This is a genomic window from Komagataeibacter xylinus (genome assembly GCF_009834365.1).
GTDB classification, from domain to species: domain Bacteria; phylum Pseudomonadota; class Alphaproteobacteria; order Acetobacterales; family Acetobacteraceae; genus Komagataeibacter; species Komagataeibacter xylinus_D.
Map to the genome: position 1 here is coordinate 682,073 of NZ_CP041348.1, position 57,671 is coordinate 739,743.

Annotated in this window: 50 protein-coding genes (2 of these 50 running past the window's edge); 24 read left to right on the forward strand and 26 right to left on the reverse strand. The window is 63.3% G+C overall.

Features of this window, described 5'->3' with window-relative positions; all coding sequences use genetic code 11:
* The 5 genes from FMA36_RS03210 to FMA36_RS03230 form a co-directional block, all read right to left on the reverse strand.
* Positions 1-251 carry the beginning of a glutathione S-transferase family protein gene (locus FMA36_RS03210; RefSeq protein WP_159263558.1) on the reverse strand. Its footprint begins 418 nt before the window's first position, so 251 of the gene's 669 nt are visible here — the first part of the coding sequence; the start codon lies at positions 249-251; the stop codon falls past the left edge of the window.
* The gene (gene mnmA / locus FMA36_RS03215) at positions 251-1,348 is read right to left on the reverse strand and encodes a tRNA 2-thiouridine(34) synthase MnmA (RefSeq protein WP_159260772.1); all 1,098 of its coding nucleotides are present in this window, start codon (positions 1,346-1,348) and stop codon (positions 251-253) included. Before mnmA ends, FMA36_RS03210 begins: the two co-directional genes overlap by 1 nt.
* A 125-nt stretch (positions 1,349-1,473) precedes the next feature.
* Positions 1,474-1,788 (reverse strand): ferredoxin family 2Fe-2S iron-sulfur cluster binding protein, encoded by a 315-nt coding sequence (locus tag FMA36_RS03220; protein WP_061273819.1) that lies wholly within the window; start codon positions 1,786-1,788, stop codon positions 1,474-1,476.
* 30 nt (positions 1,789-1,818) lie between these two features.
* Positions 1,819-3,000, reverse strand: coding sequence for a cysteine desulfurase family protein (locus FMA36_RS03225; protein WP_159260774.1), 1,182 nt, complete (start codon positions 2,998-3,000; stop codon positions 1,819-1,821).
* A gap of 79 nt (positions 3,001-3,079) precedes the next feature.
* On the reverse strand, positions 3,080-4,213 hold the full coding sequence (locus FMA36_RS03230; RefSeq protein WP_159260776.1) for a cysteine desulfurase family protein: 1,134 nt from the start codon (positions 4,211-4,213) through the stop codon (positions 3,080-3,082).
* Between the two features lie 586 nt (positions 4,214-4,799).
* On the opposite strand from FMA36_RS03230, the gene FMA36_RS03235 reads away from it, so the two are divergent.
* The 3 genes from FMA36_RS03235 (at position 4,800) to FMA36_RS03245 (ending at position 7,299) form a co-directional block, all read left to right on the forward strand.
* Positions 4,800-5,465 carry an alpha/beta hydrolase gene (locus FMA36_RS03235; protein ID WP_110569457.1) on the forward strand — a complete coding sequence of 222 codons (666 nt, stop codon included), beginning with the start codon at positions 4,800-4,802 and terminating at the stop codon, positions 5,463-5,465.
* A 112-nt stretch (positions 5,466-5,577) separates the two neighbouring features.
* Positions 5,578-6,825: a tyrosine--tRNA ligase gene (gene tyrS / locus FMA36_RS03240; protein WP_167518003.1), complete on the forward strand. Its 1,248-nt coding sequence runs from the start codon at positions 5,578-5,580 to the stop codon at positions 6,823-6,825.
* A 3-nt stretch (positions 6,826-6,828) separates the two neighbouring features.
* Entirely contained in the window at positions 6,829-7,299 is a 471-nt protein-coding gene (locus FMA36_RS03245; protein ID WP_159260780.1) for a DUF4186 domain-containing protein, read from the forward strand.
* 68 nt (positions 7,300-7,367) lie between these two features.
* On the opposite strand, the gene FMA36_RS03250 is transcribed toward FMA36_RS03245, so the two are convergent.
* Positions 7,368-7,700 carry a Rieske (2Fe-2S) protein gene (locus FMA36_RS03250; RefSeq protein WP_159260782.1) on the reverse strand — a complete coding sequence of 111 codons (333 nt, stop codon included), beginning with the start codon at positions 7,698-7,700 and terminating at the stop codon, positions 7,368-7,370.
* A 125-nt stretch (positions 7,701-7,825) separates the two neighbouring features.
* Between FMA36_RS03250 and FMA36_RS03255 the strand changes: the two genes are divergently transcribed.
* A complete protein-coding gene (locus tag FMA36_RS03255) occupies positions 7,826-9,073 on the forward strand; it encodes an aminopeptidase (RefSeq protein WP_159260784.1) in 1,248 nt (415 codons plus the stop codon).
* A complete protein-coding gene (locus FMA36_RS03260) occupies positions 9,070-9,627 on the forward strand; it encodes a hypothetical protein (RefSeq protein ID WP_159260786.1) in 558 nt (185 codons plus the stop codon). The genes FMA36_RS03255 and FMA36_RS03260 overlap by 4 nt, the downstream gene beginning before the upstream one ends.
* A 100-nt stretch (positions 9,628-9,727) precedes the next feature.
* Here FMA36_RS03260 and FMA36_RS03265 read toward each other — a convergent pair whose 3' ends face one another.
* The 4 genes from FMA36_RS03265 to FMA36_RS03280 all read right to left on the reverse strand — a co-directional run bounded on the left by FMA36_RS03265 (position 9,728) and on the right by FMA36_RS03280 (position 14,707).
* On the reverse strand, positions 9,728-10,849 hold the full coding sequence (locus FMA36_RS03265; protein ID WP_159260788.1) for a glycosyltransferase family 4 protein: 1,122 nt from the start codon (positions 10,847-10,849) through the stop codon (positions 9,728-9,730).
* A complete protein-coding gene (locus FMA36_RS03270; protein ID WP_159260790.1) occupies positions 10,846-12,546 on the reverse strand; it encodes a heparinase II/III family protein in 1,701 nt (566 codons plus the stop codon). Before FMA36_RS03270 ends, FMA36_RS03265 begins: the two co-directional genes overlap by 4 nt.
* Before the next feature lie 40 nt (positions 12,547-12,586).
* Positions 12,587-13,264, reverse strand: a complete 678-nt coding sequence (gene rpe / locus FMA36_RS03275) for a ribulose-phosphate 3-epimerase (RefSeq protein WP_159260791.1) — start codon at positions 13,262-13,264, stop codon at positions 12,587-12,589.
* Between the two features lie 96 nt (positions 13,265-13,360).
* Complete coding sequence (locus tag FMA36_RS03280; protein WP_159260793.1) at positions 13,361-14,707, reverse strand: RsmB/NOP family class I SAM-dependent RNA methyltransferase; 1,347 nt, start codon at positions 14,705-14,707, stop codon at positions 13,361-13,363.
* A gap of 87 nt (positions 14,708-14,794) precedes the next feature.
* On the opposite strand from FMA36_RS03280, the gene FMA36_RS03285 reads away from it, so the two are divergent.
* The 6 genes from FMA36_RS03285 (at position 14,795) to FMA36_RS03310 (ending at position 21,628) form a co-directional block, all read left to right on the forward strand.
* Positions 14,795-15,478 (forward strand): YggS family pyridoxal phosphate-dependent enzyme, encoded by a 684-nt coding sequence (locus FMA36_RS03285; RefSeq protein WP_159260795.1) that lies wholly within the window; start codon positions 14,795-14,797, stop codon positions 15,476-15,478.
* Positions 15,479-15,604: 126 nt separating this feature from the next.
* A complete protein-coding gene (locus FMA36_RS03290) occupies positions 15,605-17,605 on the forward strand; it encodes a potassium transporter Kup (protein WP_159260797.1) in 2,001 nt (666 codons plus the stop codon).
* Positions 17,606-17,739: 134 nt separating this feature from the next.
* Positions 17,740-18,912, forward strand: coding sequence for a radical SAM family heme chaperone HemW (hemW, locus tag FMA36_RS03295; RefSeq protein WP_159263560.1), 1,173 nt, complete (start codon positions 17,740-17,742; stop codon positions 18,910-18,912).
* Positions 18,913-19,025: 113 nt separating this feature from the next.
* The gene (locus FMA36_RS03300; protein WP_159263562.1) at positions 19,026-20,078 is read left to right on the forward strand and encodes a nucleoside hydrolase; all 1,053 of its coding nucleotides are present in this window, start codon (positions 19,026-19,028) and stop codon (positions 20,076-20,078) included.
* 9 nt (positions 20,079-20,087) lie between these two features.
* Positions 20,088-20,531, forward strand: coding sequence for a DUF1489 family protein (locus tag FMA36_RS03305; RefSeq protein ID WP_159260799.1), 444 nt, complete (start codon positions 20,088-20,090; stop codon positions 20,529-20,531).
* 32 nt (positions 20,532-20,563) lie between these two features.
* Positions 20,564-21,628 (forward strand): lytic transglycosylase domain-containing protein, encoded by a 1,065-nt coding sequence (locus FMA36_RS03310; protein ID WP_159263564.1) that lies wholly within the window; start codon positions 20,564-20,566, stop codon positions 21,626-21,628.
* 19 nt (positions 21,629-21,647) lie between these two features.
* Here the strand turns inward: FMA36_RS03310 and FMA36_RS03315 are convergent, their stop codons facing one another.
* Positions 21,648-23,684 (reverse strand): glycoside hydrolase family 3 protein, encoded by a 2,037-nt coding sequence (locus FMA36_RS03315; protein ID WP_159260801.1) that lies wholly within the window; start codon positions 23,682-23,684, stop codon positions 21,648-21,650.
* Between the two features lie 224 nt (positions 23,685-23,908).
* On the opposite strand from FMA36_RS03315, the gene FMA36_RS03320 reads away from it, so the two are divergent.
* The 5 genes from FMA36_RS03320 (at position 23,909) to FMA36_RS03340 (ending at position 29,370) form a co-directional block, all read left to right on the forward strand.
* Positions 23,909-24,442, forward strand: coding sequence for a DUF3576 domain-containing protein (locus tag FMA36_RS03320; protein WP_110569473.1), 534 nt, complete (start codon positions 23,909-23,911; stop codon positions 24,440-24,442).
* 101 nt (positions 24,443-24,543) lie between these two features.
* Entirely contained in the window at positions 24,544-27,177 is a 2,634-nt protein-coding gene (leuS, locus tag FMA36_RS03325; RefSeq protein WP_159260803.1) for a leucine--tRNA ligase, read from the forward strand.
* 2 nt (positions 27,178-27,179) lie between these two features.
* A complete protein-coding gene (locus FMA36_RS03330) occupies positions 27,180-28,037 on the forward strand; it encodes a hypothetical protein (RefSeq protein WP_159260805.1) in 858 nt (285 codons plus the stop codon).
* Positions 28,034-29,053 carry a DNA polymerase III subunit delta gene (holA, locus tag FMA36_RS03335; RefSeq protein WP_159260807.1) on the forward strand — a complete coding sequence of 340 codons (1,020 nt, stop codon included), beginning with the start codon at positions 28,034-28,036 and terminating at the stop codon, positions 29,051-29,053. The genes FMA36_RS03330 and holA overlap by 4 nt, the downstream gene beginning before the upstream one ends.
* 110 nt (positions 29,054-29,163) lie before the next feature.
* Positions 29,164-29,370 carry a hypothetical protein gene (locus FMA36_RS03340; RefSeq protein ID WP_159260809.1) on the forward strand — a complete coding sequence of 69 codons (207 nt, stop codon included), beginning with the start codon at positions 29,164-29,166 and terminating at the stop codon, positions 29,368-29,370.
* Positions 29,371-29,743: 373 nt separating this feature from the next.
* Here the strand turns inward: FMA36_RS03340 and FMA36_RS03345 are convergent, their stop codons facing one another.
* The 3 genes from FMA36_RS03345 to FMA36_RS03355 are packed head-to-tail and all read right to left on the reverse strand — an operon-like array spanning position 29,744 to position 34,900.
* Positions 29,744-31,966, reverse strand: a complete 2,223-nt coding sequence (locus FMA36_RS03345; RefSeq protein ID WP_159260810.1) for an EAL domain-containing protein — start codon at positions 31,964-31,966, stop codon at positions 29,744-29,746.
* 26 nt (positions 31,967-31,992) lie between these two features.
* A complete protein-coding gene (locus FMA36_RS03350) occupies positions 31,993-34,206 on the reverse strand; it encodes an EAL domain-containing protein (protein ID WP_159260812.1) in 2,214 nt (737 codons plus the stop codon).
* Between the two features lie 16 nt (positions 34,207-34,222).
* The gene (locus FMA36_RS03355; RefSeq protein WP_159260814.1) at positions 34,223-34,900 is read right to left on the reverse strand and encodes a hypothetical protein; all 678 of its coding nucleotides are present in this window, start codon (positions 34,898-34,900) and stop codon (positions 34,223-34,225) included.
* Between the two features lie 268 nt (positions 34,901-35,168).
* On the opposite strand from FMA36_RS03355, the gene FMA36_RS03360 reads away from it, so the two are divergent.
* The gene (locus tag FMA36_RS03360; protein ID WP_159260816.1) at positions 35,169-35,825 is read left to right on the forward strand and encodes a recombinase family protein; all 657 of its coding nucleotides are present in this window, start codon (positions 35,169-35,171) and stop codon (positions 35,823-35,825) included.
* A gap of 35 nt (positions 35,826-35,860) precedes the next feature.
* Here FMA36_RS03360 and FMA36_RS03365 read toward each other — a convergent pair whose 3' ends face one another.
* Positions 35,861-36,628: a polyprenol monophosphomannose synthase gene (locus FMA36_RS03365; protein ID WP_159260818.1), complete on the reverse strand. Its 768-nt coding sequence runs from the start codon at positions 36,626-36,628 to the stop codon at positions 35,861-35,863.
* A 701-nt stretch (positions 36,629-37,329) separates the two neighbouring features.
* On the opposite strand from FMA36_RS03365, the gene FMA36_RS03370 reads away from it, so the two are divergent.
* Together FMA36_RS03370 and FMA36_RS03375 are read left to right on the forward strand one after the other, a co-directional pair.
* Positions 37,330-38,565: an NAD(P)-binding domain-containing protein gene (locus FMA36_RS03370; RefSeq protein WP_159260820.1), complete on the forward strand. Its 1,236-nt coding sequence runs from the start codon at positions 37,330-37,332 to the stop codon at positions 38,563-38,565.
* A gap of 53 nt (positions 38,566-38,618) precedes the next feature.
* Positions 38,619-39,947, forward strand: coding sequence for an ATP-grasp domain-containing protein (locus FMA36_RS03375; RefSeq protein WP_159260822.1), 1,329 nt, complete (start codon positions 38,619-38,621; stop codon positions 39,945-39,947).
* A 251-nt stretch (positions 39,948-40,198) separates the two neighbouring features.
* On the opposite strand, the gene FMA36_RS03380 is transcribed toward FMA36_RS03375, so the two are convergent.
* From FMA36_RS03380 to FMA36_RS03395, 4 genes are all read right to left on the reverse strand, one after another.
* Positions 40,199-41,908, reverse strand: coding sequence for an OprO/OprP family phosphate-selective porin (locus FMA36_RS03380; RefSeq protein ID WP_159260824.1), 1,710 nt, complete (start codon positions 41,906-41,908; stop codon positions 40,199-40,201).
* 163 nt (positions 41,909-42,071) lie between these two features.
* Positions 42,072-43,064, reverse strand: coding sequence for a phosphate ABC transporter substrate-binding protein PstS (gene pstS / locus FMA36_RS03385; RefSeq protein WP_159260826.1), 993 nt, complete (start codon positions 43,062-43,064; stop codon positions 42,072-42,074).
* A gap of 174 nt (positions 43,065-43,238) precedes the next feature.
* Positions 43,239-44,681 (reverse strand): mannose-1-phosphate guanylyltransferase/mannose-6-phosphate isomerase, encoded by a 1,443-nt coding sequence (locus FMA36_RS03390; protein ID WP_159260828.1) that lies wholly within the window; start codon positions 44,679-44,681, stop codon positions 43,239-43,241.
* Positions 44,682-44,840: 159 nt separating this feature from the next.
* Positions 44,841-45,494, reverse strand: coding sequence for a hypothetical protein (locus FMA36_RS03395; protein WP_240906463.1), 654 nt, complete (start codon positions 45,492-45,494; stop codon positions 44,841-44,843).
* Positions 45,495-45,904: 410 nt separating this feature from the next.
* Between FMA36_RS03395 and FMA36_RS03400 the strand changes: the two genes are divergently transcribed.
* The 3 genes from FMA36_RS03400 to FMA36_RS03410 are packed head-to-tail and all read left to right on the forward strand — an operon-like array spanning position 45,905 to position 49,260.
* Positions 45,905-47,473, forward strand: coding sequence for a CgeB family protein (locus tag FMA36_RS03400; RefSeq protein ID WP_159260832.1), 1,569 nt, complete (start codon positions 45,905-45,907; stop codon positions 47,471-47,473).
* Entirely contained in the window at positions 47,470-48,273 is an 804-nt protein-coding gene (locus FMA36_RS03405) for a glycosyltransferase family 2 protein (protein ID WP_159260834.1), read from the forward strand. The genes FMA36_RS03400 and FMA36_RS03405 overlap by 4 nt, the downstream gene beginning before the upstream one ends.
* 48 nt (positions 48,274-48,321) lie before the next feature.
* The gene (locus FMA36_RS03410) at positions 48,322-49,260 is read left to right on the forward strand and encodes a glycosyltransferase family protein (RefSeq protein ID WP_159260836.1); all 939 of its coding nucleotides are present in this window, start codon (positions 48,322-48,324) and stop codon (positions 49,258-49,260) included.
* On the opposite strand, the gene FMA36_RS03415 is transcribed toward FMA36_RS03410, so the two are convergent.
* From FMA36_RS03415 to FMA36_RS03420, 3 genes are read right to left on the reverse strand one after another with little or no spacing between them, the layout of a single operon-like run.
* Positions 49,243-49,509: a hypothetical protein gene (locus FMA36_RS03415; protein WP_206065170.1), complete on the reverse strand. Its 267-nt coding sequence runs from the start codon at positions 49,507-49,509 to the stop codon at positions 49,243-49,245. The genes FMA36_RS03410 and FMA36_RS03415 overlap by 18 nt on opposite strands.
* A gap of 27 nt (positions 49,510-49,536) precedes the next feature.
* The gene (locus FMA36_RS19125; RefSeq protein WP_167518004.1) at positions 49,537-49,689 is read right to left on the reverse strand and encodes a hypothetical protein; all 153 of its coding nucleotides are present in this window, start codon (positions 49,687-49,689) and stop codon (positions 49,537-49,539) included.
* Between the two features lie 21 nt (positions 49,690-49,710).
* Complete coding sequence (locus FMA36_RS03420; protein ID WP_159260840.1) at positions 49,711-49,995, reverse strand: hypothetical protein; 285 nt, start codon at positions 49,993-49,995, stop codon at positions 49,711-49,713.
* A 133-nt stretch (positions 49,996-50,128) separates the two neighbouring features.
* On the opposite strand from FMA36_RS03420, the gene arfB reads away from it, so the two are divergent.
* Complete coding sequence (gene arfB, locus FMA36_RS03425) at positions 50,129-50,536, forward strand: alternative ribosome rescue aminoacyl-tRNA hydrolase ArfB (RefSeq protein ID WP_159260842.1); 408 nt, start codon at positions 50,129-50,131, stop codon at positions 50,534-50,536.
* Between the two features lie 66 nt (positions 50,537-50,602).
* On the opposite strand, the gene FMA36_RS03430 is transcribed toward arfB, so the two are convergent.
* The 3 genes from FMA36_RS03430 to FMA36_RS03440 are packed head-to-tail and all read right to left on the reverse strand — an operon-like array spanning position 50,603 to position 56,378.
* Complete coding sequence (locus FMA36_RS03430) at positions 50,603-52,099, reverse strand: efflux transporter outer membrane subunit (protein WP_159260844.1); 1,497 nt, start codon at positions 52,097-52,099, stop codon at positions 50,603-50,605.
* A gap of 4 nt (positions 52,100-52,103) precedes the next feature.
* Complete coding sequence (locus tag FMA36_RS03435) at positions 52,104-55,229, reverse strand: efflux RND transporter permease subunit (RefSeq protein WP_159260846.1); 3,126 nt, start codon at positions 55,227-55,229, stop codon at positions 52,104-52,106.
* Positions 55,230-55,235: 6 nt separating this feature from the next.
* Positions 55,236-56,378, reverse strand: a complete 1,143-nt coding sequence (locus tag FMA36_RS03440) for an efflux RND transporter periplasmic adaptor subunit (RefSeq protein ID WP_159260848.1) — start codon at positions 56,376-56,378, stop codon at positions 55,236-55,238.
* A gap of 191 nt (positions 56,379-56,569) precedes the next feature.
* Between FMA36_RS03440 and FMA36_RS03445 the strand changes: the two genes are divergently transcribed.
* On the forward strand, positions 56,570-57,262 hold the full coding sequence (locus tag FMA36_RS03445) for a TetR/AcrR family transcriptional regulator (protein WP_240906464.1): 693 nt from the start codon (positions 56,570-56,572) through the stop codon (positions 57,260-57,262).
* A 104-nt stretch (positions 57,263-57,366) separates the two neighbouring features.
* On the opposite strand, the gene FMA36_RS03450 is transcribed toward FMA36_RS03445, so the two are convergent.
* Positions 57,367-57,671 carry the 3' portion of a hypothetical protein gene (locus FMA36_RS03450; RefSeq protein ID WP_159260850.1) on the reverse strand. 298 nt of this gene lie beyond the right edge of the window, so only the last 305 of its 603 coding nucleotides appear in the window; its start codon lies off the right edge, out of view; it ends in the stop codon at positions 57,367-57,369.

Sequence of the window (57,671 nt, forward strand, 5' to 3'; positions counted from 1 at the left end):
CACAGGCCAGGGGCCTGCTCGGCGCAGTATTCACAGATGGCCAGGCTCTCCCACACGGCGGCGCCGTCATGTTCAAGGTAAGGTACCTTGCCATTGGGCGAGATGGTGCGGATGGCGGGCGTCTCGCCATTATCGGCCAGCGGAATCACCTGCTCGCGCACGTCAAGCCCGGCCAGGCGCACCGCAAGCCACCCGCGCAGCGACCATGATGAATACCGCCGCGTGCCAATGACCAGAATACTGTCGTTCATCATGCCGCCTTTCCTTCGCCTTCGGTCTCGACCCGGCGGATGAACCCGCCACCGAGCACCCGGCTGCCATCATACATCACGCAGGCCTGCCCCGGCGCGGGCACGGCCCCCTCATCAAGCACCACGCGGGCAGCGCCATCGGGCAGCGCCCATACGGTGGCGGCGCGCGCTACCTCGCGCGCGCGGATCTGCACTTCGCAGCGCAGGCCCTGTGGCCCCGGCTGCGGCACCAGCCAGTTCATGTTGCGCAGCACCAGCGTGCGGGCCACGGCGTGGGCACGCGGGCCGATCACCACGCGCCTGCGGGCAGGCTCGATGCCCACCACCATCTGCCGCTCGCCCGCCAGCATGGCGGCATTGCCCAGCCGCTTGCTCTGCCCCACGGTGTAGCGGCTCACGCCTTCATGCTCGCCCACCACCTGACCGGACTGGTCCACGATCTCGCCCGCGCCGGTTATGTCGGGGCGCAGCTTTTCCACCAGGGCGGCGTAGGAACCATCGGTCACGAAACACAGGTCCTGGCTGTCGGGCTTGGCGGCCACGGCCAGGCCAAAGCGCTCGGCCTCGGCGCGGACAGCGGCCTTGTCCGGCATGTCGCCTAATGGAAAGCGCAGGAAATCAAGCTGGTCGCGCGTGGTGGCGAACAGGAACCATGACTGGTCCCGCCCTTCATCAACAGGGCGGTGCATCTCCACCCCATCGGGGCCTTCCACGCGGCGCACGTAATGCCCGGTGGCCATGGCATCGACCCCAAGGTCACGCGCCATGCCCAGAAGATCGGTGAATTTCACGCCCTGGTTGCAGGCCACGCACGGCACCGGGGTCTCGCCGGCAGCATAGGCATTGGCGAAGGTGTCGATCACGCTGTCCTGAAAGCGGCGTTCGGCGTCGATCACGTAATGGGGGATGCCGAGCCTGTCGGCCACGCGGCGGGCATCGTGTATGTCGCGCCCGGCGCAGCACGCGCCCTTTTTCTTGCTCTCGCGGGAATCGTAGAGCTGGAGGGTCGCGCCAATGACCTCGTGCCCTTCGGCCACGAGGCGCGCGGCAACGACGGAACTGTCCACCCCGCCAGACATGGCCACAAGAATACGCATGGGCTCGGTTCCACTTTCCCTAAACAGGCAATGCCCGGAGAACTATCAGCCTCCGGGCACCACACGTCAAACATCATCCTGCCCGCCCGCGCCATAAATCACGCAGACGGCATGGTCCGTCCCGGTCAGGACGTGCTGGGCAGGCGCACCACGAGGCCATCGAGTGCTTCGGTCATCACGATCTGGCAGCCCAGGCGCGAGGTCTTTTCCAGCCCGAAGGCAAGGTCGAGCATGTCTTCCTCATCTTCGGTCGGCGGCGTCAGCTTGGGCGCCCATTCGGGGTCGACCACCACGTGGCAGGTCGCACAGGCCAGCGAGCCTTCGCATGCGCCTTCAAGGTCAACGCCGTTCTTGTGCGCGATTTCCAGAACCGACAGGCCCAGCGGGGCCGCGACTTCGCGGCGGGTGCCATCACGCTCGATGAATACTATATGAGCCATCTTTTCCATCCTGCCTGTGCGTTGCGCCCGTTACAGAGGCGCAGCGCTGCCTTGCGCGCGGCAATGTGCCACCGCGCGACACAGGATCGCCGCCGCGCGATCCACTTCGGCGGGTGAGGTATAGCGTCCGACCGCCAGACGCAAGCCTTCCGCCGCCTGCCCGGCCTCAAGCCCCATTGCACTGAGCACATAGGACGGCACGACTTCCGCCGAGGAACACGCCGACCCGGTGGACAGGCACAGCTCGGGGGCCGCTGCCAGCAGGTCGAGCGCGCGCACTCCCTCGAAGCCTATGTTCAGGTTGGCCGCAAGCCTGGCCTGCATGCCGCCATGCACCCGCAGGCCGGGGCAGCCCGCCACAAGGGCAGCCAGCATGCGGTCGCGCAGGGCGGCGATGCGGGCGCGCTCGGCGGCTCCTTCAAGCCGGGCAATGCGGCATGCCGCGCCAAAACCGATGATCAGGGGCGCAGGCAGCGTGCCCGAGCGCAGGCCGCGCTCCTGCCCCCCGCCCGAGAACAGCGGGGCCAGCCGCACGCGTGGCCTGCGCCGCACGAACAGCGCGCCCACCCCTTTTGGCCCATACAGCTTGTGCGCCGAGACGGAGGCCAGATCGAGATCCCACGCCCTGACATCAACTTCCACCTTGCCCGCCGCCTGCGCCAGATCACTGTGCAGCAGGCTGCCCGCCTGGCGCACGATCGGGGCCAGCGCTGCAAGATCGTGCAACACTCCGGTCTCGTTATTGGCGGCCATGATGGAGGTGAGCAGGGTGGGCACCTCAAGGGCTGTGGCCAGCACATCGGGGTCGAGCGTGCCATCGGGCCGCACGGGCAGGATCACCGGCTCGCAGCCCTCGGCTGCAAGGTCACGCACCGATTCCAGCACACATTTGTGTTCGGTCGCCACCGTGATGACCCGCCTGCGCGGGTCGCCGCGCGCGATCAGGTGGCGCACGGCCCCCTTGATGGCGAGGTTGTTGGCCTCGGTCGCCCCTGAGGTGAACACGATCTCACGCGATTCCGCCCCGAGCAGGGCCGCAACTTCACCGCGTGCCTGTTCCACCGCATCATGCGCGGCGCGACCTGCCGCATGGTCAAGGCTGTGGGGGTTGGCGAAGCTGTAGGCAAACCACGGCATCATTTCGTCCATCACGCGCGGATCGCACGGGGTGGTGGCCTGATAGTCGAGATAGATCAGGGCAGGATCGGTCATGCGTCCTCTCCGCATGCATGGGGCAGGCAGGGCATCATTTCAGCCACGCCATGCGCCGAACGGTTTACGATGGGTCGGGTCATGCAACCGCTCCGGCCTGTGCGGGCAGACGGGCCGCCATGGCCGTATAGGCGTTGATGAAGCCCTGCACGTCCGCCTCGCTCACCGACCATGGCAACGAGACACGGATGGCGCAGCCTGCGCCCTCGCCCAGCCCCATGGCTTCAAGCACATGCGACCGCGCCACCTTGCCCGATGAGCACGCCGCGCCAGCTGAAACGCCATAACCCGCAATGTCGAGCGCGATGAGCTGAGTCTGCGCGCGCCGTCCGGGCAGCAAAAGGCTGGTGGTATTGGCGAGGCGCATGGCGCCTGCCCCGCACACGCTGGCCCCGGCCGTCACGGCTGCCGCCTCGATCCGGTCGCGCCATGCGCCGAGTAGTCCGGCCTGCGCCGCCATGCCCGCAACCGCGGCCTTTGCCGCCGCAGCCATGCCTGCAATGGCGGGCAGCGCTGGCGTGCCGCCGCGCCGCCCCTGTTCCTGCCCGCCACCTGCCAGCAGCGGTGGAATGGCATGGAACCGCGCGCCTGCCAGCAACAGCGCACCCGCGCCCTTCGGCCCACCGAATTTATGGCCCGAGATCGCCACGCTGTCCGCACCGAGTCCGTCGACGCCAAAGGCGATGCGGCCTGCCGCCTGCACCGCATCCACATGCAGCAGCGCGCCATGGGCGTGGCACAGATCAGCAATCTCGCGCACGGGGTTGATGACGCCGGTCTCGTTATTGGCCAGCATGGCGCAGACCAGCGCGGGCGGCCCTTCCGCCACCAGCATGCGCTCAAGGGCGGCCAGGTCCAGCACGCCATCGGCCCGCACGGGAATGGCCGCACCCGGGGCCGCAGCGCGTACGGCATCATGTTCGCTTGCGCCCACGAGCACGCGTCTGCCGCCTGCCTGCCCGGCAATAGCCAGCACATTGGCTTCCGTGCCGCCTGAGGTGAACACGCAGTTCTCGGCCGTAGTTCCGAACAGGGCCGCGATATCCTCACGCGCGGTCTCGAGCACGGCGCGGGCAGCACGTCCCGCCCGGTGCACGGAGGCCGGGTTGCCCGCCACGACTGCCGCCTGCGTCATGGCATCACACGCTTCGGGCCGGATGGGCTCGGCGGCGTTGGCATCAAGATATGTAAAACGGTCGCTCAGGGTGCTCATGCTGTCCAGCCATATGGGTTGCGCCAAGTCCTTTTGCGACGGGAATTACGATTTATCTGGCGTTTTGTGAATCCACACCGCTATAAGGCAGCGCAACATAATATTTATTGCAACGTGTTATGGGTGATGGACACCCCTTTCCCCATACCGCTGCCTCAATGTCGCCCGCCCGCCATCCGGGCCATGGCAAGGAGAGCGAACCGACACGAGACACCCGGCGCATAGCCCATAAAAGGGATGTTGCCCACGGTCCGGGCCATGGCCATATACCGCCATATCTGCCTTCCGCGCAGGGCACGCCTGCCGAAGATGCACTGTTACCCGGTAGGCATAATGCCCATTATTCATTTTGGTTGGTATATTTCCGGTCGGGCACGCCGGGCCGGGTCACTTCTGCTTTTCGTGCTGTAACCACCGGGTGAATACAGGCCGCCTGCCTGCACCCGACACGCGTAACAGCCCGAAGACAGCACTTTTTTCTCTGCCTGCCGACCTGACGGGGCATCGCCGGTCGGGCAGGCTGTCACAGCAACCGTTCCCGTTGCAATGCCTGGAATGCACGGGGAGATGCAAATGCGGGATACCTATGCCTGAGGTCATGTTTGCCGGCCCTGATGGCCGCCTGGAAGGTCGATACCACCACTCAAGCGCGCCCAACGCGCCGCTTGCCCTGGTGCTCCATCCCCACCCGCTGCATGGCGGTACCATGAACAACCGCATCACCTACGCCATGTACCGCGCGTTCGAGAAGATGGGCTTCTCGGTCATGCGCTACAACTCGCGCGGGGTCGGCCGCTCGCAGGGGCGCTATGATGGTGGCATTGGCGAAATTTCAGATGCCGCCGCCGCCCTTGACTGGATGCAGATGGTCAACCCCAACGCCAGCGGGCTGTGGATCGCGGGCTATTCCTTCGGGGCCTTCGTGGGCATGCAGTTGCTCATGCGCCGCCCCGAGATTACCGGCTGGATCAGCGTGGCGCCCCCTGCCAACTACTATGATTTCGGCTTCCTCGCACCATGTCCGTGCGGCGGGCTGATGATTGCGGGCGAGAACGATGAACTCGTGCCCGAGCCCGCCGTGCGCAAACTTGTTGACAAGCTGAACACCCAGAAGGGCGTGAGCGTGGATTACCGCATCTTCAAGGGGGCCGACCACGTGTTCGCCAACCAGGCCGAACAGGTGGCCGAAGCGCTGGAAGACCATGTGAGCACGGTCATGAACCGCAAGATGCTGGCGCTGGCGGCGGACTGATTCATGCCCCGGTCTGTTCCGGGCGGTTTCATCAACGCCAGCTAACATGCTAGAGGCTTGTCCGCGCCGGGGCGGCCCGGCCAGCGACGGACCTTACAGCGCGGAACAGATCATGCCCAAGAGTGAATTCCTCCGGGAAGCCGAAGCACGCGGCTTCATATTCCAGTGCACCGACATGGAGGCGCTCGACGCTGCCATGCAGGCCGGACCGGTGGGGGGCTATATCGGGTTCGACCCCACGGCGGACAGCCTGCACGTGGGCAGCCTGATCCAGATCATGATGCTGCGCCTGATGCACCGCCACGGCCACCGCCCGGTGGCCCTTGTGGGCGGTGGCACCGCCAGGATCGGCGACCCCTCCTTCCGCGAGGAAGCCCGCAAGCTCATGACGGCGGACACCATCGCCACGAACCTGCGCGGGGTGGAAGCGTGCCTGCGGCAGTTCCTGCCGCTGGGCACCGCCCCTGACGCGCCGCTCCTGACCAATAATGCCGACTGGCTGGACAAACTCTCCTACATCGACCTTCTGCGTGACGTGGGCATTCATTTCTCCATTAACCGCATGCTCTCGTTCGACTCGGTGCGCTCGCGGCTGGAGCGTGAGCAGGGGCTGACCTTCCTGGAGTTCAATTACTCCATTCTCCAGTCCTATGACTTCCGCGAACTCAACCTCCGTCATGGCGTAACGCTCCAGATGGGGGGATCGGACCAGTGGGGCAACATCGTATCGGGCATCGACCTGGTGCGCCGCATGAACGGGGCGCAGGTTTTCGGCCTCACAACGCCACTGCTCACCACAAGTTCCGGCGCCAAGATGGGCAAGACGGCGCAGGGCGCTGTGTGGCTCTCGGCCCAGCGGCTGCCGGTGTTCGATTACTGGCAGTTCTGGCGCAATGTGGAGGATGCGGATGTGGGCCGTTTCCTCAAGCTGTTTACCGAACTGCCCATTGAGGAATGCGACCGACTGGCAGCCCTTGAAGGTGCCGGGATCAATGAGGCGAAAAAGGTGCTGGCCACCGAGGCCACGGCACTGTGCCACGGCCGCGCTGCTGCCGAGGAAGCCGCCGAGGCCGCCCGCCGCACCTTTGAGGAAGGCGCCGTGACGGCTGCGGCCCTGCCCACCACCACCGTGCCCGCGGCATTGCTGGCCGAAGGCGTGCCGGCCTTCCGCCTGTTTGTTGAAGCCGGTTTTGCCGCCAGCAATGGCGAGGCCCGCCGCCTGATCCGTGGTGGGGGCGCGCGCGTGAATGACGTGGTGGTCAAGGACGAGGCACAGATCATTACCGATGCCGACCTGGTTGAAGGTGCGGTCAAGCTCTCGGCAGGGCGCAAGCGCCACGTTCTGGTCCAGCCGGGCTGAGCCATGGCCCGCAGGCCCGCACGCAAGGCAGCCCCGGCGCAACAGACTGACCTGTTTGCGCCTGCCGTACCGCGCGCCGTGCCTGCGCCACTGGCCGACCTGTCCGCCCTGCCCCCTGTCGCACCGGAATTATGGGCGCGGCTGGCCTACTCCAAGTTCCGCGCCCGCTTCCACCTTGGGGACAAGGAACGGGATTATCTTGCCGAACGGGGCCTGCCCGAAGTCATGCGCCACGCGGCGGACTTCATTGCCACCCGCCTTGCCCCCGCACACCCCGCGCGTGATGGCAGGCAGACCCCATGGCGCGGGCACCCGGTCTTCATTGCCCAGCATGCCACCGGCACCTGCTGCCGGGGCTGTGTTGCCAAATGGCATGCCATGCCTGAAGGTGAAATGCTTGATGCGCAGCAACAGGCCTATCTGCTGGCAGTCATACAGGCATGGCTCAGGCGCGATTACAGCCGGGAACCATAAAGAATTTTCCGGTAAAGCTTTGAAGAACGTCACTTTAAAATAAAGACGGCACCAAAAGATATCCATCATCAAATCCGCGCCCAGACTTCATCCCCGCTGATCCAGCTTTCATAGGATTGTGGCATCGGCCCTGCGGCCTCCATCCGGCCACCGGGAGCCTGCGCACGGCCATCGGCGCCAAAGGTCCACATATGCAGCGGGCAGACAATGCGGCCATACAGCACGTAGCCATCAGACAGGCGGGCATTGCCATGCGGGCAGCGGTCATCAATCACGGCGGGGTGGTCATCCTCCACCATCCACACCACCACGGCCCGGCCATCGCACATCACGCGCTGCGGGGCCTCAAGTGCTGCTGATCGTGTGCATAACACGCGGGAACCCGGTAACGCCTGTTTCATTGAGTGCATGCTCCCCGCTGGTTTGCGGTTATCATTTTACGCACCGGGCGTGTGTCGTCTATCCTGCGGGGCAGTTTCCGCAGGCCTGCGGCACGCCGCATGCCTTTTACAGGATATGATTACGCATGGCTCTTTCCCCCCGGCATGAACAGCTTCTGGACCGCCTGGCCGAAGTCGCCGTCCGCGTGGGCGTGAATATCGCGCACGGGCAGCAGCTTCTCATCACGGCCCCGCTCGACGCCGTGCCGCTGGTGCGCCGCATTGCCGAGCACGCCTACAGGGCAGGCGCTTCACTGGTCACGCCGTTCTATTCCGATGACGTGACCACGCTGGCGCGCTTCCACCATGCGGCGGATGACACGCTCGACACCGCCGCCGACTGGCTGCACGAAGGCATGGCGAACGCCTACCGCAAGGGCGCGGCACGCATGGCCATTACCGGAGGCAACCCGGTGCTGCTGGCCAATGAGGATGCCGAGCGCGTCTCGCGCATAGGCCGCGCGGCCTCAAAGGCGGGGCGGCCTGCCATGGAACTGATCACGCGATTCGCCATCAACTGGAACATCGTGGCGTATGCTACCCCCGCCTGGGCGGCGCAGGTCTTTCCCGGCGTGCCGGAGGAGGAAGCCGTCAGCCATCTGTGGGATGCCATCTTCCAGGCCTCACGCGTGATGGTGGATGACCCGGTGGCGGAATGGAAAAGCCATAACGCCCACCTGCACAAGCGTGCCACGTGGCTGAACGAAAAGCGCTTCGCCGCCCTGCACTTTACCGGCCCCGATACCGACCTGACCGTGGGCCTGGCCGATGGCCATGCCTGGGCGGGCGGCGCGGAACCTGCGGGCAACGGCATCGTGTGCAACCCCAACATTCCCACCGAGGAAGTGTTCACCACGCCGCATGCCCGCAAGGTCAGCGGCACGGTGCGCGCCACCAAGCCGCTGTTCCACCAGGGCACGCTGATCGATGATATCGCCGTACGCTTTGAAGAGGGGCGCATTGTCGAGGCCCATGCCAGCAGCGGGCTTGACGTGCTCAACCGCATTCTCGACACCGATGAGGGCGCGCGCCGCCTGGGTGAAGTGGCCCTCGTGCCCGCATCCTCCCCCATCTCGGCAAGCGGCATCCTGTTCCGCAATACCCTGTTTGATGAGAACGCGGCCAGCCACATCGCCCTTGGCCAGTCCTACGCCAAGTGTATGCTCGATACCGACAGCCTGACCGAGGCCCATCTGGCCGCGCAGGGCGCCAATACCAGCTTCATCCATATTGACTGGATGATCGGGTCCAGCAAGATCGATGTAGACGCCATCAACCACGATGGCACACGCGAACCCCTGATGAGACAGGGCGAATGGAGCAACCAGCCATGACCGCTTCCTTCCTGCGCCGCACCCTTGCCGCCACCGCCTGCACGCTTGCGCTGGCAACCGGCCCCATGGCCGTGCGCCTAGCCGCAGCCCAGCAGCCGATGCAGCAGAGCGCTACCGAGCAGGCCCAGCCAACACCTGCCCAGCAGGCCGCCATTGCCCGCGACATGAAAACGGTGGCGGAATACAGGCTGCCCAAGGATTTCTTCACCCGCATGATGCCGGTGATCGAGCAGATCCGCCAGTCGCGCATCTCCCCGCCCGAGACCCCCAACATGTCGCTTGAAGAGACAATCAAGCGCACGGCGGACATGGAGGCGCTCAAGCCAATCCTGCAGCATAGTGGCATGAGCGCGCGTGAGTTCGTGATGGGCATCACCACCTTTGGCCTGACCAGCGCCGTGATGCAGCACCCGGCCCAGGACAGCAAGAACATGCCGCCGCTGAACCCCGATAACGTCAAGCTGCTCCAGTCGCATCAGGCCCAGACACAGGCGCTGATCCAGGCCATGGGCGGCAGCGAGGGCGAAGGCCAGCAGTCTGGCGCACCCCAATAACGTATTGGGAAATAATAAAAGTCTTTGGTGAAGCTTTTTTTCAAAAAGCTTCAGAAAACCGCTGCCTTTTTGAAAAAAGGCAGCACCCAAAACCTTTCAGTCAGTTAAGCCTGCCCGTAAGTAATGCCGTAACGCGGGCCATGACAGCCGCCTGCGTGTAACGGCCCAGGGCGCGGGTCCGGCCGGCATTGCCCATACGCGCGCGCAGGGCGGCATCATTCACCAGACGTGCGAGGGCGGAGGCCAGCCCTGCGGCATCGCCGGGCGGGACCAGCAGCCCGGTCTCCCCCGCCACAACCTGCTCACGTGGGCCGCGAATGGTGGTGGCTACAACCGGCAGCCCACACAGCATGGCCTCGATTACGCTCATCGGCAGCCCCTCGAAATGGCTGGGCAGGGTAAAGATATCTGCCCCCGCCATCAGGGCGGCCACGTCCTCGCGGTAGCCCAGAAAGACCAACCGCGCCCCCAGCCTTGCACGGGCTGCGGCAAAACAGGCCGCCAGATCAGCACCCCGGTCGCTTGGCAGCCGTTCGCCCACGATCCACAGCACCGCGTTATCGGGCATGCGCTCCATGGCCGCCAGCAGTTCCGGGTAGCCCTTGGCCCGCACCAACCTTGATACGGCGAGGATGACTACCTGCCCTTCGCCCACACCCAGCGCCGCGCGCAACCGGGTGCGGGCCTGCGGGTCGGGGTGGAAGGTGGCCGGGTCGCGCCCGTTGCCAATGGCGGTGGCGTGGCGGTGAATGCCCAGCCTGCGGGCGTCGCGCGCTTCTTCCTCCGATACGGTCAGGTAGATGTCGGTTACACGTCCGGCCAGCCATTCCAGCATCAGGGCTGCAACGCGCCGCAACCTTGAGCCGGGCTGGTTGAACAGGAAACCGTGACAGGTATAGGCAATGCGCGGCACGCCACACCACCAGGCGGCAAACCGCGCCAGCAGGCCGCTTATGGGCATGTGGGCATGCACCATATCAGGTTTTTCCGCCCGGATGACGCGCACCAGTGCCCGCCACGCCCGCCACTGCGCCCGTGGCGAGAGCGTGCGCGACATGGGCACGCATACCACGCGCAGCCCATCGGCGCGCAACTGCGCCAGCAACGGGCCATCGGCACAGACGCCCGCTACGTCATGCCCTTCGGCCCGCAGCGCCTGCATGAGGGGAAAGAGGAACTGCCGCATCGAGAAATCGACATTCGTGATTTCAAGAATCTTCATGTCAGCAGGAGCAGTTTCTCACGCCTGAGCCCCCAGCGCACCACCTGCCGCATCTTGCCTGGCGGCACATCGCCCAACGGCGTGCTGCCCTGCGGAGGCGGGGCCGCAGGCTCCACGCCAGCCCCCTGCCCACCACCTTCCGCCATGCCTGCCGCAGGTTCCACCTGCACTACAAGCTGAAGCGTGCGACAGGGCACCTGCCCGCCGGAATAGACGCTCTCCTCGATCGAGACCACGCCCCCTTCCGCGCGGAAGCGCCAGTGCTGCTCGCCAGCACCAAGCAGGATGGAGCCATCAAGCGCATCCACTGCCGTAACCGACGGGTGCAGGTGCAGCCGCAGCGCGAAGGTCAGTTCACGCTCGCCCTCAAGCGTTTCCTCGCCGCGCAGCATTTCGCCATCAGCCGAAAGGTAAAGCCTGCGATAATACGTTGTCCCGGCTGAGGCATGGTAGCCATCATGCGACAGGTTGAGCCAATGCGCCCCCTCGGCCACGGCATGCTCCACGCCCACATGGGCGGGGCGGCGGCGGACCGTGCCATCCTCGCCGAACTCGGAGGATGACATCCCCTCCACCGTCACGACCGCATGCGCTGCCGTCTGGCGCAGGGCGTCCTTCCATGCGGGCAGCACGCCGCCGCCGCAATTGACGATAAGGCGCTGGCGCGCGCATGAAAACTCGAATGACAGCGTACCCGCATGCGCATTGTGGTCAAACGGGGCCGGGGCGGGAATGCCCACATCCACCAAAAGCAGCGAACGCACGGCCTGCATGCGCACGAACCCGCCATCGGGCATGGCATTCGCCACGACCCGCGTGCGCGTGGCCTGCGACAGCACCATGTCAATCAGCGCGGAACTGCGCTCATGACTGCCATTGAACAGCGCCAGCCCCCCATCGCCATGGCGCATGGCGCGCAGCACCGGGCTCATCTTGTCCAGTGCCAGGGCCACCGAATGGGGCAGCGCGTGCTGTACCGCCTGCATCATGGCCCGCATCTCGGCCAGTTCGCGCAGGGCGCGCAACTGCACCTCCGGGCTGCGCTCGACGTGCCAGCCATCGGGCAGGATCTGGCTTTCCACCACGTTATCGATATAGCGGCGGTAGCGGGTCAGGAAACCGGTATATTCCGGCATGGCCACGGCCACGGCCAGCAGCCCCTTGAGTGCCGCCAGCCCCTGCCAGCCCGGCTGTTCGGGCGGCATGAGGGCGGCGATCATGCGCCCTTCCACCAGAATGCGGGCCATGAGGCGCTGGCGGAACGCATCGCTGGCCGAGGCGGCAAAAAAATCATAATGCCCCAACCACGCTGCAACCCGCGCGCCGATCACGCCGCATTCAAGCGCCATCGGGCTCTGGGAGGGATGATGCAGCCAGTCATCCACCAGCGCGCGCGCCTTGAGCCGCGCGGCATCGGTGCCCACGGCGCGCAGGTCGCGCAGCCAGCGGAAACTGAGCAGCCCCTCGCGGAAGGCAGGCTCGAATTCAGGCGCATCCCACTGCCCCGGCCCTACGGGGTGGGTATAGCCCGCCCATGTCAGGCTGCCACGCGCCAGCCGCGCGCCTGCTGTGGTATTGCCCGGCCACAGGTCGCGCACGTTATGGACGGGGGCAGCAGGCAGGTACCTGCCATCCCCCAAAAGGGGCAGGCGCGCCAGGGAGACGCGCATGCCGCGCATGACGCGGGTCAGTGCCATAGGCACCCACCACCACCGCTATGCATTGAAAAGCCCTGCCTCACGCCGGGCTATGCGCCCCGCTGCGCAGGGCGCTGATGGCGGCGCCATAATTGCGCTGCCCATAGACGGACGTGCCTGCCACCAGCACGTCAGCACCCGCGGCAACCGCCAGCGGGGCCGTGGCGGCGGTAATGCCGCCATCTACGCCAATGCGGATATCGCGCCCGGTGGCATCGGCCATGCGGCGCAGGGTTTCGATCTTGCGGAGCTGGCTGGTCAGGAATTTCTGGCCGCCAAAGCCGGGGTTGACGGTCATGACAAGGATCATGTCCACCAGGTCCAGCACCTCGCCCACCGCCTCGGGCGGGGTGGCGGGGCAGATGGCAACACCCGGTTTGACCCCATGGTCGCGCACATGCTGCAGCGAGCGGTGCGTGTGCGGCCCGGCCTCGACATGCAGGTGGATATGGTCGGCTCCTGCCTTGGCGAACGCCTCGATATAGGGATCGACCGGCGCGATCATGAGATGCACGTCAAACGGGAGTTTTGATTTGGGGCGCAGCGCCTTGATCAGTTGCGGGCCCATGGAGAGGTTGGGCACGAAATGCCCGTCCATCACATCCAGATGCAGCCAGTCGGCACCAGCGGTTTCAACCGCAGCGACTTCCTCCGCCGCGCGTGAGAAATCCGCAGCCAGCAGGCTCGGCGCGATAAGGGGGGTGTTCAGAGCAGCCATGTCTGTTTTTTAACAGAAATCCCTGCCCGACGCCAACCTTTCATCACGCCTCCCCCGGTAACGTGTCCGCCTGCCCGAAGGGGGCCGCAGTCCCCCTCAGCCCCGGCGGAACCGGGCGGCAAAGAAGCCATCCATGCCTCCACGATCAGCCAGCATGCCCGGATGGGTGCGCAGCCAGCCCTCGGCCGTGCGGGCCTGCGGCAGGAAGGCCAGTTCCTCGGGCGTGAACGGATCTGGGATCAGCCCCATGTCCTGAGCCGCACGGGCGCGCTGCTCGCCTTCCTCGGGCTGGAGCGAGCACACGGCATAGACCAGCCGCCCGCCGGGGCGCAGCATGTCGCGCGCGGCAGCGAGCAGGCGGTCCTGCCCCCCGGTCATGGTGGCGATGTCACGCGGGCGCTTGATCCACATGGCATCGGGGTGGCGACGGATGGTGCCTGTGGCCGAGCACGGCGCATCGAGCAGGATGGCGTCGAGCGGGGCCTCGGGCTTCCATGTAGCGGCATCGGCGTGGATCACCTTCACGCTCTCCAGCCCCAGCCGGGCGAGGTTGGCGCGCAGGCGCTCAAGGCGGCGGCCCTCGCGCTCGATGGCGAATACCTCAGCCCCCGCGCAGGCCAGTTGCGCGGTCTTGCCACCAGGGGCTGCGCACAGATCGGCCACGCGCTCGCCCTTTGTCACGTTCAGCAGGCGCGCGGGCAGCGTTGCCGCCATGTCCTGCACCCAGAAATGCCCTTCGGCAAAACCGGGCAGTTCGGCCACCTTGACCGTGCCTGCCGCAAAACGCACGCTGCCACCTGGCATCATCTCGCCGCCGGGGGGCGCATCACAGCCGGGCTTGATGGTCAGGTCCAGCGGCGGCTCGTGGCCCAGCGCGCTGGCAATGGGGCGGGCAAGCCTGCCCCAGGACTGCCACAGCCACGCCGGCACATCGAGCCGGGGCTGGTCCATCCCTTCCAGTGCTTCAGCCCCGCCGCCTGCCACCCGGCGCAGCACGGCGTTGACCAGACCTGCAAACGGCACCAGCCCCCGCCTGCGTGCCAGCGCCACCGAAGTGGCCACGGCGGCATGCGGCGGCGTGTCAAGAAACAGCAGCTGCGCCACGCCAATGAGCAGCACCACGCGCACCGGCTCGGGCGGCTCACGCTTGAGGAAGGGGGCCAGCACCTCGTTTGCCGTGCCCATGTGGCGCAGCACGGTGGCGGCCAGCCGGTGGGCGGCAGCGCGGTCACGCGGCTCGGCGGTGCGGGCGGCGGCGGAATGCTCGAGCGAGGTATCGAGCATACGACGATGGACGATCACCCCTTCAACGATATCGAAAGCAATGTCGCGCGTGGGGTCAGGGGCGACCTTGCCGCCACGCCGGTCGGGGCGGCCCGCGCGATTGCGGCGGGCATCAGGGCGGCCATCGGGGCGGGACGACGGGGACGTGGGAGACTTCATGTAATCCTGACCTGCAAATGCGGCACTTCACAACGCGACGGCGCCTTGGGGCTTGACCGGGCCGCTATTCATGCCAAGCCTAGGGCCATGTCAACATCCGCATCCATAGCACAGGCCCTGAGCGGTATCCGCACCCGCATTGCAACGAGCGCGCGCGAAGCAGGGCGCGACCCTTCCAGCGTAGGGCTGGTGGCGGTATCGAAATTCCATCCGCAATCCAGCGTCATCGCAGCACTCGACGCAGGCCAGCGCCTGTTTGGCGAGAACCGCGTGCAGGAGGCGGCGGCCAAATTTCCCGCACTGCGCGAGCGCTTTCCCGACCTGAAGCTGCACATCATCGGCGGACTCCAGACCAACAAGGCGCTTGAGGCGGTCAAGATCGCGGACATGATCGAAAGCCTCGACCGCCCTGCCCTGTCGGATGCGCTGGCCCGCGCGGCAGACAGGGCAGGCCGCCTGCCGCAATTGCTGGTGCAGGTGAACACCGGCGATGAAAGCCAGAAATCCGGCGTGAGGCTGGAGGAGGCGGACGCCTTCATTACCGACAGCATGACCCGCTTTGGCGCGGCCGTGCGCGGACTGATGTGCATCCCGCCGCATGATGAAGACCCTACGCCACATTTCCGCACGCTCGCAGGCATGGCGGCACGCCACGGGCTGCCGGTGGTGTCGATGGGCATGTCGGCTGATTTCGAGGCCGCAATTGCCTGCGGGGCCACGCTGGTGCGGGTGGGCAGCGCCATTTTCGGGGCCCGTCCCGCCCACGCCTGAACGTGGTGGAATGGCACCCGAGCACACAGGGGCCTTGCTGCACATGGGGCGAGGCGGTAATGCGGAACTATCCGGTTGCGATGTGATGCCGGTTTTCAGTCTTCATTGCCGCGGAGCCGTCACGACATGACGCAACCCACGGGGCCTGTTGCCCCCGGATCCTCAACGACGCCGGATGGCGGCGCGCACCCCGCGCCTGCCGCACAGCAGGCCAATGCCGCGCCCAAGATTACCGAATATGGCGCCGACCAGCACGAGCATGCCGCGAACCCGGTCGGCTTCGCCGCCCTGCTCAGCGTGCTCGGCGTGGTGTTTGGCGATATCGGCACAAGCCCGATCTACGCCCTGCGCTCGACCATCATGGTCGTATCGCAGCACCACAAGATCGAGCCGTGGGAAATACTGGGCGTTCTCAGCCTGATCATCTGGTCGCTGCTGCTGATCGTGACGGTGAAATACGTCATCCTGATCATGCGCGCCGACCATAATGGCGAGGGCGGGATCATCTCGCTCATGTCGCTGGCCCAGCGCGTGGCGCCCAGCAACCGCATGCGCATAGCCCTCGGCATGGTGGGAATCGGCGGCGCGTGCCTGTTCTTTGGCGATGGCATGATCACGCCCGCCATTTCCGTGCTCTCGGCGGTGGAAGGGCTTGAGGTCAGCTTCCCCGCAGCCCACGATCTGGTCATTCCCATCGCACTCATGGTGCTGGTGGGGCTGTTCTCGGTGCAGTGCTACGGCACGGGCAAGGTGGGCACCATATTCGGCCCCATCATGCTGGTGTGGTTCAGCCTGCTGGGCATACTGGGCGCGCTTGAAATCCTCCACCACCCCAAGGTGCTGCTGGCCATATCGCCCACCTATGCGGTGCAGTTCATCATCTATCACGGGTGGCTGTCGTTCATTGCCCTTGGCTCGGTGGTTCTGTCGGTTACGGGTGCTGAGGCGCTTTATGCCGATATGGGGCATTTTGGCCGCCAGCCCATCCGCTATGCGTGGCTGTTCTGCGTGCTGCCGTGCCTGGCGCTGAACTATCTGGGCCAGGGGGCGCTGATCATCTCCGAGCCCAAGGCGCTCGAGAACCCCTTCTTCCTGCTCGGCCCGCACTGGATGCAGGTGCCGATGATCATCCTGTCCACCATGGCCACGGTCATTGCCAGCCAGGCGGGCATCTCGGGCGGGTTCTCGCTGTGCCGCCAGATCATCCAGCTTGGCTACCTGCCGCGCCTGCGCGTGACCCACACCAATGCGGAGGAAGAGGGCCAGATCTACCTGCCCGAGTTCAACCGCTTCCTCATGGTGGGCGCACTGCTGCTGGTGCTGGCCTTCCGCAGTTCCGATGCGCTGGCTTCCGCCTACGGCATTGCAGTGACGGGCACGTTCATGTGCACCTGCGTGCTGGCCATGGTGGTGTTCCGCAGGCTGTATCACTGGTCGCGCCCTGCGGCGGTTGCGACATTCGGTGGCTTCTTCCTGCTTGATACGACGTTCTTTGCCTCCAACGCGCTCAAGATCCCGCAGGGCGGCTGGGTGCCGGTGCTGCTCGGTATCGTGCTGACGCTGATGATGACGACCTGGAAAAAGGGCCGCCAGCTGATCATGAACCGGCAGAAGCAGGACAGCATGCCGATGAACTCGTTCCTGGCCCGCCTGCCGCAGTCACGCATCATCCGCGTGCCGGGCACGGCGGTGTACATGACCGGCAACCCCGAATTCGTGCCTGCCTGCCTGCTGCACAACCTCAAGCACAACAAGGTGCTGCACGACCATGTGCTGTTCGTGACCGTGCAGACCCTCGACCAGCCCGAGGCCGATCACGGCCACCGCGTGGCGTTGCAGGAACTGGCCCCCGACATCTACCGCATCATCCTGCGCTACGGCTTCATGGAAATGCCCAACCTGCCCCGCGCACTCGAAGACCTGAAGGCCAGCGGGCTGGACTTTGATGCACTGCAGGCCTCCTACTTCACCAGCCGCGAACTGCTGGTGCGCTCGTCGGTGCCCAAGCTCTCGCGCTGGCGCATGTCGCTGTTCCTGTTCATGGCGCGCAATGCGACGCCTGCCACCGAGTTCTTCCGCATTCCACCCGACCGCGTGGTAGAGCTGGGCGTGCGGCTGGCGATCTGATAAAAAACCAAAATGTCTGGGTGCCGCCTTTTTTCAAAAAGGCGGCATTCTTTTTGAAAAAAGCTTCACCAAAAAATTTCTACAGTCGGCAAGGGGTTTCGTTGGCAGGGTTTTCAGGCAGTCTCGCATCCAACATGGCCGAGCCGCTGGCGCTTTATGTGCACTGGCCGTTCTGCCTGTCCAAATGCCCGTACTGCGATTTCAACAGCCATGTGCGCGATGAAATTCCCCGCGCCCGCTTTGGTAGCGCGCTCAGGCGCGAACTGGCCCATGAAGCAGCCGTAATGGGCGATACGCCCGCCGAGCGCCCGATCATCAGTTCCATCTTTTTTGGCGGCGGCACGCCTTCCCTCATGGCACCCGGGACGGTAGCCGGGCTGATTGCCGATGCCCGCAGCCAGTTTGGCTTTACCGACAATGTGGAAATCACGCTCGAGGCCAACCCGACGAGCGTGGAGACCGGCCTGCTGCGGGCCTTCCGCGATGCCGGGGTCAACCGCATTTCAATGGGCATCCAGAGCCTTGAGCCCGAGGCCCTGCGCTTTTTAGGCCGCGAGCATGACGCCCCGCAGGCCATCGCGGCCCTCGAGACAGCGCGCAAATTGTTCGACCGCATCTCGTTCGACCTGATCTATGCCCGGCCAGGACAGACCGAAGCCGCATGGCGCAGTGAACTTGAGGCAGCCCTTGCGCTGGTATCCGACCACCTGTCGCTCTATCAGCTCACCATCGAGCCGGGCACGAAATTCGAGGGGCTGTACCGTCAGGGCCGCTTCCGCCTGCCCGAGGGCGATGACGCGGCCAGGCTGTATGAACTCACTGCCGAGGTCGCCGCCCGGCATGGCCTGCTGGGCTACGAGATCTCGAACTACGCCCGCCCCGGTGCCGAGAGCCGCCATAACCTGACCTACTGGCGCTATGGCGACTATGTGGGAATCGGCCCCGGCGCCCATGGGCGGCTGACCCGCAATGGCGTGACCTGCGCCACCCGCCGCCACCGCGCGCCCGAGCCATGGGCCGAGCGCGTGGAGCGCACCGGCACCGGCGCCCACCCTGATGAACGGCTGGATAACCGCGACCGCGCGCGTGAAATGCTGCTGATGGGCCTGCGATTGCGCGAGGGCATTGACACCACCCGTTTCGCCCGGCGCACCGGCATGGATGTGCTCGATGCGCTTGATGCCGACATGCTGAACATGGCGATCGGGGAGGGCTATCTGGTGCTTGACCCTGCCGGGCAGCGCCTGCGCGCCACCGATGCAGGCCGCCTGCGGTTGGAAAGCCTGCTGGCCGCGCTGGTGCTTTGAGGCATTAGGCCATACGATAGGGTCATCATTCAGGGCAGGGAGATTGCTGCGTGTTGTCATCCATCCTTTCGCGGTCCACCCGCCTCGCCGCCACCGCTGCGGCCCTTGCCTTCATGGCAGTGCCCGCCATGGCCGCACCCGCCACAGGCGGCCCGCAACTGGTCATCGAAGATAACGACTTCCTCGGCCCGGGCGGGTCGGACCAGCTTTCCACCATTCCGCTGCTGTTCAACCCCGATGTGCGCGTGCTGGGCTTTACGGTGGTGAGTGGCGACGGGTGGGAAAACGCGGAATCCGCCCATCTGCGCCGCCTGCTCGAAATCATCGGCAAGGCGGACGTGCCGGTGGCCGATGGCGCGGTCTACCCGCTGGTCAACACCCGTGCCGAAATGCGCCTGCATGAGCAGCAATACGGCACGATTCCGTGGAAGGGCGCATGGGGCGGCCTTGGCTCCATCGACACCGCACCCGATATGCAGCCCGCCATCGGGGCAATGAAGGAAGGTGCCCCCCACACCCCGCCGGCGAAGCAGGGCGCCGTGCAGTTCCTGATCGAGCAGGTGCATGCCCACCCGCATGAAGTCACGATCGTGGCGGCAGGCCCGCTGACCAACCTTGCCCTTGCCATCCGTCAGGACCCGACCTTTGCCGAGACGGCGAAGCAGCTCATCTTCATGGGCGGCATGCTCGATACGAGCATGATGTCGATTACCGGCAACGCGGACTTCGCCTCCGACTTCAACATGATCTTCGACCCCGAGGCAGCGCATATCACGCTGACCGCACCGTGGAAGGCGATCACGGTGGTGGGCAGCGTGTCGAACGACCTCATGCTCTCACGCGAGTACCTCGGCCAGATCACCAGCAAAAAAACGCCGCTCACCGCCTATCTCGGCAGTTATTACGATCCGCTGCCCATGTGGGATGAAATGACCACAGCCATCGCCGCCGACCCCACGCTGGTCACCTCCGCAGTCGATGCGCGCATGGATATCGACACCGCGCGCGGCCCGCATTACGGCCATGCCTTTGTGGTGCCTGATGCGCTGGCACCCAAAAACAGCCCCATGCGGGTGATGCATATCGTGCGCAGCATTGATGCGCAGCGCTTCCGCGACACCTTCCTGCGCGAGGCGCAGACCGATCCTGCGCGCCCCGCGCGGTAAGGATCAGGCATGCTGCATATGGTCAAGCTGGCGGTTGGCGTGCATTCCCTTGAGGAACTCGCCGCCCGCCAGTCGCTCCAGATCCCGCCGGTCGATGACCTTGATGGCACCAGCCCCTCGGGGCAGCCATGGTTCCGCACGCGCATGTATCCGCGCCGGGCGGCCGAAATACTTGATGGCGGGTCGATCTACCGCGTCATTGCCGGGCGCATCCAGTGCCGCCAGCGCATTACCGCCATCGAACCTGACACGCGCGAGGATGGCGTGGCCTGCGCGCGGGTGGTCATGGCGCCCGAGATCATTCCCGTCAGCCCGCGTGCCATGCGCGCCTTTCAGGGCTGGCGTTACCTCAAGCCCGCAGACGCGCCACCCGACCTTCTGGCAAACAGCCATGCGGGCGACATCCTGCCCGAAGCCCTACGCAACGAACTGGCGGAACTGTGCCTGATCTGAACATGCTCCCTGCACTTCCCTCCCTGCGGGACATGACGCGCCTGTTTCTTGTCGCCATTGCGGGGCTGGGGCTGGCCGCCTGCGCCACGTCATCGGGCGGCGGCGGCAGCAGCCACACCCATGCCAGCTATAACAGCTACTACAAGGGCAAGGCCGCCTACCGCCCCCCAGGCCCTGCAAACGACCCGTGGCAGCCCTATATTGCCGATGCCTCCAGCCGTTTTGCCGTGCCGCAGGAATGGATTCGCGCCGTGATCCAGAAGGAATCGGGCGGACATGAATATATTGATGGCCACCTCACGCGCTCGGCCAGCGGGGCGATCGGGCTGATGCAGCTCATGCCGCCCACCTATGCCGACATGCAGCGCCGCAACCACCTCGGCTCCGACCCGTATGACCCGCACAACAACATCCTCGCGGGCACGGCCTATATCCGCATCCTGTACGGGCTGTATGGCGCGCCGGGTTTCCTTGCCGCCTACAATGCCGGCACGGAACGGCTCAACGACTACCTTGAAAATGGCCGCCCGCTGCCCAGCCAGACGGTTCGCTACCTACGCATCATCACCCCCAATCTTGGCAATGAAGTGGCGCTGAGCGGGCCGCTGGCGGTTTATGGCTCCTCCGGCCAGCGGGTTACGTCCACACCCACGCCTTTGGGCAATGGCACCACGATCCAGCCCGACCACACCTATGTGCAGTACGCAACGCTTAACCCGCCTGCTCCCGTGCAGCACCGCACCGCCTGCGTGCATGATGCCAACCTCGCCTATGACCCTGCCAGCAGCACCTGCCACACCGATGCCCGCACGGCTGCCGCTGCCGCACCAAGTGCTGGCGCCGGATATGGGGCGTGGATGGTGCAGGTGGGTGCGTTTTCGGCGGAGGGGCAGGCCCGCTTTGCCAACTCCATGGCGCGGCAGGGTGATTTTGCTGCCCTTCAGGGCGCGCGCAGTCTGGTCATTCCGGTCAGGCGGCCTGCAGGCGTAATCTACCGCGCCCGCCTGGCCGGGCTTTCGCAGGCCGCCGCAACACGGGCCTGCGCCACGCTGAAGGACCAGGGCCTGCCCTGCACCGTCATCCGGCCCGGAGAGTAAAACTTTTATCCGTCAAAGCTTATTCAGGGATCACCACCGGGGCGGGCTGGTTTTCCAGCGTGGCAGGCACATGCAGGGCAGGCAGGTGCAGTGTTGCATGCCGCACCAGCATGACCGATGAGAACCCGAGGGAGAGCGTATAATCCCCGCCCGCCACAGACCAGTTGCCACCCGTACTGTTCCATTGCCCCACCAGCCGCAGGCTGACGGGCACGCTCAGCCGCACCGGGTGCCCCGGCGAGACCATCACGCTACGCCACGCGGCCAGCCTGCGCGGATTGCCCGGCAGGTCGGGCGGGGTTTCGACATAAAGCTGGGGCACGGCCCGCACCGCCGCCGTGCCGGAATTGGAGAGCGTGAAGCTGGCATTGAGGTGAGTGCCCTCACGCGCTACGTGCAGTTCGCTCAGCACCAGCCGCCCGCGGGCCGAAAGCCCATAGCCAAACGGAAACAGCGGCACGACATGCGCGCGCTCGAAGGCGCGATAATTCGCATCGACCATGCCCGGCGGGTACAACCCACCCGTCAATGTTACCGGCAGATGGCCCGAGAAATCCTGCTGCCCCGACAACAGCGCCGACAGGGCCTGCGCGTACTCATCACGCCATGCCCAGGCCTGCACCACGCTATCGACCGTATCGAGCCAGGGCATCTGCCGGTCGGGGTCATCGGCGGTCAGCACCACGACCACATGGCCGCCCAGTTCGGCCAGGGTGGTGATCATCTGGTTATCATCATTACTGGCGCTGAGCACCAGCGTACGGGCCGCCTGCGCGCAGGCGGGCGGCAGCGTGCCCGTAGCCCCCGCGCCATCAGGCGCGGTGACCACCGTCACGTTCAGCCCGGCATGGCGCAGCCCGTCGGCCAGCCTGTCGGCAGGCCCGCGCATGGCGGGGTGCACCAGCACCAGCACCGGGCCAAGGGCGGGGTCAAAGGGCAAAACGCGATTCTCGTTCTGCAGCAGCACCGCGCCCTCGGCTTCTACATCCCCCAGCAGGGTGTCGACCGGCGGGGGCTGCACGCCGGTACGGGCTGCGGCAAAAGGCGGTGGATGGTCAAGGCTGCCCGCCATGTAGAACGAGGCCAGGATATGCGTGACCATGGCCTGCACCTGCGCGGGCTTTATATCACCATCGCGCACGGCCTTGCGCAGCATCTCGCCCAGCACGTCGGGCCTGCCGGGGCTGACCTGCTCCATGTCCACCCCCGTGGCGACGGCATCGAGCGCGGGCGCGGTATCCGTGCCATGCGCAGTACCTGCGGGCATAGCCCCGCCCGGCACGGCCATGATCATGCCGGGAAAATGCCACGCCTCATGTACCATGGCCTCAAGCCCCGTCACCGTATGGCACGGCGCCATGCCGCCGCACAGCATCGCTCCCCCATGGGCCACTTCCAGCGCCGTGCCCACGCCCAGCAGGCTGTGGGCCGCAAGATCGGAAGCCTTGACCGGCGCGCTGCGCCCCGGGGTCGCGCCATCGGCGCGCGTCTGCTCCTCACGCGCCACCGAACCGAAGACCGGCAGCACATGGCCCGATAGCAGCCCCGCCCCGATCATGCCCGCCATGCTGCCCGCCAGCACCTGGTCCTCGCCGCCCTGCAACCGGCCCGAGGGCAGCGTGTCCACGCCGCCCACGCGCAGCACCGCGCGGCCATGCAGCCATTCCGCCCGGGCACGGGCAACGCCCGCGCGGCGGGCAAGGTCGGGGTCCCATGTCGCGGCCAGCGCCAGCCACGGCAGCATGGGCCGGGGCGGGGCATCGCCGGGTTGCACGGGTGTGGCGAAGGTGGGCATGCGCAGCACCGGCAGCCCCAGCCGGGGCACGCCCGGCCAAGCCAGCAGGCCGGGCACGTCCTCGCCCCCATTGGCAGCCGGAGCAGGACGGGCCTGAAGCACGGCCTGCTGCTCGGCGGGTTGCAGGCGGGCCGCCATGTCCGCCGCACGGGTGCTGGCCGGGGTGGCGGCGGCTGCGGCAGCCGCATGCGCCGGAGCGGCACAAAACAGCCCCGCCATAAGCAGGAAGGCGAAAGACCCTGTAAGCGTGTGTTTCATCATATCCCGTAGCTGTTGGCGTGTGCCGCCATTTTTGCGCTTCAATGGCCCGATTGTCACGCAGGGCACGGTAAAGTGCCCATGCGACTTGGCGTGGCAGGCGCGGCAGGATATGAAGAAGAATAACGCGACAGGCCGCAACGCCCCTGCCCGGCATGCCCGCCGGTGTCCGGGCGTGTGGCCGGATCATCACATGCGGGGCCATCCCCGGCGTCCACAGAGGCATCATGACCCTTCGCCCGTTCCATCCTGCTCCCTCTGCCGCCCCCTCGGGCCGTGCCCTGCTGCCACGCGCCGCACTCCCAGCCCTGCTTGCCGCAAGCCTGCTGGCTGGCTGCGGCAGCGCGCCCCAGCACGACAAAAGCGGGCTGGCCGTGCCCCAGAACCGCCTGCTGAAGGAAGATCGCGGCGCCAATGGCGGTTCCACGCCGCTGGAAAGCAACGGGGTCAACGCCTTTTTGTGGCGTGGCGCGCTCGATACGCTGTCCTTCATGCCGTTTGCCTCGGCCGATGCGGTGGCCGGCGTGATCCTGACGGACTGGTACACCCCGCCCGCCACCAAGGATGAACGCTTCAAGATCACCTGCTTCGTCCTCTCGCGCAGCCTGCGCTCGGATGCGGTGCGCGTCTCGGTGTTCCGCCAGGCCTATGAAGACGGGCAGTGGGTCGATACCCCTGTCGCCGCCAATACCGTGTCCGACATCACGGCCCGCATCCTGACCCGCGCGCGCCAGCTGCGCACCGATAGCGGCCAGCACTAGGCTTTACGCCCAGCCACGCAGTCCCGGCCGGGCCCGTGCGGCCCGACCTCTTTTTCAGCGGGCGCATGCCGCCTGCCCTCCGCATACCGAACCAGAAGAAGATGACCGAAACCAGCCCCCCCCCGGACAACGCCACCCCCGCCTATGATTTCCACACGGCCGAGCCGCAGTGGCAGGAACGCTGGGCGGCCTCGGGCATCTTCGACGTGCCGGACGTGCCCCCTGCCGACCGGCCCAAATACTATGTGCTGGAGATGTTTCCCTATCCGTCGGGGCAGCTGCACATGGGCCATGTGCGCAACTACACGCTGGGCGATGTGGTGGCGCGGTACAAGCGCGCGCGCGGCTTCAGCGTGCTGCACCCCATGGGGTGGGACGCCTTCGGCCTGCCGGCCGAGAACGCGGCGCGCGAGCGTGGCGTGCACCCGGGCCAGTGGACGATGGACAACATCGCCGCCATGCGCGCCACGCTGAAACGGCTGGGCTTTTCCTTCAACTGGGACCGCGAGATCGCGACCTGCCTGCCCGAATATTATGGCAAGCAGCAGAAGCTGTTCCTCGACATGCTCAAAGGCGGCCTGGTCGAGCGCCGCGAAAGCTGGGTCAACTGGGACCCCGTGGACAACACCGTGCTGGCAAACGAGCAGGTGGTGGACGGGCGCGGCTGGCGCTCGGGCGCGCTGATCGAGCAGAAGAAGCTCTCGCAGTGGTTCCTGAAAATCACCAATTTCGCTCCGCAACTGCTTGAGGGCCTGTCCACCCTGCCGCGCTGGCCCGAGCGCGTGCGTACCATGCAGGAGCGCTGGATCGGCCGCTCGGAAGGAGCGAAGGTCCGCTTCGGCCTGCATGCGCCACCCGCGGGCTTCGATACCGACCTTGATTCGATCGAGGTATTCACCACCCGCCCTGACACGCTGTTCGGCATGTCCTTCCTGGCCATTGCAGCCGACCACCCGCTGGCGGCCAAGGTGGCTGCGGGCAATGCGAAGGCGCAGGAATTCATTGCCGAATGCCAGCGCCTTGGCACATCGGAAGAGGCGATCGAAACCGCAGAGAAGCGTGGCTTCGACACGGGGCTGCGGGTCAGCCACCCGTTCATGCCCGATAAATCCTTCCCGGTGTGGATCGCGAATTTCGTGCTGATGGATTACGGCACGGGGGCCGTGTTCGGCTGCCCCTGTGGCGACCAGCGCGACCTCGACTTCGCGCGCAAGTACAACCTGCCCTTCACCCCCGTCATCCTGCCGCCGGGGGCCGAGGCCGGGACGTTTACCATGACCGACAGGGCGTGTGACGGCCATGGCACGCTGTTCAATTCCGGCTTCCTTGACGGGCTGGACACGGATGCGGCGAAGAAAGAGGCCATCACCCGGCTTGAGGGCATGGGCGTGGGTCAGGGCGTGGTCAACTGGCGGCTGCGCGACTGGGGCATTTCGCGCCAGCGCTACTGGGGCTGCCCGATTCCCGTCATCCACTGCACCGATTGCGGTGCGCTGCCCGTGCCCGATGACCAGCTTCCCGTAAAGCTGCCCGAAGACGTGACATTCGACCGCCCCGGCAACCCGCTGGAGCATCACCCGACATGGAAGCACGTGGCCTGCCCCAACTGTGGCAAGCCCGCCCTGCGCGAGACTGATACCTGCGACACGTTTGTTGACAGCTCATGGTATTTCGCCCGCTTTACCGCCCCCCATGCAGTCACCCCCACCCTGCCCGCCGCGGCTGATGGCTGGCTGCCGGTGGACCAGTATATTGGCGGAATCGAGCATGCGATCCTGCACCTGCTCTATGCCCGCTTCTTTACCCGCGCGATGCACGAGACCGGCCACCTGCATGTGGATGAGCCGTTCAACGGGCTGTTCACGCAGGGCATGGTCAACCATGAAAGCTACCGCGACGCGGAGGGCAACTGGCTCTACCCCGAGGAAGTCGAACGCCGGGCCGACAGCGCCGTGCGCCGCGACAACGGCGCGCCGGTCACGATTGGCCGCGTGGAAAAGATGTCCAAGTCCAAGCGCAACACGGTGGCGCCGGTCGCCATCATCGAGCGGTTCGGCGCGGATACGGCGCGGTGGTTCGTACTGTCGGACAGCCCGCCCGAGCGCGACATGGAATGGACGGAATCGGGTGTCGCGGCTTCCGCGCGCTTCCTGCAGCGCCTGTTCCGCCTTGTGCGCGGCGTGGCCGAGCAGACCCCGGTGGATGCCCCCTGCCCCGACACGCTCTCACGCGCGGCGGATGGGCTGCGCCGCGCAACACACCGCGCCATCGCCGCCGTGACCGAGGCGCTTGAAGGCTTCAGCGCCAACGTGGCCGTAGCCCGCCTGCATGAACTCACCTCCGCCCTGGCCGAGGCCGAGAAAGCGGCAGGCGAGGACGGCATGGCCTTTGCCCGCCGCGAGGCCGCCACCATGCTGGCGCTGCTCGCCGCCCCCATGGTGCCCCATCAGGCGGAAGCGATGATGGCGCTGCTCGAACCCTCCGGCCAGCCGGTGGTGGAACGTGCCTGGCCTACCGCCATCCCTGACCTGCTCAAGGCCAGCGAACTGACCATTGCGGTGCAGATCATGGGCAAGCTGCGCGGCACCATTGCCGTGGCCCCCGACCTGCCGGCGGACAAGGTGATCGCCCTGGCCGAAGCCGAGCCGAACGTGGCCCGCCTGCTTGAGGGGGCACGGATCGTCAAGCGCATCCATGTGCCCGGTCGCATCGTCAATTTCGTGGTTGCGAAATAGACATGGCCATTCCCGTCCGTCGCACCGGCGTGCTGTGCGCCCTGCTCATGCTGGCAGGGTGCGGCTTTTCCCCGATGTACAAGACGACGGGAAGCCATATCGGCCCGGATGGCAAACCCACCACCGGCAATGTGCTGGCCGAGCTCAAGCAGGTTTATGTCGCGCGCATCAATGAGCGCTATGGCCAGTTGCTGCGCCTGGCGCTGCAGCAGGACATGGGCGGCACCGGGCCTGAAAACCCGACCCGTTACGTGCTGCGCATCCGCACCTACCTGATGAACGAAGCCGTGGACATCCACGCCGACAACACCTCGGGCCGCACGCGCACCACCGCCTTCGCCCACTGGACGCTGGAGACAGTGGCCAATGACCCGGTCATGCTGGCAGGGGGCGATGCCTCGGTGGTGGATGGCGTAAACAACAATTACGAGCAGTATTTCGCCCAGACCCTGAACCTTGAAGGCGTGCGCGCGCGCGTGGCCAAGAACCTGGCCGAGCAGATTACGCAGGAAGTAGCCGTGTGGTTCCGCACCCATGCCAAGCCCGCTGTCAGCGGCTCGGTGCGGGGGCAGAACCAGCCGCGTTACAACGACCCCAACGGCATCATCAACCCCAACAACCAGATGCCCGCCCAGCACCCCGCCGCCGACGGCCTGCCCACCATGGCCACCGGCCGCACCGATGCCCAGCTGAACGAGGAAAACAACGGCGGCATGACCATGCCCGACGAAAACGGCCCCATGGACAACACGCCAGACACCACCACGCAGGCCCCTGCCACTTCCAGCCGGAGCAGCACGTCGGCATCGGAGAACGATGACATGTCGGGCATCAGCATCGGGGGGAACGAAAACAAGTGAAGATCGAGGCCCGCTCCGTCAACGCGACGCTGAATGCGCCCGGCGCGCTGCGGGCCATCGTGCTGCATGGAGATGATGCCGGGCTGATCCGCGAACGGGCCACCACGGCGGCACGCGCCATCTGCCCCGACCTGAATGATCCGTTTCGCGTCGCCATACTAAGCCGTGAGGACCATGACCGGCTGGAGGAGGAAACCACCGCCCTGTCGCTGAGCGGCGGCCGGCGCGTGATCTGGCTGCGCGAGGTGGGTGATAGCGTGCTGGCTGCCCTGCAACGCTGCCTGGCGCAGGATTCCGACACGCTGGTCATTCTTGAAGCGCCAGGCCTGGCCTCGCGCTCGAAGCTGCGCGCCTTTGCCGAAAAGGACCGCCAGTGTGGCGTGATCGGCTGCTACCCCGAGGAAGGCCGCGCGCTTGAAGGCGCAATCCGACAGATGCTGACGGGGCATGACGTGGGCATTGACCCCGATGCGCTGGGCTGGATGGTCGAACGCGCGGGGCCGGACCGCGCCGCCACCCGTAGCGAAGTGGAAAAGCTGGCCCTGTTTGCCGGTGCTGGCGGCAGGCTGGGGCTGGAGGATGTACGCGCCTGCGTGGGCGATGCGGCTGGCGTGTCGCTGGAAGACGCAGCCTTTGCCGCCATGGCAGGCGAACGCGAGGCCGCCGATGCTGCCGCCGAGCGTGCGCTGGTAACCGATGGCAGCAGTCCGGTAGCACTGGCACGCGTGCTGCTAAGCCATATTCACCGCCTGCGCCGGGTGCGGCTGGCCATGGATGGCGGGATGGGCCGGGCGGAAGCCATGCGACAGTTGCGGCCGCCGGTGTTTTTCAAGCGCACGGACAGTTTCGGGCAGGCACTCAATGCCTGGTCGGCTGCAACACTGCTTGAGGCGGCACAGGATACGCAGGCGCTGGAACTGGCCTGCAAGCAGACCGGCAGCCCCGATATCGTGCTGGGACTGCGGCATGTGGCCCGTCTGTGCGGCCTGGCACAGAAAGCACGCAGGCGGCGGTAGAGGAAAAATTGCCCTTGCCCGCACGCATGGGCTCGGTTAGAAAGCTGGCAGTGTGTCCGCGTAGCTCAGCCGGATAGAGCACAGGATTCCTGGTTTTCAAATTGGGCGCCATGACGGGAAACCCCATGGCGGATCTGCTCAAATTCGGGGAACGCTCTGGCGAAAGCCGTGCCAATCCCGAGCCAAGGCCAGCCTCGCTGGCAAGGTGTAGAGACTGGATGGGCAGCACCTGTAGACCGCATGCGGTCCATGGTGAAGGGACAGTCCAGACCACGAACGCCATGCTCATGGCGGCGGTGAAAGCCGAAGTGGTATGAATCCTGGGGCCGTGGGTTCGAATCCCGCCGCGGACATACCCTTTTCAAGTGACACTTGAAAAAATCATAAAAAACAGCAGAAATCAGCCATTATTCATGCGGGTCTAAACAGTATGATTTCGTCCCCCGCCCGTTTGCAGGCCGGGTTTTATTGTCATATTAAGGCCGTGACAACATGGCCCTGACAGACGCGCAGCCCAGCCCCGCAGCAAACCATACGTCCTTTCGGATGATAGAGGGCTGACCCTTACTGCCTCTCCTGCCAGTTACTCAATTCCAGGAACTGTTTGAAAACAGTTCATTGGCAAAAGGGAAAAAAATCTGGAGGCTGCCTTTTCAAACAGCCACTCAGACCAAACCGTGGGCAGCCTGTCTACCCGGAGGGTTTCTCCCTATTTTTCATCATCGCTGGCATGAGCTTGCGCGGTTTACGAAACCACGTTTCCAGATCCGTGGGTGACATGGGCTTTGCAAACAGATAGCCCTGCAGAACATCGCAGTGCAGGCTTTCAAGCAAATCATACTGGACCTCGGTCTCCACCCCTTCGGTTACAACCGTCATGCCCAATCGGTTGCCAATACCGATCACTGCGGTTGTAACCGCCTGCGCGTTTGCATCGTGCTCCAGATTCATGATGAAGCTGCGGTCGATCTTGATTTCGGTCAGTGGCAGCCGCGTCAGACGCGACAGGCTGGAAAAGCCGGTGCCAAAATCATCCATCGACAGGCCAACCCCCAGCTTACGAATGGCGGCAAGGACGTTCATCGTCTCCTCGCTTTCATCCATCATGACACTTTCCGTGATTTCAACGGTCAGCCGCTCGGGCGAGAGGCCATATTTATGTAGCAGATCCGCGATCATCGATACGAGTGAACGGTTATGGAAATGCCCAGCCGAAAGGTTGACCGAAACAACCGGGATATGCACGCCATCACGGTCCCACTGCGTGATCTGGTGGCACGCTTTCTCCAGAGACCATCGACCGATCGCCTCGATCTGCCCTGTTTCCTCGGCTACGGCAATGAAGCGGGAGGGAAAGATATTGCCAAGGGCAGGATGGTTCCACCGCGCCAGTGCTTCCACGCCGTAAATCTCTCCTGTCCGGGCTTCGATCTGTGGCTGGTAATGCAGGTTGAGCAGTCCTTGAGAGAGGGATTCACGCAATGCACTGCCCAGCACAAGCCGGTCCTGTGCATCCTTGCTGTCGATCGAACTCACCAGGCGGTAGCTGCCACGCGCTTCTTTCTTGGCCTGGCGCATGGCCACTTCGGCATGGCTGATCAGGGATTCGCCATCGGGCCCATTTTCAGGAAATGTCGCAATACCGGTGCTGAAGGAAGCCGAGAGATGATTGCCCCCGACTTCCAACGGGCGGTGCATGGCGTCCGCCACCATCTTGATGAAGTCGACCGCCGTTTCGGCCGTGGCATTGGGAATGATGATGACAAAATCATCACCGCCTGAACGGCTAAGAATATAGTTGCTGCGGCACAGCGTTTTCAGCCGCTCGGCAATGACCTTGAGGAATGTATCACCCTGTATGTGTCCCAGCGCATCATTGATGTCCCGAAAGCGATCGAGATCCAGCAGCAGCACGGCAAAACGGTTGTCGCCAGGCCGGCTGATCATCGACTTGAGCACCTTATGCAGCGATGAACGGTTCAGAAAGCCGGTCAGCGGATCATAATTGGCGAGCTGTGAGATATGCTGCCGGGCTTCATACTGCTCGATCACAACACCACAGAACGGTACCGCGCCCGATACGATCTTCTGCGGCCAGTCGGCCACCTTGTGCTGGTTGCGCGAATACAGCGCCAGAATGCCGGAAATACGCCCGTTAGGCGCCCTGATGGCCGAAGCCCAGCACTCATGCAGCCCGAGCGAGATACCGAGCGAGCGATAACTTTCCCATACAACGGAACTCGCTTCATCCAGATCATTGGCCAGGGCGGTGATATCGGCTTCCGTGAGAATCATATTCTCCAGCGCCGTCATGAACCGCCGCGGCATGCCTGAGCCTGACAGGACCTCCAGGCGGTGCTCTGCCGTAAGTTGCATCAACACGGCAACGGAGTTGGGCACGAATTCTTCCACACCCTGACAGACCAGATCCGCCACGTCCTGTATCAGCATGTCCCCTGACAGGGAGCGGAAAACCTTGTTCTGCAGGTCAAGCAGCTTCCTGCGGTGGCTCTCTTCGGTGACCCCTTTCATGAAAGCCATGTAGTATCGTTTCTGATCCTTACCGATCAGTGCCGTGGAAATGGACATCTCGGCCGAGACATAATCACCGTTCTTGCTTTCAAACGTGATCTCGCGTGATGTGCCCACAATGCGGTTGATGCCTGTCTCGCGGTTATGGGCAATAAAACCATCATGATCCTGACGATAGGGCATTGGCACGAGGCATTTGACATTGCGCCCCATTACCTCAGCCTCCGTATAGCCCCAGAGTTTTTCTGCAGCTTTATTGAAAAAGACAATGCAGTTTCTGTCATCAATAATAATGACGCCATCCCGGGCCTGCTCCAGCATATCCATGCAGATATCTGAATTTACGTTTTCGCTCGTTACAGGAAATATTTCTTTTCCCATGCGATATATCCTCAGTTCTATTTTAATTATTGAATGGCTTGCGACACGCTCTGCCCATTTTTACGGGAGAGAAGCCATTGCCCGAGTGCATCAGGGGGAAGCGGCTTCGAAAACAGGTAACCCTGCATGACATCGCAATGCAGCGTTTGCAGAAGCGCCTTCTGCTCGGGCGTTTCCACCCCTTCGGTCACGACCGTCATGCCCAGTCCGCTGCCAATGCCGATTACCGCCGTCGTAACGGCCTGAGCATTGGCATCATGTTCAAGGTTCATGATGAAACTGCGGTCGATCTTGATTTCGGTCAGGGGGAGGCGCGTCAGGCGCGACAGGCTGGAAAAGCCGGTGCCGAAATCATCCATGGACAGGCCTACGCCCATGGCGCGAATAGCATGGAGCACCGCCATTGTATCGGGGTTCTCATCCATCATGACACTCTCGGTAATTTCTACCGTAAGGCGATGCGGCCCGATTGCGTATGCCTTGAGCAGTTGATCGATCGTGACGGGTAACTGACGCTTGCGGAAATGCCCGGCCGAAAGATTGACCGCAACGGTCGGAACATGGATGCCCGCCCGCTCCCACGCAACGATCTGCTGGCAGGCCTCCTGCAGTGACCATGTGCCGATCGCCTCGATCTGGCCGGTGGCTTCGGCAACCGCAATGAAACGGGAGGGAAAGATGTTGCCCAGATGCGGATGATGCCACCGTGCCAGGGCCTCGACACCATAGAGCTGGCCCGAACGACCATCTATCTGCGGCTGGTAATGAAGCGCCAGTCTCCCCTCTTCAAGGGTTTTGCGCAGGGCCGAACCCAGCAGCAATCGGTCCTGTGCGGCGCTGTGATCATCGGGGATGGCAATGCGGTATGTTCCGGGTGCCTCCTTCTTGACCTGCCGCATGGCAGATTCTGCCAGGCTGATCAGGGATTCGCTGTCAGATCCGGTATGGGGAAACATGCTGATACCGATGCCCAGCGAGGGCACGATATAGTTGTTATGCACATCAACCGGCTGCGTCAGCCCCTTGATCAGGGCCTGCGCAAAGCGGATTGCGCCTGCCTCATCTGTCTCGGGCAGGATGATGATGAACTCATCAGCACTGGATCGGCCCAGCACGTAATGGCTGCGACTCAACCGTCGGATCCGCTCGGACACGACCTTGAGGAAAAGATCGCCATTGGCATGACCCAGCGCTTCGTTAATGTCCCGAAAGCGGTCGAGGTTCAGCATAACGACGGCAAAATGATGATCGCCCGGTTGTCCGACCTGTTTGTCCAGAAAATCATGCAGGGCCGCGCGATTGAAAAAGCCCGTGAGCGGGTCATAACGCACCAGATGCGCGATATGCTGGCGGGCCGCGTACTGTTCGATCACGACACCGCAGAAAGGAACACACCCGTCGACTATGCGGCGTGCCCCTTCATGGCCATGGCCGGGGTTGCGCGAAAAGAGCGCCAGAATACCACTCACCTGCCCCTGCGCAGACAGGATTGAAGACGCCCAGCAGTGATGCAGCCCCAACGAAATGCCAAGGGAATAATAATTGTTCCATACAACGGTGTCGGCATCTGAGGGGGTCTGTGCCAGCGCCGTCATATCGGCATCAGACAGCACGACATTTTCCAGTGCTGCGGCATAGCGGCGTGGAAAGCCCACACCCGACAGGATTTCCAGTTTCCGGTTTTCATCGACAAGCATCAGCAGGGCCACGGTGTCGGGAACGAATGTCTCGATCTCACGGCACACAAGATCCGCGATTTCGCCAATCATCATGTCAGTGGACAGGGAACGGAAAACGGTATTCTGAAGATCTAGAATATTCCTGCGATGGCTTTCATCAGTAATACCCTTGATGCTGGCCAGGTAATATTTTTCGCCCTCAGGCACCATTTCCACAGCCGATATCGCCAGTTCGGCGGGAATATGGTCTCCGGCCTGATTCTGGAACATGATTTCCCGCGATGTTCCCACGATCGTATTGACCCCGGTCTGGCGATTGCGGTTGATCAGGGCGTCATGCTCGTCTCGCATGCCGTCGGGCAGCAGCATGGCAGCATTGCGCCCGATCACGTCCTTGCGGGAGTACCCCCACATGGCCTCTGCCGCGGCATTGAAGAAAACAATGCTGTTCTGCCCATCAATCACCACAACTCCCTCGGGCACGCCCTCAAGAAGCTGGAGAGCGTGCGGGCCAGAAAGTGAATGTTTTGACTCTGGAACAATATTGACAGATTTATTCATGATGTAATATTCTATTTTATATTCTTCTACTTATTTTTCTTATGCTTACATGAGAATCTTCTGAATTTTCAGATAAATAGGTTTTTATATAAAGTACAGAACACCCGCTATTATTCTGAACACATTCGCTATTTGTAGCTGAAAGGCCGCAGGCATTACCCGGCACGCGCACGACGGCCCAGACATTGCCGTCAAGGCGGGACGCCACGGCGCCAAGCACCCCAATCAGGGTAATATCGGCCACTTCATCGTAAGTCACGGTCAGGCGGGAAACCTGTTTGAACACAATTTCCAGCGGTGCGCGGGTTACATCTGCATGAAACGTGACGTCAACCAGCAATAACCCCGACTCTGGCGTGCGGGCTGCCAGAACCAGCGTTCCACCGGGCTCTTCCACGCCAAGACGCGTCCACAGCACATGCAGGGGGCCAGTACTGTCAAACTCGATGATGCCGCCGCGCAGGATATAATCCCGTTCACCCGAGTTAGCCAGTTCAAGCAGGCTGGCACGCAACCATGATCCCGGCCCCACGATCAGGCGGGCAACATTGCCCCCCGGTGCCGGTTGCCGGGACAGGGAAGCCCCCTGCGCAACGCCAACGAGTGCATGCGCCAGCACAAAGAACCCTCCGCGTATTTCCGTCTCCAGAGGGTTGCAGACCAATCTGGGCAAATTGTCTGTACTGCGCCCCATTTGTTCTATCACCTCATGTCGCAAAATTCTTAATTTTTGCGACGTAAATTTTTTGAAGTATTCACAGGAAAACAATCTCTAAGGTTGTGCAATCACAACCTAAACGCGTGTAATTGAACAAAGGATTGCAAATTTACAAAGTAAATTGTATAGAGAATATAAAGTATCAAAAGTTAACAATTGTGCAAAAATACATGAATAAGGCATATTCATGCCTTAAAGAATATGCTCTTCTATCTCTTTGAAATATAACCCGAACGAAAATATAATGCTGGTTGGATATGCACGCGTAAGCACGGATGAACAGACTCTGGATGTGCAACTGGAGCACCTGCGCAAGGCTGGTTGTAATTTTATCTTTGAAGAAAAAATGTCAGGCGCGGAGCGGCAGCGTCCAGCACTCAACCGAATGTTAAAAAAAGTTAAAGCTGGTGATGTCGTCATCATTCACAAGCTCGACCGCCTCGCCCGCTCGACAAAACACCTTCTTGAAATTGCAGAGCATCTGCAAAAAAAACAGACGGGGCTTCGATCCATTTCAGAGCCATGGGCCGATACCACCTCTCCGGCGGGACGGATGATCCTGACCATATTTGCAGGTATAGCGGAGTTCGAACGGGCCCAGATCCGCGAACGTACGGCCGCAGGCCGCAGGCTTGCACGTCAACGCGGCGTTCAGATGGGCCGCCCGGCAAAGCTGGCACGTGATGATACGGCACTCGTCTGCCAACTGGTCATCAAAGAGAGGCTCTCCGTTGCGCATGTGGCCGAGAAGTTCGGGGTGCACAAGGCAACAGTCTACCGGATCCTGAACCGGCATCAGCAAACCCCTGCGCAAAACCAGGTTCAGTCAATACAGGACGGGAATGAACGAACACCCGCGGGCACGGCCCTGTCAGCGATGCGACATGACACGGATCAATAGGATGAAATGTGCCCGATACGCTTTGTGGCTGACGCTTACTTCCTGCGCTGGCGCAGATGGTGGAACAACATCTGCACGAACTGGAAAAGCACCTTCCTGTCCATTTTGCTCGCCCCTTCATGCCGGGCGCGGAACACGAATGGCAGTTCAATAACCCGCGGCCCCGCTTTCTGCGCCATGAGCAGATCAAGCAGGATCTTGAACCCCGTGCCCGACAGGCTGCCGACCGACTGCACAAACAGGGCGCGCCGCATGGCGAAGAATCCGCTCATGGGGTCGCTCACGCGAATGGGCAGCAGGCATTGCGCCACCCGGATGCCAAAGCCCGACAGCATGCGCCGCCAGGCATTGGCCAGCCCGGCATTGTCACCACCTTTAACATGGCGACTGCCTATGGCGATGTCATAGCCCTGGTGGCTTATGGCATCGGCCATAGCGGCGAGCAGGGTTTCATCATGCTGCATGTCACAGTCCATCACCGCCACGACTGGAGCTGAGGAAGACAGCACCCCCTCGATCACGGCGGAAGACAGGCCCCGCCGCCCGATCCGCAGCAGGCCGCGCACGCGGCTGTCAGCCTGTGCCAGGCGCCAGATCTCATCAATGGTGCCATCGGGTGAATTGTCATCGACAAAAACAAGTTCCCAGTCGTGACCGGTCACCGCTTTTGTGACGGCGTGGAACAGGGGAACGATGTTGCCCCGCTCCTGATAGCACGGAATGATGATGCTCAGCCCCGGCCCCGGGTGTGGGGGAGCGTCTTCATGCCTATCCCGTGGCTCAGATGCGGACAAAGCTTGCATGGTCGATAAAATCCCGGGCAGGGCACCTGATGAACACACGGGCGTGCAGACGCGACAGGAACGAAAAAAGGGTCGCTCATGCCTGGTCACCGGAGATAAAGGATTTCCCCTACAGCTGCAACATGGTAACGGCGCTCTCCACAATAAACACTTTTAAAACAATGCATTGAGTAGAAATAATAACGGTTCTGGCGCAGCATCCCTTTTTCAGGGAGAGCACATTGCCCGAAGCTTTCTGCGCAAAGCTTCGCCAAAACCTTTTTTCTGTTTTTCCTGCCACCTTTACGGGCGACAGGTAGGCGCCTGTGCCTCGTGGCCGCATGGTTCTTCCCTACAATCAATAACGCGCGTGCGCGAAGTATGGGAACAGCATAAAAGTTTCATTCACACTATTTATTTCTTTGCAACCATAACGTGCAGACTATAAACCGTACGGTTTACGGTGAGTAACTGTGCTATTTTTGCCAGATCACATATCTATTACATATATTTGTCTTTTTACGATTGTTGTCTTTCATAGGGTAAATGTATGGTTAACGTATGGCCAGATCGTGATCCGGCCTTCGTTCTGACACGTAAACCTTTGTTTCCCATGCAAAAAGCACATCGGCATCTGTCATGAATGCCCAATACAGATTCACATCTCCACACTTTTACTGATCACTGTTCGCACTCCGAACCTACAGGCTGGTGGATTACTGATGAATACCGACATCGCCATTATAGGGGCTGGCCCCTATGGTCTTTCCCTTGCGGCGCATCTGCGCGAGAGGGGGGTGAATTTCCGTATTTTCGGGCGGCCCATGGCGTTCTGGCGCGACCATGTGCCCGCTGCCCTGCGGCTCAAGGCGGAAGGCTTTGCGCTTGATCTGTTCGACCCCGCGCGGAAGTTCACGCTGGCGCATTTCTGCCGTGCGCGGGGCTACCCTTACGCGCCAACGGGCGTGCCCATTCCCGCCGAAGTCTTTCGGGAATATGGCGAGACGTTCCAGAAAACCCACGTGCCCCAGCTCAGGCCTTTTCTGGTCACGCAACTTGCGCGTGCGGGCGAAGGCTTCGCACTGCGCCTGGAAAACGGCGAGAGCGTCACGGCGCGCAACGTGGTGCTGGCGGTGGGCATCGAGCATTTCGCTTACCTGCCCCCCGCCGTGCGCGGCCTGCCGCGCGAGCGGATCAGCCATACGTTTGACGAGACGGAGTTCGCCCGCTTCGCGGGCAAGCGTGTGGCGGTGATCGGGGCGGGGTCATCGGCGGTGGATACGGCGTGCTTCCTGCATGATGCGGGAGCGGAAACCTTCATCTGCACCCGGCGGCCCAAGATATGGATCAATAACCCGCCGCAGAAACTCAGCCCGCTCAGGCGGCTGGTCACGCGCATCAAGAAACCCCTCTCCGGCCTTGGCACGGGCTGGCGCTCGCGCATGGCGTGTGACCTGCCTGATGTGTTTCACATGCTGCCCGCGCGCCTGCGGCTGCGCATCACGCGCGGGCATCTGGGGCCTGCGGCGGGCTGGGTGACCGGGCAGGTCGTGCGCGAGAAGGTCCCGATCTGGCTCAACGTGGAACTCACCGCCGCCGCCATGCACGAGGGCACCATTCACCTGACCTTCCGCGACAAACAGACCGGCCTGACCCGCACGGTGGAGGTGGACCACGTCTTTCTGGGCACCGGTGTGCAGGTTGCCGTTGACAAGCTGCCTTTTGTTGACCCCGCACTGGCGCGCGCCGTGCGCACGGAAGACAGCATGCCCGCGCTGTCCCGCCACTTCGAATCCAGCGTGCCGGGGCTGTATTTCATCGGCCCGATGGCAGCTGGCAGCTTTGGCCCGCTGCTGCGCTTTGCGTGGGGCGCGCGCTTTACCGCCCGCAGGCTGACGGCGCGTTTCAGGCGGCAGCGCGCCTTTGCCCCCATCCCGCAGCCGGCTTTCGCCCCGTAACACTTCCCCTGCCGGTCATGGCCACCATGACCTGAACTGGAAAGTCCCGACCCATGAAAAATGATTTTACAGTTCTGATCGTCTCCTCCGTCTGGTGGTCCGCCATTACGCGGGCAGCGCTGGAATTCATCGAAAGCGGGGTGAGCGTGCATGCCATCTGCCCGCAGGGGCATTCGCTGCATTGCCTCGATGGCATCGAAAGCTTCAGCCGCTACCCCTATTTCGCCGCCCCCGGCGTTCTGGCCGAGGCCGTGGCCCGCATCCGGCCCGACCTGATCGTGCCCGCCGATGACCGGGTGGTGCTGGCCCTGCACCAGGCCCATGCCGAGGCCGACCCCGGCACCGAGGCTGGCCGCCTGTGCCGTGAAACCATTGAGCGTTCGCTCGGGCAGCCTGAATTCTTCAGCTATGCCGAAACACGGCTCAAGCTGATCGATGCGCTCCGGGCCAGAGGCGTACCCACTCCTGCCGCAGCCTCCCTCGACACGGCGCAGGACATGAGCGCGTGGTGTGCACGCACACCCGGCCCGTGGGTGCTCAAGCGCGACCGGAGCTGGGGCGGGTCGGGCGTGGTCATTGCCGATACCCCGCCTGAGGCGATGGCAGCCTTCCGCCGCCTGTCGCAGCCCGCGCGCATGGCCTGCGCGCTGCGCGTGCTGCTGGCGGATCGCGACATCTATTCCTTCATGGAGGCCTCAAGCCGCCGCCCCACGCCGGTCATGGCGCAGGCGCATGTAACCGGCATGCCCGCCAATATCATGGTAGCGTGCTGGCGCGGCGAGGTGATTGCAACGCTGGGGGCGAACGTGGTGGCCTATCAGGGGCGCACGGGGGCGGCCACGGTCATCGAGATCACCGAGTCGGCGGATATGGAGCACGCGGCACGGGTGGCATGCGGCAGCCTGCAGCTTTCGGGTTTTTTTGGGCTGGATTTTGTGCGTTGCGCCAAAACTGGCACCTATCACTTCATAGAAATGAACCCGCGCCTGACCCAGATCGGCCATCTGTGCCATAATGGCACAACGCTGATCCGCAGCCTGCTGCGCCATGTGCGCGGCCAGCCAGTTGCCGTAACCTCACCCGACATGCTGGACCTTGGCACGCGCACGCTCGTGGCCCTGTTCCCGCAGGTATTGCGCGCGGAAGCCGACAGCGTGCGCAATGCCTCCGCATGGATCGACATTCCGTGGCGGCACCCGGCCCTGGTGGAGGAACTGCTGCGCCGCCCATGGCCACGCCGTGGCTCGGTAGCCCGGCTGGAGGAACGCCTGCGGCCCAACATGCCTTATGGTAAATCGGTGGACCGCAGCGAGGCCATGGGCAAGCTGTCCACCCTGCTGCAGGCGGGCATGATCACCGACATGCCGCTGGCACTCCCGTAAGCCCACGCCCCGTGCACACTTGAACACGGACCGCACGCATGCAAACGGGCCGCATGGCATCACCATGCGGCCCGTTGCGTAACCATGAGGCGCATGCCCCCTTGAATGCGGCTTACCGTGGTGACCTGAAAGCGGCGTGAAACACCCACCCACGGAACATTCTGAAAATCAGGAACGCGTCTGTCGTAAAGCTTTTTTCAAAACTTCAGGAAACGCCGCCCGCATGAAACAGGGCGGCGCCCGGAAGGCTGTTAGAAAGCGGCCTGGATACGACCGGCAACGGAATTGCCATCGCGGCCATACAGGTCATACAGAGCGCTGTTGCGGCTGACGATGATGTGGTTGAAGTCAAGCATGAAGCGGAAGTGGCGGTTGGGATACCAGTTTACCCCTGCCGACCAGACCGTCTGCTGCCCGCCGCGGATGGCACCGGGGGTGCCCAGGGCACTGTCCAGATCCGCCACGCTGTAACGGGCGGACAGTTCCAGTGCGCCCCAGTAACCGTGGGCGGGGTCAAACGCATGGTCTACACCCGGAGCAGCGAAGGCACCTTCCTTGATGTTGTAGCTACGCGCCTTGCCAAACAGGGTGTAGTTGGCCGCGCCATAGTAACCTTGGAAATTGACGGAACCACGGTTGGCGGCACTTGCGCCGTAGTTGTCACCACGGGTTACGCCGATGTGATAGTATTCACCCTTCAGCACCAGGCGCTTCCAGCGAAAGCCAAGTTCGGGACCGGCAGACCAGATGCTGCCCACGTTGCCCACTGCCGTGCTGAGGAACTTGGTGGTGGTCAGGTTGACCTCGGGCCCTTCGGAGAAGGTGTAGCTGCGCGAACCGCCATTTTCCGCCACCTTGAACGCGGTAATGCCAGACAGGCCAACATGCACGTCAATATCCTTGGACATGTAAGGACGGCCCGCCACGCGGAAGGTGGCACCGCTCTGGCTATCGGCAATGCCGGTATAGCTGTTGACGCCGGTTACCTTTTCAGGTGAGCCGCCACGCGCGCCATAGCTCTGGCCTGTTACGTAACCGGCAATCCACCAGCGCTTGGCATAATGCAACCCGCCAAGGCTCATGCGCGCATCGCCCGCAGCGATGTTACGCACGATATCGGTAATGGCGGGGCGCTCCATCATCTCGAATTCGTTCGAGCTTTCGGAGTCTTCTTCCGTCACGCGCGGCTGGAAGTAACCGGCGGTCAGGATGGTGTTGTGAAAGCCCGCGTAGTTCAGGTTGGCTTCATACAGCGTTGTCGAGCCATCGCCCGTGCCGTTGCCGAAGTCAGGCGTAATGTTGGCGATCCAGTTCTTGTAGCGGAACGAGATGGGAATACGCAGGCGGCGGGCGTTTTCGGTCAGGCTGGAAAAATCACCACGCGCCTCGCCCCGCCGCGGGGACATGCCCATGAAGCCACCGATATCTTCATGGAAAGCAAGGCCGATGGACATGGCATACATGCCATCGTCAGATGAAATGGTCGGGCGGCCACCGGGGAAGCCGACCATCATGCCACCAAGGTGAAGGGCCTCTTCCTTTTCCGTCGCGGCGCGGAAGGAGGCCCAGGAGGAGGAAACGCCACGATCGGACGGCGGCGTGCCGAGATCGGCCTTCTGCATCACGCTTCCAAAATTGCTGCCCGTGCCCGTATCGCCACCGATATGGATGTCACGCGCGTAGCTTTCGGGCAGGGGCTGGCCATTGGCGGCGGCAACCCGGCGGGCCTGCGCCGCATTGGCGGCGGTGGTGTTGGGGGCGTGCACTTCAGCACGGGCAAGGCGCTGACGCAGGACGCTGATCTGGCCTGACATTTCGCGCCGCATTTCCTGCATCTCGCGCTGCAGGGCCTGAATCTGGGCAGCATCGGAAGCCGATGCCGCATGAGCCGGCTGCAGGGAACACGCCCCCCACAGGGCGGAGGAACCAAGCAACAGTGAAGCAGCTGAGCGGCGAATCATATTAACCATTCCGTAATGAAGAATGGGTTCATTTAAGGGCACGACACAGTTTTGTGTGTTATGTTTCCAATACAGTTTCATGAAGGTTTTATGACAATCCTCCATACAGAAAAACCGCCCGGAAACCGGGCGGTTCTGTTATATCGTTACTTGATCAGGGATTTTATTTAGCGCTGTCCCACTGGCGCAGGATCTCGGTCTTGACCGTGTCCGGAACCGTTACGTAGTCAAGCTTGTAGGCTGCCGCATTTCCGCTCTTGAGCGCATAGCCAAAGAACTTGCGCACGGCTGCCCCATGGTCGGCCTTGGCGGTGGGCACCGGCACGAGCACATAGGTGGGCGAGACAATCGGCCATGCGCCAGCGCCCGCCGTATCGAGCAGGTCAACGGCGAAGTGGGAGGCGTCCTTCCAGTCCGCGGCCTCGGCAGCGCTCTTGAAGCTGTCCATATCGGGGGCGACATAGGCACCGCTATGGTTCTTCAGCTTGACGGTCACCATGTGCGCGTTGGCTGCGAAGGCATATTCGACATAGCCGATCGCACCCTCGGTGTTGCGCACGGAGGCGGCAACGCCATCATTGCCACGCGCACCAATGCCGCCGGGCCAGGCGATGGAGGCACCTGCGCCCTGCCCCTCGCGCCACTCGGGCGAGACGCGGGCGAGATAGCCGGTGAACACCGCCGTGGTGCCCGAGCCATCAGCGCGGTGCACGGTGGCGACTGCCGTGTCAGGCAGTTTTACGCCGGGATTGAGGGCTGCGATGCGCTTGTCGTTCCACTGCTCGATCTCGCCACGATAGATGGCGGCAAGCGTGGGGCCATCAAGCTGGATCTGGTTGGCGGCAATACCGGGCAGGTTGATGACCGGCACGATGCCACCCATGACCGTGGGGAACTGGAACAGATGGGCGTTTTCCAGCTTCTGCGCATCCATCGGCACGTCGGAGGCGCCAAAATCAACCGTGCCCGCCAGAATCTGGTTCTGCCCGGCGGAGGAGCCGACCGTCTGATAATTCAGGTTGACGCCCGCAGCACTCCGCGCATCCGCCCCCCAGGCACCATAGATGGGTGCGGCGAAGCTGGAACCGGCCCCTGTAATGTCAGCAGCATGGGCCATGACGGGCAGGGCGCTTGCCAGCAGGGCACAGGTAAGCATTCGAGCAGAAAAAGACATAATACTCATGTTCTCCGACATGAAGAATACAGACGTGTCTGGCCTTGCAGCCGACAGGCCGGAGAATAAAAAATTAGTGTCCGTAATGGAAATGATATGTCCATGACAGTTTTATGAAGGAAATATGAACCCTTCCGATACCTGCCATGACCCCGGTCAGGCGCGGCTGTACGCATCCTCAAGCCGCACGATATCATCCTCGCCCAGATACGGCCCGGACTGGACCTCGATCAGGGTAAGCGGAATGCGGCCGGGGTTTTTCAGCCGGTGCGTGGCGCCAAGCGGCAGGTAGACGCTCTCGTTCTCGCGCACCAGAATGTCCTCCCCGTTGCGCGTGACCTGCGCCGTGCCTTCCACCACCACCCAGTGCTCGGCGCGGTGATAATGTTTCTGCAGCGACAGCATCCGCCCCGGCTCCACCACGATCCGCTTGACCTGGAAGCGGGTGCCCACGATCAGCGTTTCATAAAAACCCCAGGGGCGGTAGCGGCGGCGATGGGCAGTGGCTTCGGGGCGGTCGGCCTTTTTCAGCCGGGCCACGATGGTTTTCACATCCTGCGCATGACGGCGGTGGGTGACCAGCACCGCATCCTCATTGACCACCACCAGCAGGTCTTCCACCCCGCTCACCGCTGTCAGGACACCATCGGTGCGCACGTAGCTGTTGGTGGTGTTGTTGAGCACCACATCGCCACTGACCACGTTGCCCGCACAATCCTGCGGGCCGAGTTCCCACAGCGCATCCCAACTGCCCACGTCCGACCAGCCGAAATCACCGGGGATGACGGTCATGAGGTCAGTGCGCTCGGCCACGGCGTAATCGATCGAGATATCGGGCGAGGCGGCAAACGCCGTGGGGTCCAGCCGTTCAAAATCAATGTCCGACCGCCGCTCGCGCACGGCCAGACGCATGGCGGCGAGAATGGCGGGCTCGAATTTTTCCATCTCGCCCAGCAGGGTCCGGGCGGTGAACACGAACATGCCCGAGTTCCATAAAAAACGCCCCGAGCCAAGCATGCGCTCCGCGTTGGCGGCATCGGGTTTTTCAACAAACCGCTCAACCGCGAAGGCACCGTCATACCCCGCAAGCGGCTCTCCCTTTTCAATATAGCCATAACCGGTCTCGGCCCGCGTGGGGGTCATGCCGAATGTTACGATCCGCCCGGCCCGCGCCACCTGTGCCGCCAGCGCAAGTGCCGGGGCGACGTTCTGCGGCTTCTGCATCGCGGCATCGGCGGCCATGATCCACAGCACCGCATCGGGGTCGGTCTCGGCCGCAAGCAGGGCGGCCGCCGTGATGGCGGGAGCGGAATTGCGCCCGACCGGCTCAAGCAGGATGCGCGGCGCGGTTATGCCCACCTCGCGCAGTTGTTCGGCCATGATGAAGCGGTGCTCGTTATTGCACACCACGATCGGCGCGCTGAAACCCGGACCATGACTGCGCAGCGCGGTTTCCTGCACCAGGGTACGCTGCGAGACCAGCGGCCAGAACTGCTTGGGGTAGGCACTGCGCGAGACGGGCCACAACCGGCTGCCGCTCCCGCCTGACAGAATGACCGGAACCACGGACAGGGCAGGATGCGGAAGAGAACCGGTCATGGAGACTCCTGAAGGAACGAAGCGCTGTATATTCACAAAGCGTTTGGAAATGACGGAAGTTCTGGGGCACGCTTTTTTCGGAACGTATCGCACAGCGTAGCCTTCGGGAAAAAAGCCGTCCCCGCACATTTTGATCAGCGCCCGGTTTTAAACACGCGCTCAGTGAATTTTCTGGGCATCGGCGCGCAGCACGTCAAGCGAGCTGCGCAGTTGCATCTCCTTCTCGAACTCGCTCATCTGCTCGCGCCGGTCGGCAAACAGGATGGCATCGACGCGCAGGACCAGCTTGCGCAACCGCCAGAACTGCTCGGCATCGACAATCAGCGTACGTGACATGTCTTCCAGCGCGCCGACCTGGATGTATTTGCTGTTGTGGAGCGGATCATCATGCAGTTCCTCCACGAAAATGGGCACGAAGCACAGCGCCACCGAACAGGGCGCGGGCGTGAAGGGCCGGGCCTCGTGCCCGTCATACACCTTGACGCGGCTGATATCGAACTTGGCGTATTCCTTCAGCAGCCACGCCATCTGGGTAGGGGGCGCGATGCGGGCGAAGTCCTCGCGGGTAAAATCAAGGAAGACCTTGCGGTCCCTGATGATGATCTGGTCATCAAGGGCAAGCTGCTGGGCATAGGCTGCTTCCTCCTGCGAATGCTTGATCAGGATATTGTGCTGGGAAAAATCCGCCTCGCTGCGCGCGCTCCAGTGCAGGTAGCCTGCGAATACCGTTCCCAGGCACAGCAGCACCGGCACGCTCATGCAGGCCCACCAGTGCCGCCGCGCAAAGGCCCGCAGACCCTTATCTTCATCCATCTGGGCCGGATACATGCACCCGATCTCCCTGTCTGTGCCCCAAGGCTGGGCCCGCTTTTTCCAGCCGCCATGTTAGCAGAGCGGCCGTGAGCCTGTCATGCCGCGGGCATGCACGGGGCTGACCCCTGCCCTCCGCCCACGCCGCACGCCAGGGCCTTTCTGGCTGCCCGCTCCATTATATACATCATGATTGATAATACCGGATAAATAACACCCGATTCCGATGCCGGGCCACGGCGGCATGCCCGCATAACCGGGCTTTTATGACTGCACGGTACAGGATACGGCCTGCAACCCGCGCTCCAGCAGCAAAAACCGCCCGTGCAATAATCAATTCTTAAGGGATGTGCCCTAGCAGGAGGGATGTGCCCCGGCACGCCCCATGATGCCCCCAGCCAAGGTAAGAGCCATTGTCCGCGGACCTGCTCCTGACACTGACACCGACGGAACAACAGGACCTCCAGCAGATCAGGGAGTCCGGCCAGTTCGACGCCGCCTTCTATCTTGCCACCTATACGGATGTGGCCGGATCAGAACTCGATCCCCTGCTGCATTACGTCAAATACGGCTACCGTGAAGGCCGCCAGCCCAACCGCAACTTCCGGCCCGATGCCTACCTGATCCAGCACCCCGATGCAGGGGCGCGCAACCGCAATCCCTTCATTCACTTCCTGCACACGCATGCGGGCTGCCATGTCGCCCATCAGGGCCTGCTCACGCGCTTCCACCTCGAGGACCTGAGCATCGGCGTGCGCACGCTCGAGCAACTGCCGTTTTTTGAACCCGGCGCCTATCACGACAGCAACCGCGACCTCGACCGCGACATGACGGACATGGCCGAGCACGCCCTGCTCTATGGCGTGCCCGAAGGGCGGCGCATCTTCAGCCCGCTCCGCGTGTCCGAAACACTCGGCGCACTGTGCGCAGCAAAAGGGCTGGATGATGCGGATTACCTCACCCCCGGCGGCCCGGTGCCCGAAAGCATTGGCATCTATTACAATTCAGCCGGGAATGTCTTCATCCACGAAATCGCGGCCGACCTGCATCGCAGCCTGAGCGATGCCGGGCTGGACTGTCGCCTGCTTGATGAGACCGCCAGCATTGATGATCGGCCAGCGCTGTGCATTTTTGTCGCCCCGCATGAATTCTTCCATCTCGGGCGCGGGCGGGACTGGGCTACGGGTGCCATCATCCGCGATGCCATCATGTTCAATACCGAGCAGCCCCAGACCCTGTGGTTCGAGCGCGGTCTGCCCTTCATGCTCATGGCTGCGGGCGTGATCGATATCTGCCACCAGATGGCCGAGAGCTTCCGGCAGGCCGGGCTGCCCGCCATCCATTTCACCCCCACGATCGGTACCACGCGGGATTATCTGGAAAAAGACGACATGCAGCACCCCATGGTGCGCATCCTGCCGCCCGCGTGCCGCAAGCGCCCCGACCCTGCAACGCCTTTTGCAGCCCGTGGGCTGGATATCAGCTTTTTTGGCGGCCTTTCCGCCCACCGCGAGAAATTCTTTGCCCGCAATGCCGGTTTCTTCGCGCAGTACCGCACCTATTTCTACTACCGCAAATTCACGACACCCATCGATACCAGCCCGCGCGACCGGCCGCTCTCGCGCCTGGCTACCCATGTGGCGGGGCATTCGCGCATTGCGCTGAACATCCACCGCGATGATTACGGTTTTTTTGAATGGCACCGCATCGTCAAGGGCGCCATGGCCAATGGGGCGGTGGTGGTGTCCGAGCCGTGCCTGCCGCATCCGGTCTTCCGGGCGGGCGAGCACTTTCTTGAAGAAACAGGCCGCCATATCCCCAACCTGATCGAATGGCTCACCCACACGCCAGAGGGGCAGGTCAGGGCCGAGGCCATCCGCCGCAGCGCCCTGAAACTGATCGGCACGCCATCGGGAAACCGGGCGTGCTGCACGCGCATCCGCGACTTTATCGCCCATGTATGGAGCACACCGGAAGAATGAGCATCGCTGCCCCCTGGATGGCGACCGACCAGACCGCCTTCGCCTTCAAGCACCGCCGCAGGAAGCCTGCCGATCTGGTCAGCCTGTGCGTGACCAACTTCAATTATGGCCGCTACATCATCGAAGCCCTTGAGTCCCTCGCCGCCCAGACCCACGCCGCCCTTGATCTGGTGGTGGTGGATGACTGCTCGGGCAAGGATGACTCGGTTGCCCTCATCACCGCGTGGATGGAAGAAAACCACGCCCGCTTCTGGCGTTGCACCCTGGTGGTGCATACGCGCAACCTTGGCCCTTCAGCCGCGCGCAATACCGCATTCCGCCACGCGGTCGGGGCGTTCGTGTTTGTCATGGATGCGGATAACATGATCTACCCCCGCGCCATTGCCCGCCTGCACGAGGCGGCGGTGGATGGCGGGTTTGATGCGACCTACTGCCAGCTTGAATATTTTGGCAAGGAGCAGCGCATCGGCTCGGCTGACATATGGGACCCCGCCCAGATCGTGCGTGAAAATTACGTGGACGTCATGGCCCTGCTGCGCCGGGAGGTCTGGGTTGCGGTGGATGGCTACAGCCATATTGATGAAGGCTGGGAAGATTACGATTTCTGGCTGAAATTCATCGACCGCGACTTCCAGGCCGCCTATGTGCCCGAGATCCTGTGCCGCTACCGCGTGCATGGCAATTCACGCACCACCAACGAGGCATGGGTCGCGCATGAAAGCCTGCGCGCCATCATGGCCTTTCGCCACCCTGCGCTGAGCGCGCGTTACCGCACCCCGCCCGCTATTGCCAGAACCTGAAAAAAACCGCGTATTCCCGCCCGCGCCGTCCTGTGCCTATATAAGGTCATGACGCCACCTGACCGCCCTGAAACGCATGGCTCCCGCCGCATTATCGTGACCGGGTGCGACCACACCTATTTTGAACTGACGGCCGAACTCATCACCTCCATCCGCAACCATACGGATACGACCATCGGTGTGATCGACTGCGGCATGACCGCACAGCAGCGCACGGTGCTGCACGGGCTGGGCGTGCGGGTGCTTGCACCCCACATCCCCGATTACGCGCCACGGCGGGCGCTGGCAGAGAAGCCCAGCCTTGCCATCAACATCAGCAAGCTGTGGCTTGACCAGATCCTGCCCGATTTTGACCTGATCCTGTGGCTCGATGCCGATACATGGGTGCAGGACGGGCAGGCGCTTGAGCGGCTGTTTGCCGCGGCAATGAACCAGACCATCGCCATCGTGCCCGAAATCGGCGCCAAGTGGGCCGACCTGCTGGGCGTGCGCTGGATCTGCCCCGGATGGATGCAGATCCGCTCGTTCCTGTATAAAAACGCCACCCGCGCCCGGCTGCCATTTGCCATCCGCAGGCGCATCGGGGCCAAGCCACTGCTCAATGCGGGCGTGTTCTGCCTGCACCGCCACGCCCCCATCTGGCCGGTGCTGCGCAAGTGGCAGGCGCAAATCCTGCCCCGCCGCCACATGGCCTTTACCCAGGACCAGCTCTGCATTGCCCTGGCCGTGTATATCGATGGCCAGGGCGTGACCTTTCTCGATAACAGCCACAACTATCTCGGCCCCTGGCTGCTTGATGAAACCACGGGCACGCTGGCCAACCTGTTCTTTCCACATGCGCCGGTGGGCATCGTGCACATGGCCTCGCAAAAAGCCATACGCAGCAAGCTGGAGAACACCCTCACCATCCGCACCGTGCAGGGCGGGCAGGCTGCGGTCAACCTGCGCTACGGGGGCATACGGGCGCTGTCAGGCCGCAGGGGTTGAGGCGGTGCCCGGCTTTTCGGCGTGGGCGGACTGTATGCGCTCGGCGGCCTTGCGCAACTGCTCGGCAAGGTTGAGGGCCAGCTCGGGCGGCAGCACGGTCACCACGCGCTTATCGCCCTTGGGCATGTGCTCGGGTGCAGTCGCCATGAACAGGTCCATCACCACAATGGAATCCTGCACGGCCTCCGCCCCGCAGCTGACGGTAGGGTAGACCACGGCCCGACCGGCGGCGTCGCGTTCCTCTTTCATGGTAGATTCCTCCTCAGTCCGGCACATTCAGCGCTTGGCCGGGCGTGACGCATCACGTCGCAGTTGCAGGTTCAGGTCCTGTATGGTCTTGCGGGCCTGTGCGAGTTCTTCACGCAGGCGGGTGAGTTCCGCCTTCAGCGCCACGATTTCTGCCCGCAGGGCAGGAGGATGATCGGCCATGTGCAACACCTTCCTTGCAAATCAGGTTTTTGGGGCGGTCGATGCGAAGCGGGCGCGCACCTGCTCGAACAGGGCGCGCGCGGCCATGTCCTTCGTATCGGTATGTTCAATGTGATGGCGCATGCGGGCGGCGATTTCATCGGCATGCAGCACCTTCGCCTCGACAAGCATCTGCATGAGGTCCATGACAACGATCTGCTGGGCTGCGATCATCTTGACCACAGGCATGACCTTGGCCTGCGCCGCATCACCCGCCGCCTGCGCCAGAACCTTGCGCAACTGGTCCGTTTCAGCCTGATCGTTCATGATTGTGTTCCTCCGCTCTTGTCATCTCGCGGCAGGCATGGTGATAGCAAACAGCCGGTACAGCAATGCCGCCCACGCAGGGCCGCTCATAGGCGGCTGCCGCATCTACCCCCCTTCAGGACCGTAAACCGCCATGCCGCCCCCCACCATCCCTGATGATGAATTACATGTGACCTATATCCTGGCCTCGGGGCCGGGCGGGCAGAACGTCAATAAGGTGGCAACGGCAGCGCAGTTGCGTTTCGATGCGCGTAATTCTCCCTCGCTTTCCGCCCGTGTCAAAAGCAGGCTGATTGCGGTGGCTGGCAGCCGCATGACGGCGGATGGCGTAATCGTGCTGACCGCGCGCCGCTTTCGCAGCCAGATCCGCAACCGCGAGGATGCCGTGGCCCGCCTGCATGAAATGATTGGTGAGGCCAGCCACGTACAGGCCTACCGGGTGCCCACCCGCCCCTCGCGCACGCAGCGCCGCAAGCGGGTGGACAACAAGAAACACCGCAGCCGCATCAAGCAGGGCCGCAGCGGCAACCACATGGACTGAGGACACAAGAGAAAAGCTTCAGAAGAACGCCGCCTTTAAAAAGACGGCGCCCGAAAACTTCTGACCTCACCCTTTCCTGGTCACCTGCTGCCCTTTGGGCGGTGCGGGCACGGGCGTATGTTCCGTCCAGCCGCCGCCAAGAGCGCGGTAAAGGGTGATGAGATTCTGGTAGCGCGATACCGCAATCGAAATCTGCCACTGCTGCGCCTGCAGCAACGTGCGCTGCGACACCAGCGAGGTAAGATAGGAATCCGTCCCCGCCCTGTAGCGCATCATGGCCAGGCTGTAGGCATCGGCCGAGGTCGAGACATACCGGTCCATCTGCGTCGTCTCGTCGCGATAGGTGTCACGCGCGGCCAGCGCATCCGCTACTTCACGGAAGGCTGACTGCACCGCCTTTTCATACGCCGCAGCCTTGGCCGCGCGCATGGCGCGCGAGGCCTTCAGGTTACCGCTGTTCTGCCCCCAGTTGAGCAGGGGCACCTGCAACTGCGGCGACACGCCCCATGTGGTCGCAGCCGATGTAAACAGCTTGTGCGGCTGCAGGCTGCTGATGCCATCGGATGCGGTGAGCGTGATGCGCGGATAGAACGCCGCCTTGGCCGCGCCGATATCGGCATTGGCGGCCAGCAGGTCATGCTCGGCGGCCATGATGTCGGGGCGGTGTTCGAGTACCTCGCCTGGCAGCCCCGGCGGCAGGTCCTGCATGATGGTCTGCTGGCCCAGCGGGCTGGCAGGCGGCAGGTTATCGGGGATGGGCTGGCCAATCAGCATGGTCAGCAGATTTTCATCCTGCCGCACATGCCGGCGCGATTCATCGCGGAAGGCCCCGCTCTGCGCCACCTGCGTTTCCGTCTGGCGCAGGGTCATCTGGTCGGTTTCGCCATGGGCGAAGCGGGCCTTCACCATCTCCAGCGTGGCCTCCTGCGAGGCCATCGTCTCATCGGACAGGCGCAGAGAGGCCTGGTCACCCAGCCATGAAACATAGGCCGTGGCCACCTGCGAGATGATGCTGATCAGCATGGCGCGCGCGTTTTCGCGCTGCATCAGCGCATGTTCGGCCGCCTCGCGCGACATGCTGCGGATGCGCCCGAACAGGTCGATCTCATACGACGAGACACCAATGCCCATCTGGTAATATTTGAACATGGGCGGGTTGCCGGTATCGAGGCCAGGCGCAAAGCTCAGGCCCGCAGCATCCGACGGCCCCTGGAACATCGCCTCGCCACCGCCGCTGATGGCGGGGAACAGGCTGGCGTGCTGGATGTCGAACTGCCCCTGCGCGCGGCGGATATCGGCTGCCGCCTCCCGCAGGTCGCGGTTCTGCCGGATGGCGATGGCAATCAGCGCCCTGAGCCGGGGGTCGGTAAAGAACTCCGCCCAGCCCAGATTGGCCGCGAGCGGGTTCTCGGCCACCGCATCACCCGTGGTGGCGTAAGCAGGCCATGAAGTCGCCAGCGGCGGGGTGGGGCGCTTGTAATGCGGGATCATGGTGCAGCCCGCCAGCAGCATGGCCGCCAGTGTCGCGGCACCCGCCCGCCTGAGTGTGGGGAGAACGGTCATGGCATTACGCTCCCTTGGTCCGCTCGGACAGGCGCCTGACGCGGAACAGACGCAGCACCACCACAAAAAACAGCGGCACGAAATACACCGCCAGCAGGGTGGCCGTGAGCATGCCGCCCACCACCGCGGTGCCGATCGCGACACGCGCGGCCGAACCCGCCCCCGTGGCAATGGCCAGCGGAAACACACCCACCACGAAGGCGATGGAGGTCATGAGAATGGGGCGCAGGCGCTCGCGACCTGCTTCAAGCACCGATTCCTCAAGCGTTGCCCCGTTCTCGAAAAACGCCTTGGCGAATTCCACGATCAGGATGGCATTCTTCACCGCCAGCCCCACCGTGGTCAGCAGCCCCACCTGGAAATACACGTCATTGGCCATGCCGCGCAGCAGGGTGGCCACGATCGCACCCAGTACGCCCAGCGGAATGACCAGCAGCACGGCAAACGGAATGGCCCAGCTTTCATAAAGGGCGGCCAGGCAGAACAGGATGACGATCACCGCCAGCGCGTAAAGCGGCCCGGTGGAAGAGCCCGAGGCCATCTGCTCGAACGAAAGCCCGGTCCACTCATACCCCACGCCTGTGGGCAGCTTGGCCAGGATCTCCTTCATGGCAGCGATCGAATCCCCCGAACTGTAGCCCGCGGCGGGCTGGCCAAGGATTTCAAAGGCATTGAGGCCGTTATAGTCCTCGACCTTCTGCGGCCCCATGATCCACTGCCCGGACACGAAGGCGTTGAACGGCACCATGCCGCCGGCGGCGTTGCGGATATACCATTTGTTCAGGTCATCGGGGATCATGCGCGCATCGGGCTCACCCTGGATGTAGACCTGCTTCACGCGGTCATCGCGCAGGAACTGGTTGACGTAGATCGACCCCAGCGCGCCCTCGATGGTGGTATTGATGTCGGCAATGGTGATGCCCAGCGCATTGGCCTTCTCGCGGTCGATATCGAGATGGAACTGCGGCGCATCTTCCATGCCGTTGGGGCGCACGGCGGTCAGGCGGCGATCCTTGGCGGCCATGCCCAGCACCATGTTGCGCGCCGCGAGCAGCTTGGTGTGGCCCAGGTGGCCACGGTCTTCAAGTTCAAGGTCGAATCCGGTGGCGTTGCCGAGTTCCAGCACGGCGGGCGGGTTGACGGCAAAGATCTGGGCGACCGGATCCATCCAGAAATGCATCATGATACGCATGGCAATCGCCGCCGAGGTCTGGCTGGCGGCGGGCCGCTCATCCCAGTCCTTGAGCCGGATGAAGAAGGCACCAGCACTCTGCCCCTGCCCTGCAAAGTTGAACCCGTTCGTGGAATAGACGGATTCGACATTCTTGCCCTCGGTCTTGAGAACGTAGTCCGCCACCTTGCGGTTGACGGCCGCCGTCTCCTCCAGCGTGGCCCCTGCAGGCATGGTGACCTGGCCGAAGATCAGGCCCTGATCCTCATCGGGCAGGAAGCCGCCGGGCAGGCGCATGAAAAGCCAGCCCACACCTGCCGTAATCAGCACGAACACCAGCATGGACAGGCCCGCATGCCCGAGCACGCGCCCTACCCCGTTCTGGTAGGCCGTGGTCATGCGCGCAAAATGGCGGTTGAACCAGCCTGCGGCCCCGGTGGTCTTTTCATGCGTGCCGGGCTTGAGCATGGTGGCGCACAGGGCCGGTGTCATGACCATGGCCACCACGACCGAAAGCCACATGGCCGCGACGATGGTGATGGAAAACTGCCGGTAGATCACGCCCGTCGAGCCACCAAAGGCAGCCATGGGCAGGAACACCGCCGTGAGCACCAGCACGATGCCCACCAGCGCGCCCGAGATTTCATCCATCGACTGCCGGGCCGCATCACGCGGGGAGAGCTTCTTCTCGGTCATGACGCGCTCGACGTTTTCCACCACCACGATGGCATCATCAACCAGCAGGCCCACGGCCAGCACCATAGCCAGCATGGTCAGCGTGTTGATGGAAAAGCCAAGGGCGGCCAGGATGCCGAACGTGCCCAGCAGCACCACCGGCACCGCGATGGTCGGAATGAGGGTGGCGCGGAAGTTCTGCAAGAACACCAGCATGACCAGGAACACCAGCGCGATCGCCTCGATCAGCGTAATGACCACTTCCTTGATCGACAGCACGATGAAGGGTTCGGTATCGAGCGGGTAGACGGTTTTCAGGCCCGGCGGGAAGAACTGCTCGAGTTCCCTGATCTGCTCGCGCACCGCGTTCTCGGTCTGGAGCTGGTTGGCGCCCGGCGCAAGCTTGAGCGCCATGCCCGAGGCCGGCATGTTGTTATAGAAGGAATGGGTGTTGTAGGTCTGCGGCCCCAGTTCGACACGGGCCACGTCACGGATGCGCACCTGCGAGCCATCCTGCTGCACCTTGAGCAGGATCTTCTCGAACTCCTCGGGCGAGCGCAGGCGCGTCGGTCCGATGATGGTGGCATCGAGTCGCGCGCCCTTGACCGCGGGCACGCCGCCAAGCTCGCCTGATGAAACCTGGATGTTCTGCGTCTGGATCGCGGTCTGCACATCGCCCACGGTCAGGCCGTATTTGTACAGCTTTGAGGGGTCGAGCCAGATGCGCATGGCGTATTCCGCGCCGAACAGCGTGTGGTCACCCACGCCGGTCACGCGGCTGAGCGGATCGGAGATGTTGGAGGCCACGTAATCGGCAATATCAGCACCGCTCATGCTGTTATCGGTCGAGATAAAGCCGAGCACCATCATGAAGTTCTTGACGGCCTTGGTAATGCTCAGGCCCTGGGCAGTCACTTCCTGCGGCAGCTTGGGCTGGGCAAGCTGCAGCTTGTTCTGCACCTGCACCTGCGCGATGTCGGGGTTGGTACCCTGCGCGAAGGTGAGATCGATTTCCATCTGCCCCGAGGCATAGGACTGCGAGGAGATGTATTCGAGGTGATCGAGCCCGAACATCTGCTGCAGGATGGGGCGCACCACCGTATCGTTCACCGTATCGGCCGACGCACCCGGATAGGTCACGGTAATGGCGATCTGGGGTGGGGCGATGGAGGGATACTGCGCGATGGGCAGGCGGAAGATCGACACCCCGCCCACGAGCATGATGATCAGCCCGATCACCCACGCGAAGACAGGCCGGTCAATGAAAAAGCGCGACAGAGACATGGGGGATTATCCTGCCTTGGCCGGTTCGGCCGCATCCTGCGGGGTGACGGTGTCGCCGGGGTGGATTTTCTGCACCCCGTCAAGCACCACGCGCTCGCCACTTTTCAGCCCGTCGGTCACCAGCCAGTCCGTGCCGATGGCCTGCCCGACCGTGATGGGGCGCAGGCTGACCTTGTTATCGGCATCGACCACCCATACCTGCGGGTCACCGTGAGAGTTGCGCTGCACGGCCTGCTGCGGCACCAGCAGGGCGGTGGGGTCCAGACCCTCGGCCAGCTGGGCGTGCACGTACATGCCCGGCAGCAGCAGCCGCTCGGGGTTGGGCATGACCGCACGGACCACAACGGTGGCGGTGGCTTCATCCACATTGACTTCCGAGAATTCCATGCTGCCGGAATGCTCGTAGGTCGTGCCATCCTCCAGGGTGATGCTGATGGAGGCGGCATTGTTGCCCGCGCGCGTCAGCCGCCCCTGCGCCAGCTCGCGCCTGAAGCGCAGCAGTTCGGTCGCGGGCAGGTTCACATCCACATAAATCGGGTCAAGCCGGGTCACGATGGCGACATTGTTGGTCTGGTTGGCGGTGACCAGAGCACCCACGGTCAGGATGGAGCGGCCGATCCGGCCCGTGATCGGGGCATTCATGTGGGTGTAGCCCAGATCGACCGTAGCACGCTCGAGCTGGCCCTTCGCACTCAGGATATCGCCCTGGGCCGCGCGCTCGGCGGCCAGTGCATCGTCATATTCCTGCTGGCTGACGGCATGGGCCTTGAGCAGCGGCCCGTAGCGGGTCAGCTTGGCGCGTGCCGTGACCTCACTGCTCTGGGCATGCAGCAACTGGCCCTGCGCGCTGTCGACTGCGGCCTGATAGATGCTGGGATCGATCTGGTAGAGCTGCTGGCCTGCCTGCACGTCCGTGCCTTCAACGAACAGACGCTTCTGGATGACGCCACTGACCTGCGGGCGCACCTGCGCGATCTCGAACGCCTCGGTTCGGCCCGGCAACTGGGTGTGGATTTCCACGGGGGCGGCCTTGAGCGTCATGACCGTGACGGGCTGCGGCGGCATCTTGGGGGCGGCAGCATGCTTCTGGCACCCCGCCAGGGCAAGTATCAGAGCCGCCGGGGCTACGACACGGGAATATTGCATCATGGTCACCAACCGGCTTGAAGGCCGTAATCTAAAAATGTTTCTGAATCACGTCCGTGCTGTTTGCCGCACATGGCCGCCATATGAAAGCCAAATAAGGAAACCATTTGGTTTTCAATGAATGGAAAACTATATCGTCTCCATAAGGCGGTCAAGCAGTGCGCCCATTCAAAAATGGCCGGAACAGATTACGAATGAGCAAGATTGGACGGGAAGGACACGGCTCCATGCATGATAACTGTGATACCCCGCGCCGCGGCCCCGGTCGCCCCCCGGAAATGGAGGAATGCGAACGCCGCGAACGCATTCTCGATGCGGCAAGCGAAGTGTTGCAGAAATGCGGCTATCATGCGGCCTCGATGGACAAGGTGGCCCAGCATTCAGCCATGTCCAAGCGCACGCTGTACCTCATGTTCCATTCCAAGCAGGATCTGTTCCGCACGCTGGTCAGCAGCAGGCTGTTCAATGTCAGCCCCGGCAAATGCCTGCACATGGCCGACCCGGTGGAGGAACTGACCGAACTGCTCATGCGGCTTGGCAGCGTGATCCTGCGGCCTGACCGCATCAGCCTGATCCGCGCACTCGTTACCGAATCGCAGCAGTCGGAAGATATCCGCCAGATCCTGACCAGCCTGCGCGCGGGCGGAAAGGACAATGTGCTCACCACCTGGCTCGACCGCTACGTGCGTGCGCGGAACGGGCCGGTGGAGAACATATCGATGTACGGCAACATGCTGTTTGGCATGACCATTGGCGACCTGATGCTGCAAAGCCTGGCCTGCGCGCCCGATCAGGCATGGAGCGAGCAGGGCATGCGCCCGCGCTTTCGCAGGGCGGTGCAGATTTTCCTGGCGGGCTTCGCAGATGGTTGCCCTGCGGCTTCATAGAGCGCTTGAAAACAGCGCCTCGCGTTTTGGGGTGCCGCCTTTGTTTGCTGATGGCGGCACCCTCTGAAGCTTTTTGAAAAAAAACGACACAAAAAAACTTCCTGTTATTGCTGAACCGGTCTCTCCACTTCAGGCGGCGCGGCTGTCGCGCTGCCTGCGGGTACCACTCCATATGGCCCTCCGGCCAGAACCTCCAGGCACAGCACGCCCAGCATGCCGGGATGACGCGGGCCAAGATCCAGCAACGCCTGTCCATCCGTCCAGCGGCAGGGTTCGGGGCGCGGCGCGTAAAAACCATCATGCCACCCAGATGGAGCTTTCTGGGCCAGATGCATCACGATATGGCGGGCCACGGTGCCTTCAAACAGCTTGATATGCCGGACCAGTACGCCACGCGGGCGGCGCTCAT

Bases quoted from the DNA above. Each gene is read 5' to 3' on its own strand.
- FMA36_RS03285 (WP_159260795.1), top strand. From the start codon at position 14,795: ATGTCAACATCCGCATCCATAGCACAGGCCCTGAGCGGTATCCGCACC.
- FMA36_RS03305 (WP_159260799.1), top strand. From the start codon at position 20,088: ATGCTGCATATGGTCAAGCTGGCGGTTGGCGTGCATTCCCTTGAGGAA.
- FMA36_RS03380 (WP_159260824.1), bottom strand. From the start codon at position 41,908: ATGATTCGCCGCTCAGCTGCTTCACTGTTGCTTGGTTCCTCCGCCCTG.
- FMA36_RS03270 (WP_159260790.1), bottom strand. From the start codon at position 12,546: ATGGCACTGACCCGCGTCATGCGCGGCATGCGCGTCTCCCTGGCGCGC.
- FMA36_RS03225 (WP_159260774.1), bottom strand. From the start codon at position 3,000: ATGACCGATCCTGCCCTGATCTATCTCGACTATCAGGCCACCACCCCG.
- pstS (WP_159260826.1), bottom strand. From the start codon at position 43,064: ATGCTTACCTGTGCCCTGCTGGCAAGCGCCCTGCCCGTCATGGCCCAT.
- FMA36_RS03315 (WP_159260801.1), bottom strand. From the start codon at position 23,684: ATGATGAAACACACGCTTACAGGGTCTTTCGCCTTCCTGCTTATGGCG.
- FMA36_RS03405 (WP_159260834.1), top strand. From the start codon at position 47,470: ATGAGCATCGCTGCCCCCTGGATGGCGACCGACCAGACCGCCTTCGCC.
- FMA36_RS03440 (WP_159260848.1), bottom strand. From the start codon at position 56,378: ATGATGCAATATTCCCGTGTCGTAGCCCCGGCGGCTCTGATACTTGCC.
- FMA36_RS19125 (WP_167518004.1), bottom strand. From the start codon at position 49,689: ATGGCCGATCATCCTCCTGCCCTGCGGGCAGAAATCGTGGCGCTGAAG.
- FMA36_RS03445 (WP_240906464.1), top strand. From the start codon at position 56,570: ATGAGCAAGATTGGACGGGAAGGACACGGCTCCATGCATGATAACTGT.
- FMA36_RS03410 (WP_159260836.1), top strand. From the start codon at position 48,322: ATGACGCCACCTGACCGCCCTGAAACGCATGGCTCCCGCCGCATTATC.
- FMA36_RS03365 (WP_159260818.1), bottom strand. From the start codon at position 36,628: ATGCAAGCTTTGTCCGCATCTGAGCCACGGGATAGGCATGAAGACGCT.
- rpe (WP_159260791.1), bottom strand. From the start codon at position 13,264: ATGGCTGCTCTGAACACCCCCCTTATCGCGCCGAGCCTGCTGGCTGCG.
- mnmA (WP_159260772.1), bottom strand. From the start codon at position 1,348: ATGCGTATTCTTGTGGCCATGTCTGGCGGGGTGGACAGTTCCGTCGTT.
- FMA36_RS03220 (WP_061273819.1), bottom strand. From the start codon at position 1,788: ATGGCTCATATAGTATTCATCGAGCGTGATGGCACCCGCCGCGAAGTC.
- FMA36_RS03415 (WP_206065170.1), bottom strand. From the start codon at position 49,509: ATGAAAGAGGAACGCGACGCCGCCGGTCGGGCCGTGGTCTACCCTACC.
- FMA36_RS03235 (WP_110569457.1), top strand. From the start codon at position 4,800: ATGCCTGAGGTCATGTTTGCCGGCCCTGATGGCCGCCTGGAAGGTCGA.
- FMA36_RS03390 (WP_159260828.1), bottom strand. From the start codon at position 44,681: ATGACCGGTTCTCTTCCGCATCCTGCCCTGTCCGTGGTTCCGGTCATT.
- FMA36_RS03250 (WP_159260782.1), bottom strand. From the start codon at position 7,700: ATGAAACAGGCGTTACCGGGTTCCCGCGTGTTATGCACACGATCAGCA.
- FMA36_RS03355 (WP_159260814.1), bottom strand. From the start codon at position 34,900: ATGGGGCGCAGTACAGACAATTTGCCCAGATTGGTCTGCAACCCTCTG.
- FMA36_RS03435 (WP_159260846.1), bottom strand. From the start codon at position 55,229: ATGTCTCTGTCGCGCTTTTTCATTGACCGGCCTGTCTTCGCGTGGGTG.
- FMA36_RS03230 (WP_159260776.1), bottom strand. From the start codon at position 4,213: ATGAGCACCCTGAGCGACCGTTTTACATATCTTGATGCCAACGCCGCC.
- leuS (WP_159260803.1), top strand. From the start codon at position 24,544: ATGACCGAAACCAGCCCCCCCCCGGACAACGCCACCCCCGCCTATGAT.
- FMA36_RS03260 (WP_159260786.1), top strand. From the start codon at position 9,070: ATGACCGCTTCCTTCCTGCGCCGCACCCTTGCCGCCACCGCCTGCACG.
- FMA36_RS03360 (WP_159260816.1), top strand. From the start codon at position 35,169: ATGCTGGTTGGATATGCACGCGTAAGCACGGATGAACAGACTCTGGAT.
- FMA36_RS03370 (WP_159260820.1), top strand. From the start codon at position 37,330: ATGAATACCGACATCGCCATTATAGGGGCTGGCCCCTATGGTCTTTCC.
- FMA36_RS03300 (WP_159263562.1), top strand. From the start codon at position 19,026: ATGGCAGTGCCCGCCATGGCCGCACCCGCCACAGGCGGCCCGCAACTG.
- FMA36_RS03280 (WP_159260793.1), bottom strand. From the start codon at position 14,707: ATGAAGTCTCCCACGTCCCCGTCGTCCCGCCCCGATGGCCGCCCTGAT.
- FMA36_RS03265 (WP_159260788.1), bottom strand. From the start codon at position 10,849: ATGAAGATTCTTGAAATCACGAATGTCGATTTCTCGATGCGGCAGTTC.
- FMA36_RS03430 (WP_159260844.1), bottom strand. From the start codon at position 52,099: ATGACCGTTCTCCCCACACTCAGGCGGGCGGGTGCCGCGACACTGGCG.
- FMA36_RS03255 (WP_159260784.1), top strand. From the start codon at position 7,826: ATGGCTCTTTCCCCCCGGCATGAACAGCTTCTGGACCGCCTGGCCGAA.
- FMA36_RS03420 (WP_159260840.1), bottom strand. From the start codon at position 49,995: ATGAACGATCAGGCTGAAACGGACCAGTTGCGCAAGGTTCTGGCGCAG.
- arfB (WP_159260842.1), top strand. From the start codon at position 50,129: ATGCCGCCCCCCACCATCCCTGATGATGAATTACATGTGACCTATATC.
- FMA36_RS03290 (WP_159260797.1), top strand. From the start codon at position 15,605: ATGACGCAACCCACGGGGCCTGTTGCCCCCGGATCCTCAACGACGCCG.
- FMA36_RS03320 (WP_110569473.1), top strand. From the start codon at position 23,909: ATGACCCTTCGCCCGTTCCATCCTGCTCCCTCTGCCGCCCCCTCGGGC.
- FMA36_RS03395 (WP_240906463.1), bottom strand. From the start codon at position 45,494: ATGGATGAAGATAAGGGTCTGCGGGCCTTTGCGCGGCGGCACTGGTGG.
- FMA36_RS03350 (WP_159260812.1), bottom strand. From the start codon at position 34,206: ATGAATAAATCTGTCAATATTGTTCCAGAGTCAAAACATTCACTTTCT.
- FMA36_RS03330 (WP_159260805.1), top strand. From the start codon at position 27,180: ATGGCCATTCCCGTCCGTCGCACCGGCGTGCTGTGCGCCCTGCTCATG.
- FMA36_RS03340 (WP_159260809.1), top strand. From the start codon at position 29,164: ATGACGGGAAACCCCATGGCGGATCTGCTCAAATTCGGGGAACGCTCT.
- FMA36_RS03345 (WP_159260810.1), bottom strand. From the start codon at position 31,966: ATGGGAAAAGAAATATTTCCTGTAACGAGCGAAAACGTAAATTCAGAT.
- hemW (WP_159263560.1), top strand. From the start codon at position 17,740: ATGGCCGAGCCGCTGGCGCTTTATGTGCACTGGCCGTTCTGCCTGTCC.
- FMA36_RS03375 (WP_159260822.1), top strand. From the start codon at position 38,619: ATGAAAAATGATTTTACAGTTCTGATCGTCTCCTCCGTCTGGTGGTCC.
- FMA36_RS03245 (WP_159260780.1), top strand. From the start codon at position 6,829: ATGGCCCGCAGGCCCGCACGCAAGGCAGCCCCGGCGCAACAGACTGAC.
- tyrS (WP_167518003.1), top strand. From the start codon at position 5,578: ATGCCCAAGAGTGAATTCCTCCGGGAAGCCGAAGCACGCGGCTTCATA.
- FMA36_RS03310 (WP_159263564.1), top strand. From the start codon at position 20,564: ATGACGCGCCTGTTTCTTGTCGCCATTGCGGGGCTGGGGCTGGCCGCC.